At 55.4% G+C, this 57671-nt stretch carries 54 protein-coding genes and 2 pseudogenes (2 of these 56 only partly in view); 23 read left to right on the top strand and 33 right to left on the bottom strand.

Features of this window, described 5'->3' with window-relative positions; all coding sequences use genetic code 11:
- The 4 genes from AO242_RS24045 to AO242_RS24065 all read right to left on the bottom strand — a co-directional run.
- Window positions 1–79, bottom strand: partial view of a dicarboxylate/amino acid:cation symporter gene (locus AO242_RS24045; RefSeq protein WP_099270855.1) — the start only. The gene continues 1280 nt to the left of window position 1, outside the view; 79 of the gene's 1359 nt are visible here — the first part of the coding sequence; the start codon lies at window positions 77–79; its stop codon lies beyond the left edge, outside the window.
- Between the two features lie 444 nt (window positions 80–523).
- The gene (locus AO242_RS24055; RefSeq protein ID WP_099270642.1) at window positions 524–1870 is read right to left on the bottom strand and encodes an ATP-binding protein; all 1347 of its coding nucleotides are present in this window, start codon (window positions 1868–1870) and stop codon (window positions 524–526) included.
- Entirely contained in the window at window positions 1867–2544 is a 678-nt protein-coding gene (locus AO242_RS24060; protein ID WP_095094996.1) for a response regulator transcription factor, read from the bottom strand. The genes AO242_RS24055 and AO242_RS24060 overlap by 4 nt, the downstream gene beginning before the upstream one ends.
- A gap of 183 nt (window positions 2545–2727) precedes the next feature.
- Window positions 2728–3111 (bottom strand): hypothetical protein, encoded by a 384-nt coding sequence (locus AO242_RS24065; RefSeq protein WP_099270643.1) that lies wholly within the window; start codon window positions 3109–3111, stop codon window positions 2728–2730.
- A gap of 186 nt (window positions 3112–3297) precedes the next feature.
- Here AO242_RS24065 and AO242_RS24070 point away from each other — a divergent pair, with 186 nt between their 5' ends.
- Entirely contained in the window at window positions 3298–4092 is a 795-nt protein-coding gene (locus AO242_RS24070; RefSeq protein ID WP_027901319.1) for a dienelactone hydrolase family protein, read from the top strand.
- A 193-nt stretch (window positions 4093–4285) separates the two neighbouring features.
- Window positions 4286–5011 carry a 4'-phosphopantetheinyl transferase family protein gene (locus AO242_RS24075; RefSeq protein ID WP_218927855.1) on the top strand — a complete coding sequence of 242 codons (726 nt, stop codon included), beginning with the start codon at window positions 4286–4288 and terminating at the stop codon, window positions 5009–5011.
- Between the two features lie 193 nt (window positions 5012–5204).
- Here AO242_RS24075 and fhuF read toward each other — a convergent pair whose 3' ends face one another.
- Window positions 5205–5885 carry a siderophore-iron reductase FhuF gene (gene fhuF / locus AO242_RS24080; protein WP_099270645.1) on the bottom strand — a complete coding sequence of 227 codons (681 nt, stop codon included), beginning with the start codon at window positions 5883–5885 and terminating at the stop codon, window positions 5205–5207.
- 814 nt (window positions 5886–6699) lie between these two features.
- On the opposite strand from fhuF, the gene AO242_RS24085 reads away from it, so the two are divergent.
- The 3 genes from AO242_RS24085 (at window position 6700) to AO242_RS24095 (ending at window position 15039) form a co-directional block, all read left to right on the top strand.
- Entirely contained in the window at window positions 6700–9612 is a 2913-nt protein-coding gene (locus AO242_RS24085) for a ribonucleoside-diphosphate reductase subunit alpha (protein WP_099270646.1), read from the top strand.
- A 1725-nt stretch (window positions 9613–11337) separates the two neighbouring features.
- Window positions 11338–12978, top strand: a complete 1641-nt coding sequence (locus AO242_RS24090; protein WP_099270647.1) for a methyl-accepting chemotaxis protein — start codon at window positions 11338–11340, stop codon at window positions 12976–12978.
- Between the two features lie 813 nt (window positions 12979–13791).
- On the top strand, window positions 13792–15039 hold the full coding sequence (locus AO242_RS24095; RefSeq protein WP_027901745.1) for a ribonucleotide-diphosphate reductase subunit beta: 1248 nt from the start codon (window positions 13792–13794) through the stop codon (window positions 15037–15039).
- 296 nt (window positions 15040–15335) lie between these two features.
- Here AO242_RS24095 and AO242_RS24105 read toward each other — a convergent pair whose 3' ends face one another.
- Window positions 15336–15812, bottom strand: coding sequence for an NTF2 fold immunity protein (locus tag AO242_RS24105; protein ID WP_027901744.1), 477 nt, complete (start codon window positions 15810–15812; stop codon window positions 15336–15338).
- A 241-nt stretch (window positions 15813–16053) separates the two neighbouring features.
- Here AO242_RS24105 and AO242_RS24110 point away from each other — a divergent pair, with 241 nt between their 5' ends.
- The 4 genes from AO242_RS24110 to AO242_RS24125 are packed head-to-tail and all read left to right on the top strand — an operon-like array spanning window position 16054 to window position 18565.
- Window positions 16054–16686, top strand: coding sequence for an SMI1/KNR4 family protein (locus AO242_RS24110; RefSeq protein ID WP_099270649.1), 633 nt, complete (start codon window positions 16054–16056; stop codon window positions 16684–16686).
- Window positions 16687–16724: 38 nt separating this feature from the next.
- Window positions 16725–17330 (top strand): DMP19 family protein, encoded by a 606-nt coding sequence (locus tag AO242_RS24115; protein ID WP_099270650.1) that lies wholly within the window; start codon window positions 16725–16727, stop codon window positions 17328–17330.
- A gap of 56 nt (window positions 17331–17386) precedes the next feature.
- Entirely contained in the window at window positions 17387–17764 is a 378-nt protein-coding gene (locus AO242_RS24120) for a hypothetical protein (protein ID WP_306475065.1), read from the top strand.
- A gap of 3 nt (window positions 17765–17767) precedes the next feature.
- Window positions 17768–18565: a hypothetical protein gene (locus AO242_RS24125; RefSeq protein ID WP_099270651.1), complete on the top strand. Its 798-nt coding sequence runs from the start codon at window positions 17768–17770 to the stop codon at window positions 18563–18565.
- Between the two features lie 23 nt (window positions 18566–18588).
- Here AO242_RS24125 and AO242_RS24130 read toward each other — a convergent pair whose 3' ends face one another.
- From AO242_RS24130 to AO242_RS24155, 7 genes are all read right to left on the bottom strand, one after another.
- Window positions 18589–19833: a DUF4303 domain-containing protein gene (locus AO242_RS24130; protein WP_176560694.1), complete on the bottom strand. Its 1245-nt coding sequence runs from the start codon at window positions 19831–19833 to the stop codon at window positions 18589–18591.
- Between the two features lie 28 nt (window positions 19834–19861).
- Window positions 19862–20215, bottom strand: coding sequence for a hypothetical protein (locus AO242_RS24135; RefSeq protein WP_099270653.1), 354 nt, complete (start codon window positions 20213–20215; stop codon window positions 19862–19864).
- Between the two features lie 149 nt (window positions 20216–20364).
- A complete protein-coding gene (locus tag AO242_RS24140) occupies window positions 20365–20958 on the bottom strand; it encodes a hypothetical protein (RefSeq protein WP_099270654.1) in 594 nt (197 codons plus the stop codon).
- A gap of 66 nt (window positions 20959–21024) precedes the next feature.
- Window positions 21025–21201, bottom strand: coding sequence for a hypothetical protein (locus tag AO242_RS29485; protein WP_176560695.1), 177 nt, complete (start codon window positions 21199–21201; stop codon window positions 21025–21027).
- Between the two features lie 168 nt (window positions 21202–21369).
- The gene (locus tag AO242_RS24145; protein WP_099270655.1) at window positions 21370–21861 is read right to left on the bottom strand and encodes a GNAT family N-acetyltransferase; all 492 of its coding nucleotides are present in this window, start codon (window positions 21859–21861) and stop codon (window positions 21370–21372) included.
- 235 nt (window positions 21862–22096) lie between these two features.
- Window positions 22097–22624, bottom strand: a complete 528-nt coding sequence (locus tag AO242_RS24150) for a hypothetical protein (RefSeq protein ID WP_099270857.1) — start codon at window positions 22622–22624, stop codon at window positions 22097–22099.
- Window positions 22625–22742: 118 nt separating this feature from the next.
- On the bottom strand, window positions 22743–23051 hold the full coding sequence (locus AO242_RS24155) for a hypothetical protein (RefSeq protein WP_099270656.1): 309 nt from the start codon (window positions 23049–23051) through the stop codon (window positions 22743–22745).
- Between the two features lie 66 nt (window positions 23052–23117).
- Here AO242_RS24155 and AO242_RS24160 point away from each other — a divergent pair, with 66 nt between their 5' ends.
- Both AO242_RS24160 and AO242_RS24165 read left to right on the top strand, forming a co-directional pair.
- On the top strand, window positions 23118–23627 hold the full coding sequence (locus AO242_RS24160; protein WP_099270657.1) for a hypothetical protein: 510 nt from the start codon (window positions 23118–23120) through the stop codon (window positions 23625–23627).
- A gap of 61 nt (window positions 23628–23688) precedes the next feature.
- On the top strand, window positions 23689–24318 hold the full coding sequence (locus AO242_RS24165) for an Imm43 family immunity protein (protein WP_099270658.1): 630 nt from the start codon (window positions 23689–23691) through the stop codon (window positions 24316–24318).
- A gap of 810 nt (window positions 24319–25128) precedes the next feature.
- Here the strand turns inward: AO242_RS24165 and AO242_RS30300 are convergent.
- From AO242_RS30300 to AO242_RS24180, 3 genes are all read right to left on the bottom strand, one after another.
- The gene (locus tag AO242_RS30300; protein ID WP_099270659.1) at window positions 25129–25698 is read right to left on the bottom strand and encodes an HNH endonuclease; all 570 of its coding nucleotides are present in this window, start codon (window positions 25696–25698) and stop codon (window positions 25129–25131) included.
- Window positions 25699–25879: 181 nt separating this feature from the next.
- Window positions 25880–27136, bottom strand: coding sequence for an McrC family protein (locus tag AO242_RS24175; protein ID WP_099270660.1), 1257 nt, complete (start codon window positions 27134–27136; stop codon window positions 25880–25882).
- Window positions 27133–29226, bottom strand: coding sequence for an AAA family ATPase (locus AO242_RS24180; RefSeq protein ID WP_099270661.1), 2094 nt, complete (start codon window positions 29224–29226; stop codon window positions 27133–27135). The genes AO242_RS24175 and AO242_RS24180 overlap by 4 nt, the downstream gene beginning before the upstream one ends.
- Before the next feature lie 374 nt (window positions 29227–29600).
- Between AO242_RS24180 and AO242_RS24185 the strand changes: the two genes are divergently transcribed.
- The 3 genes from AO242_RS24185 (at window position 29601) to AO242_RS24195 (ending at window position 32130) form a co-directional block, all read left to right on the top strand.
- Window positions 29601–30167 (top strand): BRO-N domain-containing protein, encoded by a 567-nt coding sequence (locus tag AO242_RS24185; RefSeq protein WP_099270663.1) that lies wholly within the window; start codon window positions 29601–29603, stop codon window positions 30165–30167.
- Between the two features lie 143 nt (window positions 30168–30310).
- Window positions 30311–31267, top strand: a complete 957-nt coding sequence (locus tag AO242_RS24190; RefSeq protein ID WP_099270665.1) for a DNA cytosine methyltransferase — start codon at window positions 30311–30313, stop codon at window positions 31265–31267.
- Window positions 31267–32130: an NgoMIV family type II restriction endonuclease gene (locus tag AO242_RS24195; protein WP_099270666.1), complete on the top strand. Its 864-nt coding sequence runs from the start codon at window positions 31267–31269 to the stop codon at window positions 32128–32130. Before AO242_RS24190 ends, AO242_RS24195 begins: the two co-directional genes overlap by 1 nt.
- 242 nt (window positions 32131–32372) lie before the next feature.
- On the opposite strand, the pseudogene AO242_RS30305 reads toward AO242_RS24195, so the two are convergent.
- The 3 genes and pseudogenes from AO242_RS30305 to AO242_RS24215 form a co-directional block, all read right to left on the bottom strand.
- Window positions 32373–32657 (bottom strand): annotated as a pseudogene (locus AO242_RS30305) (methyl-accepting chemotaxis protein); the annotation flags it as partial.
- Window positions 32646–33773: pseudogene (locus AO242_RS29990) on the bottom strand (PAS domain-containing protein); the annotation flags it as partial. The pseudogenes AO242_RS29990 and AO242_RS30305, both read right to left, overlap by 12 nt.
- A 416-nt stretch (window positions 33774–34189) precedes the next feature.
- Entirely contained in the window at window positions 34190–34651 is a 462-nt protein-coding gene (locus tag AO242_RS24215) for a hypothetical protein (RefSeq protein WP_099270859.1), read from the bottom strand.
- 328 nt (window positions 34652–34979) lie between these two features.
- On the opposite strand from AO242_RS24215, the gene AO242_RS24220 reads away from it, so the two are divergent.
- The gene (locus tag AO242_RS24220) at window positions 34980–36599 is read left to right on the top strand and encodes a methyl-accepting chemotaxis protein (protein ID WP_099270667.1); all 1620 of its coding nucleotides are present in this window, start codon (window positions 34980–34982) and stop codon (window positions 36597–36599) included.
- Window positions 36600–36900: 301 nt separating this feature from the next.
- Here the strand turns inward: AO242_RS24220 and AO242_RS24225 are convergent, their stop codons facing one another.
- From AO242_RS24225 to AO242_RS24250, 6 genes are all read right to left on the bottom strand, one after another.
- Window positions 36901–37191: a hypothetical protein gene (locus AO242_RS24225; protein WP_099270668.1), complete on the bottom strand. Its 291-nt coding sequence runs from the start codon at window positions 37189–37191 to the stop codon at window positions 36901–36903.
- Window positions 37192–37340: 149 nt separating this feature from the next.
- Window positions 37341–37967 carry a phage holin family protein gene (locus AO242_RS24230; RefSeq protein ID WP_099270860.1) on the bottom strand — a complete coding sequence of 209 codons (627 nt, stop codon included), beginning with the start codon at window positions 37965–37967 and terminating at the stop codon, window positions 37341–37343.
- Window positions 37968–38123: 156 nt separating this feature from the next.
- Window positions 38124–38774 carry a glutathione S-transferase family protein gene (locus AO242_RS24235; RefSeq protein WP_099270670.1) on the bottom strand — a complete coding sequence of 217 codons (651 nt, stop codon included), beginning with the start codon at window positions 38772–38774 and terminating at the stop codon, window positions 38124–38126.
- A gap of 452 nt (window positions 38775–39226) precedes the next feature.
- Entirely contained in the window at window positions 39227–39685 is a 459-nt protein-coding gene (locus AO242_RS24240) for a hypothetical protein (RefSeq protein WP_099270671.1), read from the bottom strand.
- A 4-nt stretch (window positions 39686–39689) separates the two neighbouring features.
- Window positions 39690–39980, bottom strand: coding sequence for a hypothetical protein (locus AO242_RS24245; protein ID WP_231672565.1), 291 nt, complete (start codon window positions 39978–39980; stop codon window positions 39690–39692).
- A 92-nt stretch (window positions 39981–40072) separates the two neighbouring features.
- On the bottom strand, window positions 40073–41260 hold the full coding sequence (locus tag AO242_RS24250; protein WP_257153500.1) for a hypothetical protein: 1188 nt from the start codon (window positions 41258–41260) through the stop codon (window positions 40073–40075).
- Between the two features lie 324 nt (window positions 41261–41584).
- Between AO242_RS24250 and AO242_RS29995 the strand changes: the two genes are divergently transcribed.
- On the top strand, window positions 41585–41920 hold the full coding sequence (locus AO242_RS29995) for a topoisomerase (protein ID WP_306475066.1): 336 nt from the start codon (window positions 41585–41587) through the stop codon (window positions 41918–41920).
- A gap of 353 nt (window positions 41921–42273) precedes the next feature.
- Window positions 42274–42852 carry a polyribonucleotide nucleotidyltransferase gene (locus AO242_RS24260; RefSeq protein WP_099270674.1) on the top strand — a complete coding sequence of 193 codons (579 nt, stop codon included), beginning with the start codon at window positions 42274–42276 and terminating at the stop codon, window positions 42850–42852.
- A gap of 168 nt (window positions 42853–43020) precedes the next feature.
- On the opposite strand, the gene AO242_RS24265 is transcribed toward AO242_RS24260, so the two are convergent.
- The gene (locus tag AO242_RS24265) at window positions 43021–43929 is read right to left on the bottom strand and encodes a LysR family transcriptional regulator (RefSeq protein WP_027901715.1); all 909 of its coding nucleotides are present in this window, start codon (window positions 43927–43929) and stop codon (window positions 43021–43023) included.
- A gap of 110 nt (window positions 43930–44039) precedes the next feature.
- Between AO242_RS24265 and AO242_RS24270 the strand changes: the two genes are divergently transcribed.
- Both AO242_RS24270 and AO242_RS24275 read left to right on the top strand, forming a co-directional pair.
- Window positions 44040–45236 (top strand): MFS transporter, encoded by a 1197-nt coding sequence (locus tag AO242_RS24270; protein WP_099270675.1) that lies wholly within the window; start codon window positions 44040–44042, stop codon window positions 45234–45236.
- A gap of 159 nt (window positions 45237–45395) precedes the next feature.
- Window positions 45396–46481 (top strand): diguanylate cyclase, encoded by a 1086-nt coding sequence (locus tag AO242_RS24275; RefSeq protein ID WP_099270677.1) that lies wholly within the window; start codon window positions 45396–45398, stop codon window positions 46479–46481.
- A 95-nt stretch (window positions 46482–46576) separates the two neighbouring features.
- Here the strand turns inward: AO242_RS24275 and AO242_RS24280 are convergent, their stop codons facing one another.
- Together AO242_RS24280 and AO242_RS24285 are read right to left on the bottom strand one after the other, a co-directional pair.
- Window positions 46577–47287, bottom strand: a complete 711-nt coding sequence (locus AO242_RS24280) for a hypothetical protein (protein WP_257153501.1) — start codon at window positions 47285–47287, stop codon at window positions 46577–46579.
- An 824-nt stretch (window positions 47288–48111) separates the two neighbouring features.
- The gene (locus AO242_RS24285) at window positions 48112–49422 is read right to left on the bottom strand and encodes an MFS transporter (protein WP_099270680.1); all 1311 of its coding nucleotides are present in this window, start codon (window positions 49420–49422) and stop codon (window positions 48112–48114) included.
- 445 nt (window positions 49423–49867) lie between these two features.
- On the opposite strand from AO242_RS24285, the gene AO242_RS24290 reads away from it, so the two are divergent.
- Entirely contained in the window at window positions 49868–50176 is a 309-nt protein-coding gene (locus AO242_RS24290; RefSeq protein WP_099270682.1) for a PepSY domain-containing protein, read from the top strand.
- A gap of 138 nt (window positions 50177–50314) precedes the next feature.
- Here AO242_RS24290 and AO242_RS24295 read toward each other — a convergent pair whose 3' ends face one another.
- Both AO242_RS24295 and AO242_RS24300 read right to left on the bottom strand, forming a co-directional pair.
- Window positions 50315–51469, bottom strand: coding sequence for a PQQ-dependent sugar dehydrogenase (locus AO242_RS24295; protein ID WP_099270683.1), 1155 nt, complete (start codon window positions 51467–51469; stop codon window positions 50315–50317).
- Between the two features lie 51 nt (window positions 51470–51520).
- A complete protein-coding gene (locus AO242_RS24300) occupies window positions 51521–51847 on the bottom strand; it encodes a hypothetical protein (protein ID WP_099270685.1) in 327 nt (108 codons plus the stop codon).
- Between the two features lie 297 nt (window positions 51848–52144).
- Here AO242_RS24300 and AO242_RS24305 point away from each other — a divergent pair, with 297 nt between their 5' ends.
- On the top strand, window positions 52145–53248 hold the full coding sequence (locus AO242_RS24305) for a DNA alkylation repair protein (RefSeq protein WP_099270687.1): 1104 nt from the start codon (window positions 52145–52147) through the stop codon (window positions 53246–53248).
- A gap of 1 nt (window position 53249) precedes the next feature.
- Here AO242_RS24305 and AO242_RS24310 read toward each other — a convergent pair whose 3' ends face one another.
- On the bottom strand, window positions 53250–54434 hold the full coding sequence (locus AO242_RS24310; protein ID WP_099270688.1) for a GAF domain-containing sensor histidine kinase: 1185 nt from the start codon (window positions 54432–54434) through the stop codon (window positions 53250–53252).
- 221 nt (window positions 54435–54655) lie between these two features.
- Here AO242_RS24310 and AO242_RS24315 point away from each other — a divergent pair, with 221 nt between their 5' ends.
- Together AO242_RS24315 and AO242_RS24320 are read left to right on the top strand one after the other, a co-directional pair.
- A complete protein-coding gene (locus AO242_RS24315; protein ID WP_027901894.1) occupies window positions 54656–55492 on the top strand; it encodes an AraC family transcriptional regulator in 837 nt (278 codons plus the stop codon).
- 52 nt (window positions 55493–55544) lie between these two features.
- Entirely contained in the window at window positions 55545–56168 is a 624-nt protein-coding gene (locus tag AO242_RS24320) for a LysE family translocator (protein ID WP_099270690.1), read from the top strand.
- Window positions 56169–56306: 138 nt separating this feature from the next.
- Here the strand turns inward: AO242_RS24320 and AO242_RS24325 are convergent, their stop codons facing one another.
- Window positions 56307–57482 carry a PAS domain-containing sensor histidine kinase gene (locus AO242_RS24325; RefSeq protein ID WP_257153502.1) on the bottom strand — a complete coding sequence of 392 codons (1176 nt, stop codon included), beginning with the start codon at window positions 57480–57482 and terminating at the stop codon, window positions 56307–56309.
- Window positions 57472–57671, bottom strand: partial view of an alpha/beta fold hydrolase gene (locus AO242_RS24330; RefSeq protein ID WP_099270692.1) — the end only. It continues 622 nt past the right edge of the window; only the last 200 of its 822 coding nucleotides appear in the window; its start codon lies beyond the right edge, outside the window; its stop codon occupies window positions 57472–57474. The genes AO242_RS24325 and AO242_RS24330 overlap by 11 nt, the downstream gene beginning before the upstream one ends.

The following is a 57671-nucleotide window of genomic DNA, read 5'->3' on the forward strand; positions in this document are numbered from 1 at the left end:
GGCCGATAAGAATACCGATCACGATTGCTACGATGACCTGGAAATACAGGGATTTGTAAATCGGCTGACGAGTCGTCATGAAATCATCCTCAAGGGCGTTGTCGGCACCATTCATGTGATGCGCGCGACGCCTAACGAGCTAACCCTCCTGCAACTGGAGGGATTTGTTTTGTCGAGCTGCACGGGGCAGACCTCTCCCCTGTATCGCAAGGCTCGTGCCACTTTCACGAAACACGCTGAACAGCATGTAAACCGGTGTGTTGGAGTCTAGTTGGGGTTTGACGATCCGCTCAGAGTGGCGGATTTCCGCCGATTAGCGGGAGAAATTCAGGAAGAGTGGCGGGTATCCGCCGATCCGCCAGCAGATAGCCACCCCATGACTTATAGACTAATAATCGGAATGCGCGGAGGTTTGTTGGAGCGAGGCTTGCCCGCGAATCAGTCGGTGAGGTAAGTCAGGAAGACCGTGTTATCGTTTTTCGCGGGCAAGCCTCGCTCCAACAGCCCCGCGCGCAGCAGCGGCCTAACCAGCGAAGAAATGAATCCTGAACGCGGCCCCGCCCAGCGGCGAATCACCCAGGGTCAACCGCGCGTTGTAGCTTTCGATGATGTCTTTAACCACCGCCAGCCCGATGCCCTGACCCGGGTTCTGGCGGTCCAGACGTTCGCCACGCTGCAAAATACGTTCGCGCTGGTGTTCCGGCACGCCGGGGCCGTCGTCTTCAACGCATAACTCTTCCCCGGCTTCGGACGTCCGCAAGCTGACGCGAACCTGCCCCAAACACAGCCGATACGCGTTCTCCAGCAGGTTGCCGAGCATTTCCAGCAAGGCGCCCTCTTCCATCGGCACCACGCATTCGTCGGGCAGGTCCAGCGTCACTTTCACCTGTTTATCGCGGTAGACCTTCTCCAGCGTATTGCACAGGCTTTCCACCACCGGCCGGAGCCTGACGTGATGACGCACCAGCCCGCTCTTGCGCAGGCTGGCCCGCTGCAGTTGATAGCCGATCTGCTGACTCATGCGCTCGATCTGGGATTGCAGAATGCGCGCCTGCTCGACATCTTCAGGTCGCTTGGCGATGTTTTCACTGACGCCCTGCAACACCGCCAGCGGGGTTTTGAGGCTGTGAGCCAAGTCGTCGAGGGAGTCGCGGTAACGAATCCGCTGCTCGCGCTCACTGCTCAGCAACCGGTTCAACGACCCGGTTAGACGCAACAGTTCGCTCGGATGATTTTCACTCAGGCTCTCGCGCTGGCCCGACTCCACCTGATCCAGCTCCTGACTCAAACCGCGCAAGGCACGCAGCCCCCAGGTCAGACCCAGCCACAGCAGCGCGAGCAATACCAGCAACGCAGCGCCAAACCCGAGATAAAGCTTTTGCCGCAGCTGAGTGACGGTTTCCTGATAACCGCGCACCGGTTGCAGCGCCACGATACTGAAGGCCGCATTACGGCCGCCGAGCAATCTGATTTCAACGTCATAGACGAAAAACTCTTCGCCGTTGGACTCTTTGATCGTGGTGAACTCACTGCCCTTGCCGTCGTAACGCGGCTGGTAGTCGATGTACTCGTCTTCAGTAGCCAGCGAGCGCCAGACCAGATCACCCTGACGGTTATAGATGTAGCCCAGCAAGCGCGAGCCGGGAAGATTGAATTGCTCACCGGGCAGCACGGATGGCATCAACAGACGGCCATTCTCGACTCTGGCGGCGGAAATCAAGGTGGTCACATCGGACGCCAGCCGCTGCTCGATGGAGCCGCGCAGCGCGAGGCTGAATGCGCCCTGCAAGGCGGGCAACATGAGTAGCATGAAAATCACTGCCAGGGTCGCTGCGCCAATCATCAGGCGCAGGTGCAGCGAACGAATCATGTGCAGCGCTCGTTGAACAGGTATCCCAGCCCGCGCACGGTTTCAATGGGTTTGAAGGCCACCGCACCTTCGATTTTGCGTCGCAGACGACCGACCAGAACCTCGATCACATTCGGATCGCGCTCTTCGTCATCGGGGTAGAGTTGCTCCATCAGGCGCTCTTTGGCCACCACCTGCTGATGATGGCGCATGAGGTATTCGAGAATCCGGTATTCGTAGGCGGTCAGCGGCAGCGGTTGCTCTTCCAGCGTGGCCTGTTTGCGGTTCAGGTCCAGCGATAATGGCCCGGCAATAATCGTCGAGTGGGTAAAACCGCTGGCCCGGCGCAGCAAGGCATTGAGGCGCGCTTCCAGCTCTTCGAACTGAAAGGGCTTGACCACGTAATCATCAGCCCCGGCAGCCAAGCCTTCGACCTTGTCCTGCCAATTGCCACGGGCCGTCAAAATCAGGATCGGAAACGCCTTGCCGAGGGTGCGCAACTGACGAATCAGCTCCAGACCGCTCATGCCCGGCAGCCCGAGGTCGATTACCGCCAGGTCATGGTTGAACTGGCCCACCTGGTAGAGCGCCTCTTCGGCGTTGGCGACCGACTCAACGATATGGCCAGCCTCGGTCAATCGGGTTTGCAAGTGATGACGCAACAGCGCCTCGTCCTCAACCACCAGCAACTTCATGCAGCTCTCCCGGGTGATGTTTCACGTTCTAAAATCAACAAACTGCAATTAGGCATTTCAAAGACGATAAACCCGTAGGAGCGGCTTCAGCCGCGAGGAAGCCAGTACATTCGCCGCATTTGTATCATCAGGAATGCCATCCTCCCGGCTAAAGCCGGTCCTACGGACTGTGATGGGCAATTATCAAAGCACGTGCTGCACCGGCTTCCAGCTTTGCGAAACACCCTCTTCAGCACTGAAGCCCACCGCCTTAGTCTGGCGCAGATCATAGTGCCCAGACAGCGTTTTCTGTGCGACCGGCACGCCGTTGTACCTACCCGACAGGCCGTCATAAGTTGCCGAATAATATAGCCGGTCGGCGTGAGGCCGGTCATCGATCTGCTCGCTCAAGCCCTGACTCCAGACACCCTCACCCAGCGACCTGCCACTTTCGCCAAACCTGTCGACCCGTTCGCCACTTTTGTTCAGCGGTGCTCGGGAAACTTCATTGCCGCTGTCCGCCGCTTGCGCCGCAGCACTGCCGCCCAGAAAAGCCAAAGCCAGGAAAAACTTGTTGAGTGTCGTCATGGTGTAGTCCTCTTGCGCCGGGCGCTGTTCAGGTACGGCACCAGACTAGTCTGCGCGCCCTGAACCAGCCCTGAACACCCACTGAACCTGCGCTGAACAACTATCTACCGCACACATTAAAAAACACCCGTCACAATGCGTTAATCTTCCTACCCATTCCCAACCGCTATATAGAAGGTGTCGATCATGCGTTTATGGATTGCGTTGCTGATGATGGGGCTGGCCGGTGTGACTCAGGCGGCCATCAAGACCGAACAGATCAACTATAAAAGCGCCGACGGCACCCCGCTGGTGGGTTATTACGCTTATGACGACGCCATCAAAGGCCAGCGTCCCGGCATCATCGTGGTTCATGAATGGTGGGGCCTGAACGATTACGCCAAGCGTCGCGCCCGTGACCTTGCAGCGCTCGGCTACAGCGCCATGGCTATCGATATGTACGGTGAAGGCAAGAACACCGAACACCCGAAAGACGCCATGGGCTTCATGCAGGCGGCGTTGAAAGACAGCGACGCGGCCAACAAGCGCTTCGATGCAGGTCTTGAGCAACTGAAGAAACAACCGCAGACCGATCCGAAGAAAATCGCCGCTATCGGCTACTGCTTCGGCGGCAAGATCGTTCTGGATGCGGCCCGTCGCGGCGAACCGCTGGCTGGCGTGGTCAGCTTCCACGGTGCATTGGTCACCAACACCCCCGCCAAGGCCGGTGGCGTGAAAGTCCCGATGCTGGTGGAGCACGGCGCTAAAGACAGCATGGTCACCCCGGAAAACGTTGCCGCCTTCAAGAAGGAAATGGACGACGCAGGTGCCGACTATAAATTCGTCAGCCTCGCCGACGCCAAACACGGCTTCACCAACCCTGACGCCGACCGCCTCAGCCACGGCGAACACGGCGGCCCGGACATCGGCTACAACAAAGCCGCTGACGAAAGTTCGTGGAAAGATATGCAGGCGTTTTTGAAGAAAGTGTTTGGCGCGTAAACCCGCCCAGGACGCTCTCCTGTAGGAGTGAGCTTGCTCGCGATAGCTATATTCCCGGCGCTGGACATGTATCAGGTGTACCGGCCTCATCGCGAGCAAGCTCACTCCTACAGGATCTATGTGGGCCGGGCTATAGCGCACGCCTTTAGCGAGCCGCTTCCCAGTACCGCATTCCCCCGGCAAAATGCCGCCCATGACTCAAAATCCTCACCTCCCCGCCTGTTGCCCCGCCCTCCATCACCATTGGCCCTTGCCCCATGCCTTGGCGAATGTGGCGTTGGTCAGCGGTCACTTCGATCCCAAACAACTCGCGGAGGGCGACTTCCAGCGTAGCGTCATCACGCCTCCGGCCAGCATTCAGCGCTCTGTCGCCAAACGGCAAACCGAATTTCTTGCAGGCCGCTTGTGCGCAAGAACAGCGCTGCAGCATCTGGACGGTCGCGACTGGGTGCCGGACATCGGCGAAGACCGCGCGCCGATCTGGCCAGCCGACATTTGCGGTTCAATCACCCACAGTACCGGCTGGGCCGCGGCCATCGTCGCGAACAAACAGCATTGGCGTGGATTGGGGCTGGACACTGAAAACCTGCTTAGTCACGAGCGCGCCAGCCGTCTGGCCGGAGAAATCCTCACGCCGTGGGAAATGCAGCAAATGGCTGCTGGGCCTGCGGAGCAGATTGCTCTGCACGTGACGCTGACCTTCTCTATAAAAGAAGCGCTGTTCAAGGCCCTGTACCCCATCGTGCAGAAACGCTTCTATTTTGAAGACGCGCAACTGCTGCACTGGTCCGCGGACGGTAAAGCTCGCCTGCGCCTGCTGACCGACCTGTCCGGCGAATGGCACAACGGCAAGGAACTGGAAGGGCAATTCAGCGTGCAGGGCGAGCATGTGTTGAGCCTGGTGGCAGTGCCTGCGTGATTCAGCCATAACGTTTTTTGGAGCCCCCCCCAGCCCGCATGGCCGACGCGATCTCTGTAGGACTGGCTTTAGCCGGGAGGACATCGGGACAGACACCAAATCTCCTTCGCCAGAAATCATTCCTCCCGGCTAAAGCCGGTCCTACGGAGGGCAGAGCAAGCATGCGGGCCAATATAGAATCGCCCACAAAACCTCAGCGCACATCCTCCAACGGACAATGCTCACACCGCCCCACCCACGCCACCTGATGGCTCAAACAACAAATGCGCCGCTGCCGACGTGGCGGTTCGCCCACATAGTGGATGGCATTGAACAAAGGATTGCGTCGTCCGTCGCTCAAGGTCTTATTGCGCAATAGCGCATAACCCGCGTCCAGCGAGGTGTCGGTCAACGTGCCCAGTTGCACGAGGCAGCGCTCAAGGTAATCCCCGGCATTGCCCCACAGAACCGCCGCCGATACATCGCCCAGCCGACTGAGCGCATCAATGAAAGGATGCAGATTGTCATCCATCAGCCCTGAAAAACTCACAGGCTGACTCGCGCCAACGCCGAGGAATTTCAACGCAACCGGAACACCGCGCTTGTCCAGCGCCACAGCGATCTGATCCAGCTGCAACGGCCAGCACCAGCCCTGCACCAACCCCGCCACCACAACTGGTGGGATCACTTGCATGAAGTAATACTTGGACCACTGCGACACCAACACCTGTCGATGACTGGCCAGCAACTCAGCGCCATAGATATTCAGCAACAGCGCGTCCAGCGCCTCAGCCTGCAAAAGCTCCGGCAACGGCCTCACCGCCCGCGGATCGTCTTCAGCCAGCAGGCTCTGCCCGAAGCACTCAAGTGCGCCACTGAATAATGGGTGACTCATCAGGCTTCCTGATTGGGAAAAGGGAGTTCTCAACTTACGTAGGAGCTGCCGAAGGCTGCGAAACCGATGTGCCTGATACACCGCCTTCGCAGCCTTCGGCAGCGCCTACAGGAACAACATCTGCATTGAGGGAAGGACAGTCCTCAAAACCACAACTCGAACAATTCTATCCATCATTTCCTCAAGCACACCACATGCCAAAACGCGCTTGCCAAAGGCATTTTCTGTGATAGGGTTCGCGCCCTCAAAAATCAGCTCACCGTCGTAAAAAAACCTTAATAAGCGTCATAGGGGCGCCGGTCCAGTAGTTATGCGGCCTACACGCGATACGGAGCTTTCATACACCAATTACACACAGCTTTATCCACAGGTAGTGCGTTGCAATTGGTGTCCAAAACGCTTTATCTTGTAGCCCGGCTTCACGAACAACCCTACATGTAGGGTTTTACGTAAAAAACCCAACACAAGTCGAACAGGGATTTCAAGCATTTTTCTTCCGTGTCGAGGGTTGAACCAAAGGCTAATTCATTAGCCCAAGCTGCGCCCCAGACACCCGAGCGTGCATACCCTCTTTGACTGCAGCAAATTCAAGCATTTGTTGCAATATTTAACAGGCACCATCCAACAGATTTCCCGAGGCAGCGAGCAACGATCTCGCTGCCTTTTTGACTTCAAAGCCAGGGACGGTGAAACCCGCCATCCCCATCCGTTTTGAGGTCGTTACAGCCGGCGCTTTTGTCGACTGAATGCCTACAAACCGGATCGGTGGGTGCTGATTAGCACCCAAACAAACATAGAGAATGTGGAGACACCCATGCAAACAGACACAACTCGCGAGAACTCGCCGAACCCGGCGCCGCAGACAAGCCAGTCCCAACAGGATCTGTCCGCGACCGCTCCCGGCCAGCTGCGCGTGATCAAGCGTAACGGCACTGTCGTCGCCTACACCGATGACAAAATTACCGTCGCTATCACCAAAGCGTTTCTTGCAGTTGAGGGCGGCACTGCCGCTGCGTCTTCGCGCATCCACGACACCGTGGCCCGTCTGACTGAACAAGTCACCGCGACCTTCAAGCGTCGCATGCCTTCGGGCGGCACCATCCACATCGAAGAAATCCAGGACCAGGTTGAACTGGCCCTCATGCGTGCCGGCGAGCAGAAAGTCGCTCGCGACTACGTCATCTACCGTAACGAGCGCTCCAAGGAGCGTGCCGTTCGTGGCACCGACGCACCGGTCGACGCCCACCCTTCGATCCGCATTACCCGCGCCGACGGCAGCATTGCGCCGCTGGACATGGGTCGTCTGAACACCATCGTCACTGAAGCGTGTGAAGGCCTGGCTGAAGTCGACGCCAACCTGATCCAGAACGAAACCCTGAAAAACCTGTACGACGGCGTGGCGATGAAAGACGTCAACACCGCTCTGGTGATGACCGCCCGTACCCTGGTTGAGCGCGAGCCGAACTACTCGTTCGTGACCGCCCGCCTGCTGATGGACACCCTGCGCGCTGAAGGCCTGAATTTCCTGGAAGTGGCCGAAAGCGCTACTCACCACGAAATGGCCGACCTGTATGCCAAGGCCCTGCCTTCGTACATCGCCAAAGGCATTCAGTTCGAATTGCTGAACCCGATCCTGGCCACCTTTGACCTGGAAAAACTCGGCAAGGCGATCAACCACGAGCGCGATCAGCAGTTCACCTACCTGGGCCTGCAAACTCTGTACGACCGTTACTTCATCCACAAGGATGGTATCCGTTTCGAACTGCCGCAGATCTTCTTCATGCGTGTGGCCATGGGTCTGGCAATCGAAGAGAAAGCCAAAGAAGACCGCGCCATCGAGTTCTACAACCTGTTGTCGTCCTTCGACTACATGGCGTCGACTCCTACGCTGTTCAACGCCGGTACCTTGCGTCCGCAGCTGTCCAGCTGCTACCTGACCACCGTTCCGGATGACCTGTCGGGCATTTACCACGCCATCCACGACAACGCCATGCTGTCCAAATTCGCAGGCGGTCTGGGCAACGACTGGACTCCGGTTCGTGCGCTGGGCTCGTACATCAAAGGCACCAACGGCAAATCCCAGGGCGTTGTACCGTTCCTGAAAGTCGTGAACGACACCGCCGTAGCCGTTAACCAGGGTGGCAAGCGCAAAGGCGCTGTCTGTGCTTACCTGGAAACCTGGCACATGGACATCGAAGAGTTCATCGAACTGCGCAAGAACACCGGTGATGACCGTCGTCGTACCCACGACATGAACACTGCCAACTGGATCCCTGACCTGTTCATGAAGCGTGTCTTCGATGACGGCAAATGGACCCTGTTCTCGCCTTCCGAAGTACCGGACCTGCACGACCTGACCGGTAAAGCCTTCGAAGAGCGTTACGAGTACTACGAAGCCCTGAGCGAATACCCAGGCAAGATCAAGCTGTTCAAGACCATCCAGGCCAAAGACCTGTGGCGCAAGATGCTCTCGATGCTGTTCGAAACCGGCCACCCATGGCTGACCTTCAAGGACCCGTGCAACCTGCGTAGCCCGCAGCAGCACGTGGGCGTGGTTCACAGCTCGAACCTGTGCACCGAGATCACCCTGAACACCAACAAGGACGAGATCGCAGTCTGCAACCTGGGCTCGATCAACCTGCCGAACCACATCGTGGGCGGCAAGCTGGACACCGACAAGCTCAAGCGCACCATCGACGTCGCCGTTCGCATGCTCGATAACGTTATCGACATCAACTACTACTCGGTGCCGCAAGCGAAGAACTCCAACTTCCGTCATCGTCCAGTGGGTCTGGGCATCATGGGCTTCCAGGACGCGCTGTACCTGCAGCACATTCCTTACGGTTCCGATGCGGCTGTCGAGTTCGCCGACCGTTCGATGGAAGCTGTCAGCTACTACGCGATCCAGGCCTCTTGCGACCTGGCCGACGAGCGCGGTGCCTACGAGACGTTCCAGGGTTCCCTGTGGTCCAAAGGCGTACTGCCGCTGGATTCGCAACAGATCCTGATCGAGCAGCGTGGCCAGAAGTACATCGACGTTGACCTGAACGAAACCCTGGACTGGGCGCCAGTACGTGCCCGTGTACAGAAAGGTATTCGTAACTCCAACATCATGGCCATCGCACCGACCGCGACCATCGCCAACATCACTGGCGTATCGCAGTCGATCGAACCGACTTACCAGAACCTGTACGTGAAATCGAACCTCTCGGGCGAATTCACCGTGATCAACCCGTACCTGGTCCGCGACCTCAAAGCCCGCGACCTGTGGGACTCGGTCATGATCAACGACCTGAAGTACTACGACGGTTCGGTACAACAGATCGAGCGCATCCCACAGGAACTCAAAGACCTGTACGCCACCGCGTTCGAAGTCGACACCAAGTGGATTGTTGATGCAGCAAGCCGTCGCCAGAAGTGGATCGACCAGGCTCAGTCCCTGAACCTGTACATCGCTGGCGCATCGGGCAAGAAGCTGGACGTGACCTACCGCATGGCCTGGTACCGTGGTCTGAAAACCACTTACTACCTCCGTGCCCTGGCTGCGACCAGCACCGAGAAATCCACCGTCAACACCGGCAAGCTCAACGCAGTATCGAGCGGCGGCCACGGCCCGGACGACTCGGCGATCACCGCCCCACGTCCAACCGAAGCTGCACCGGCCGGTCCAGCACCAGTGCCTAAGGCCTGTGCGATCGACGAGCCGGATTGCGAAGCTTGCCAATAAGGCAATCTTGAAAGCTGGCCTCGGCTCTTCCTCTGGAATGATATTCCTTGTGGGAGCGAGGCTTGCCCGCGATAAGGTCACCCTGCTGTAACTACCGAAATACAAACCGGGAGCCTCAAACCCTCCCGGCTTCACCCCGCAAAACCGCTACCTGCACAGGTCGCCCGCGTCCCCCCCTCTCCCTCGCTGCAAACAAAGCCTACTGCGCCAAAACCCATCGCAACAAAACAACCTGACACCGCACATCCTTCCCAATTAATCCCATCCCGGTGGGAGCGCACTCATTCGCGAAAGCGGTGTGTCAGACGCAGATTTTTTGCAGGGAAAATACCTTCGCGAATGAATTCGCTCCTACCAAAAACGGTGCAGGCAGGTGTTAACGCTGTGAACACCCATCCTGGTGGGAGCGAATTCATTCGCGAAAGCGGTGGGTCAGACGCAGATTTTTCGCAGAAGAAATGCTTTCGCGAATGAATTCGCTCCTACCAGAAACAGTGCAGTCAGGTGTTAACGCTGTGAACACCCATCCCGGTGGGAGCGCATTCATTCGCGAAAGCGGTGTGTCAAACGCAGACTTTTTGCAGGAAAAATGCTTTCGCGAATGAATTCGCCCCTACCGAAAAACAGTGCAGGCAGGTGTTAACGCTGTGAACCCATCCCGGTAGGAGCGAATTCATTCGCGAAAGCGGTGGGTCAGACGCAGATTTTTTGCAGGAGAAATGCCTTCGCGAATGAATTCGCTCCTACCGAAAAACAGTGCAGTCAGGTGTTAACGCTGTGAACACACCTCCCGGTAGGAGCGAATTCATTCGCGAAAGCGGTGCGTCAGACGCAGATTTTTTGCAGGGAAAATACCTTCGCGAATTAATTCGCTCCCACCAGAAACAGTGCAGGCAGGTGTTAACGCTGTGAACACACATCCCGGTGGGAGCGAATTCATTCGCGAAAGCGGTACGTCAGACGCAGATTTTTTGCAGGGAAAATGCCTTAGCGAATGAATTCGCCCCTACCGAAAAACAGTGCAGTCAGGTGTTAACGCTGTGAACACACCTCCCGGTAGGAGCGAATTCATTCGCGAAAGCGGTGTGTCAGACGCAGACTTTTTGCATGGAAAATACCTTCGCGAATGAATTCGCTCCTACCAAAAACAGTGCAGTCAGGTGTTAACGCTGTGAACACCCCATCCCGGTAGGAGCGAATTCATTCGCGAAAGCGGTGTGTCAGACGCAGATTTTTTGCAGGGAAAATACCTTCGCGAATGAATTCGCTCCTACCAAAAACAGTGCAGTCAGGTGTTAACGCTGTGAACACCCCATCCCGGTAGGAGCGAATTCATTCGCGAAAGCGGTGTGTCAGACGCAGATTTTTTGCAGGGAAAATACCTTCGCGAATGAATTCGCTCCTACCAAAAACAGTGCAGTCAGGTGTTAACGCTGTGAACACCCCATCCCGGTAGGAGCGAATTCATTCGCGAAAGCGGTGTGTCAGACGCAGATTTTTTGCAGGGAAAATACCTTCGCGAATGAATTCGCTCCTACCAAAAACAGTGCAATCAGAGCCAGACGGACGGACGGGCTCACTAAATTCCATAGCATGCCGCTATGCCTACTGTAGCTACCCTCAATTGGGCTTAAAGGCCGACTGAAGATACCTTCCCGTTATCGCAATATATGGCGCATTGACACCAACGCGCTTCAGCTACTTGTTTACCCACGAGTTCACCCCATGAAAAATCCGATATCCCTCGCATCGCGCATCGGCCTGGGCTTTGCCGCCATCGTGTCGCTGCTTGTATTGATTACCGCCGTGGGTATTCAACGAGTTGGATTTATCGACTCCACCCTGGAAGACGTCAGCAATAACGCCGCGAAAGTGCAGCGCTACGCAATCAACTTCCGCGGTAGCGTGCACAACCGCGCGATCGCCATTCGCGATGCCGTGCTGGTGACCAATGATCGCGACCTTGAATCCCACCTGGCCGAAGTCAGCAGCCTGCAAAAAGACTACGTGGACTCAGCCACGCCGATGGACCAACTCTTCGCGAGCAACACCGTCACCCCGCAAGAGCAATCCATGCTGCAGGCCATCAAAGACATCGAACAGCGCACCCTGGCCTCCACGAAAAAACTGATCGACCTGCGCCGCACCGGCGACATCGCGGGTTCTCAGGCTTTGCTGCTCAACCAGATATCCGCCGACTACAGCGAGTGGCTCAAGCGCATCAACGCCTTGATCGACTATGAAGAAGCGTCCATCAAATCGCAGCTCAGTGACGTGCAGGCCACCGCTAGCCAGTTTCGCGGCTTGATGTTGCTGGCGACTGGCGCGGCTTTGTTGCTGAGCATCTTCCTGTCGATCCTCATCATCCGCTTCGTCAAATCCACCCTCGGCGCAGAACCTACTGAAGTGGCTCAAGCCATCCAGCGTCTTGCCGCGGGCGACCTGCAGCAAAGCATCGTCACGCCCTACCCCGACAGCGTGATGGGCGTACTGAAAACTGCCCTCAGCCGCCTGGCTGACACCATTACCCAAGTGCGCATGGCCGCTCAGGAAGTGAATCAGTCCTCAACACTGCTGTCCGCCACGTCGATCACCAACAACGACCAGATCAACCTGCAAACCCGTGAAGCTGAACAAGTGGCCACCGCCATCACGCAAATGGCAGCCACCGTCAACGAAGTCACCGGTTACGCATCCCAAGCCGCCGATGCAACGCGTCTGGCCGACGGCGAAGTGGAAAGCGGTAACCAGTTGGTCGCGGGCACCACCCTGGCGATTGAACAATTGGCCACGTCACTGGCGGAAACCACCCTGACCGTGGAGCGGGTGTCCAAACAAAGCGAAGAGATCGAGAGCGTGATCGACGTCATCAACTCAATTGCCTCTCAAACCAACCTGCTGGCCCTCAACGCGGCCATCGAAGCGGCAAGGGCTGGCGAGCACGGCCGGGGCTTTGCGGTCGTCGCCGATGAAGTGCGCTCGCTGGCCAACCGCACCCAGCGCTCGACGCAAGACATTCGGGACATGATCAGCACCCTGCAAAGTGGTACTGAAGCCGCCGCGCAAACCATGCGTGACAACTGCGAACTGGTAGGTCGCACCGTAGAGCAAACCCGCAATGCACAAGGCGCGCTGTCCAAAATCAGTCAGGAAGTGGGCGCCATCAACCGCATGAACGCACAGATCGCCAGCGCCTCGGTGCAGCAAAACAGCGTGGCCGAAGAAGTGGCTGTCAACATCAACCGCATTCACGGCTCAACCGTGCAGTCCGCTACCGGATCAAAACAAGTGGCCACCGCAAGCCAGGAACTGGCCCAACTGGCAGACCGCCTCACCCAGAAAGTGGCGTTCTTCAAAGTCGGCTGAGCCAAAGGGCAGCGCAGAAAACAAGGCGTGGATCGCGGTGCCCTCGGCCCGGTAGGAGCGAACTTGTTCGCGAGGCGTCATACCTGAAACACCACGAAGCCCCTCTCGCCAACAAGTTGCCTCCTACCCGAACGGCCTGACACCGTGCAAAACGGTAGGAGCGAACTTGTTCGCGAGGCGTCATACCTGAAACACCGCGCAGCCCCTCTCGCCAACAAGTTGCCTCCTACCCGAACGGCGACACCGCGCCACACCAACCGTTGGTCGCCTAAAAACCACTACCGCACAGCCCCTCCCCGCCACACCCCCCGGTATCCAAGGCATAGCGAAACATTGACCCCCGTCAAGCCAAATCCCCATACCGCAAATGCGTCGCAACGACACATTGCCGGACACCCTCATGACCTATATGCTGTGTTTCGAAAAATGAAAAACACTACATAAGGGATTTCCGCTGTATTTCCGGCCGCTACTTCTCCACTGAGAACGAACCCCCAAATGCAGAAGAAAATAACGAAATTCCTTCCTCAAACGCAGTTACGGATGAACAAGTGTCGGGCGAAATCTGTATAATCCCGCGCTCGCTCCAAGGTACTCAAATGACCCTTTGCCCACGCAATGCTGTCTTGCCTGAAAGCCACCTTGAGTCCCCGTTTTGCTCGCCTGTAAGGCCCCAAAGGCGCGGCGACAAATCCAATGATCGATCCGCAGCACCACAAACAGGTCGATCCTGAGTAAAACTCGAAAATTCCGTTGCCGGCGTCATCCACTCGACGCAGGCACTACATCCTTTGAAATTCAGGAGCTTCCACCATGCTGAGCTGGGACGAATTCGATAAAGAAGACGGCGAAGTAGCTGTCAAAGCAACCAACGCCGGTCACGCTAACGAAGCCAACATGGACCGCCTCGACAGCGCCGGTGGCGCCGCAGCCACCGAAGCTCGCGCCGTCACCGACAAAGACTCTGCTGCCCTGATCCGCGCCAAAAAAGCACTGGACGCACTGGACGTCGCCGAAGGCCTGGCTGAACTCGAAGGCGCCAGCGCCCGCGTTGCCGTTGACGAAAAAATGATGATCAACTGCCGCGCCGACCTTAACCAACTCGTGCCTTTCAAGTACGACTGGGCGTGGCAGAAGTACCTGGACGGTTGCGCAAACCACTGGATGCCGCAAGAGGTCAACATGACCGCCGACATCGCCCTGTGGAGAGACCCACAAGGCCTGACCGACGACGAGCGCCGCATCGTCATGCGTAACCTGGGCTTTTTCTCCACCGCCGACTCCCTGGTTGCCAACAACCTGGTACTGGCCGTGTACCGCCTGATCACCAACCCGGAGTGCCGCCAGTACATCCTGCGCCAGGCCTTCGAAGAGGCGATCCACACCCACGCTTACCAGTACTGCATCGAATCGCTGGCCATGGATGAAGGCGAGATCTTCAACATGTACCACGAGATTCCATCGGTCGCGAAGAAAGCCGCCTGGGGCCTGAAATACACCCGTTCGATCTCCGATCCGAAGTTCGAAACCGGCACCGTCGAAACCGACAAAGAATTGCTGCGCAACCTGATCGCCTACTACTGCGTACTGGAAGGCATCTTCTTCTACTGCGGCTTCACCCAGATCCTGTCCATGGGCCGTCGCAACAAAATGACCGGTGTCGCCGAGCAGTTCCAGTACATCCTGCGCGACGAATCCATGCACCTGAACTTCGGCATCGACGTGATCAACCAGATCAAAATCGAAAACCCACACCTGTGGGACGCCGAAATGAAGGAAGAAGCCAGCCAGATGATTCTGCAAGGCACCCAACTGGAAATCGAATACGCACGCGACACCATGCCGCGCGGCGTACTGGGCATGAACGCTGCGATGATGGAGGACTACCTCAAGTTCATCGCTAACCGTCGCCTGAGCCAAATCGGTTTGAAAGAAGAGTACCCAGGTACCACCAACCCATTCCCATGGATGAGCGAAATCATGGACTTGAAGAAAGAGAAAAACTTCTTCGAGACGCGGGTTATTGAGTATCAGACTGGTGGGGCGTTGAGCTGGGATTGATTGATCCCCCGCTCACAAGCTTCAAATGAAAGGGCTGCCTGAAAAGGTGGCCCTTTTTTATTGGCTATGTATGCCGTTGAATGACAGGTTGATCGATGAGCTACGGAGTGGCCCCGATGTCCCTGACACCGCGCCGTCTCGCGGCAACATAGATCTGGTAGGACCGGATTTATCCGGGAAGGCAGCATTCCAGACGACGATGATGTGGCGGATGTACCGACCTATTCCCGAATGAATTCGGTCCCACGGGTTCCGTGTGAATTCAGACAATTACACTTCTTTGATGAACGCGCCGATCACAAGATTCTTGAATCCCATTTCTCGTTCCCATACCGACGGGACTTGTAACTGTCGATCTTCCACTCCCCCGCTTTTTTCAACATGACGAAGAGATACTCGTCCTGAAAGCTCGTCTCCGTTTTAATCACCACTTCGGCTCTGGATTTGGTTTTGATCTCCACCAGGACTTCCGTTGGACTTTCGACACCGTTGAATTTAGCTGGGAAGCCAAAACTTCCAGGATTTTTGCCGCCGTACACCCGACGCTTATCAGTGCAGTAATGATCAAACAGCGGGGCCGTCCGCTCACCGAATATCGCAAACCAATCGGTTCTGCCTTCCGCGTAGTGGTATTCGATGCCCGGATACTTCTGCCGTAGCTCACCATCTTCTTTTTTACTTCCGGCGTAGATATCACGCTCGATCGAATTCCATTTAGTCCCGAATTCACTGACGTGCAATGCCAGATGTGATTTGAGTGAAGCTTCGTCCATTTACCTGGCTCCAGAATTTCCATTGATGCAGAACACTGCTTGAACGCAGCCGTCTTTCGACGATCGATTTCGTAGCTTACAAAGAGCCAGGCCTGATGGCTATCACAGGTTCAAATCGGGCTCTCATGGACACACCGTCCCTCCCCACCTCACTTCACATCGCAATGTATGGCACGATAATCTTCGAAGGAACATCGCCATAAGCAACCCGCGTATTTTGAACCAGAGACAGGACGCTGAAATGGACGCCGCTTTTCAAAAGCTCGCACTCAAGATTGGCATCGAGCTACCGGAACGTTTTTCAGCATTGATGGCCATAGCGCAGTCGGACAAAAACACCATGCGCAGTGTTTATGACGTGTTTTTGCTTGATGCCGAAGAAGCCGAGCGCGAAATTGATGAGTGGCTCGATCCGGCTGATCATGATGGTCGAACGTTCCTGCCTTTCGCGACTAATGGCAGCGGTGAGCCCTACTGTTTCGTGCGTCTGGCAAATGGGCAGACGGGGATCGCACAAGCACTGCATTTCGGGCAGATGACAAGCCTTGCCCACATCGACATATCGTCGTGGGTGACAAGCCACTATGTGCGCGCAGCGGCTGACGTGTCCCACCTGAAATATCAAACAGAGATGGGCCCAGTAATCACCCATGAAGTGCAATTACTCCATCCAGCATTGCTGCCTAAACACCGTGCGCTACTTGCGGACCTTTTTTCCAGACCCTGTGTGGCCAGGTCATTCAAGGACGGCTCCGAGAGCATTCCCAGAACAGTGAACGCTTTCATTTCCCAAGAGGAATCGGAGTTGTTACAGGCAAGCCTGGAACAACCAGACCCTATTGAATTCGAAGTACTGCGTGACTGGATGCGCTGAGTAGGCCTTGCAGTCAGCAGAATCCCAATGGAGTGACCATGAGCGAAAAACAACCCTGCCGGGTGTGCGCAAATTTGATATTGGCAACCACGGCGGCACGCAACGACGGAATGTGTGTGCCCTGCAAGCGCGGCTATCGGAAAGATATCGAAGACGGGAAACTCCGGGCCGAAGAGCACAAGCGTTACATCGTCAGCCCGCGAGCGCTGTACTGGACGGCGCTGGTCAACCGCGTCTACAACACACCCGAAGGTTTCTCAGGGCTGGCATTGGCAGAACAGCGCTATTACGCCGTCAGCGCATTACAGGGCGAGGTCTACAACGGCGGCTTCGATCAGTACTTCGGCAACTCCTCGGGGGAGCACTTCGACATCGCTTGCGCGGGCCTGCTTGAACTGGGCGCGACGCAGACACTGGCGCTGCTCGAAGAGGCCAGGCGCCTGCTGTTCGGTACCCAGCCCGTGCCCACCGACAAGGGCTTGCGCCAGTTGAGCATGCCCACCTACGCAGACGAGCGAGATCTTGATTGCGAAGCGGCGCTGGATGCCCTCGACAACCAATTTTATAAGGATGCCGAACAACTCGACGACCGCTTGCTGAAGTACGCCCTTGAGCACGGCTTGTTCGAAAGGGAGGCCGATTGACCATCCGGCCAGATGACAACCCCCACCCAAATCAGCAAACCCAGGCTACGCCAACCATGAAAAATCACGCACCGTACTACGTGCTGTTTACTGCGATGCTTTCAATGTTTTGCCCAGCCGTCCTGGCAGCATCGTGGCAAATCTGCAGCATGGAATTGCGTATTACTGATGTCCTGACAAAACCCTATCCAGCGTTGCAGGCCGAGATCCTCAAGGTAAGCGCAAAGACCGCCACGGTCGTCTGCCCGGAGCCAGGCTCGACTCTCAAGTTTTTGCCGGAAACGTCAGACTATCAGGCCGTGCTGCCACGCCGAACCTGGCCCAAAAAAGGACAAGTGGTGCGCTTTGATTACCGCTACCTGGATGGCACCTGTAAAGGCGAATGGAAGGATTACCCGTGCCGCATCAAACACTACTCACTGCCGAGGCAATGAACGTTGAATCATAAAAAACTACTGGGCTATCTGCCCGACGATCTCGTTGAGCCGATCACCCATGACGTTGCGCGGGTGACTGCATGGGAGATGCTTGGCCCTGAAAAAATCACCCATGAGGTACTGACTGCCCAAGTGCTCAAGCGGGTGTTCCTGCGTTGGGATTGTGTGTTGCAGGGCCCACGTGATGACGCCAGCCAACACTACAAAGACCTGGTGTGCCTGACGATGGCGGCCGTGCTTCATCGTCATGGTTTTTGCGATGAGGCATTGACCCAGACTGCGCTGGAGGCGGTCGACAGGCTTAATGAGCAGGGCGTGCTGAGCGATACCTTCGAACGCAACAGCGATGCCATCAAGGCGCTGCTGACTTCGCCACCAACCCCCTTGGTACGACGCCCGCCGTTCGACAAAGACGTCACGTTCTTGCGAGAGGGCGACGTCTTGTCAGTACAGATCGGCGAATGGTTTTATGCGATCTACGTCCATAGCATCCTGGGTAATCACGAAGCCCCGGTGGTCGAGATTTACGACTTCGCCTCACGCCAGCGCCCAGAGCCTGAAGACCTCCGGCACTGCAAGGCCAAAGGGCAGCGCTACAATGACGGCACTATGCGTATCGCACAGCACGCGCCTTATGGACTGCGGGATGTGCCGGACAGGGCCAGACAGTTTCAGATCATCGCCAGCGGCTTTCCCGCGCCCCGTGTTGATCATTTACAACCGTCGATTGGTTTGTTCGCCGTAAGCGACCCGTTCACCCTCTTGGAAGATATCCAGCGCGCCTTCGGTCACGATTGAAAGCTCCCCGATTGAACAGCCTCTTAGCGTTGCATCGCCTCCAGGCCAACGCCCGCGACGTAACGCACCTGCTCATCGGTATCCTGTGTTGCCCGACGTAGCGCCTCGATGGCCCGACGCGCGTCGTCGGGCAGCAAGCCACGGTTATTCAATCCACTCACCGCATGACGACGAATGGCAACGTGGGGTGAAGCCAGGCCGCGCAAGGCTTCGCTGACATCAGCAGTAGTGGTATCGATTTGGTGGTAGAACTCTTCAAATTTCTCTTCAACCGCAGCCCGAACCTCAGGACGTTGATCAAGCAGACGCTCAAGGGGCCTGTAATCCAGCACCGGTGGCTGCACGCTCCGCCAGCGGAAACCGTCAAGGTTAGCGCAAATCCCCGCGACAGCGACGTCGGGCGCTTGCTGCATAAGCCAGTCAAAATCCTGAAGGTAACCCAAGGCCTTCGCGCACCAGTTGCGGGTCGGCTGCTCAGGGGCTTCAATTGCCTGTTGGCGCAGGGCCTGGATCACGGGCTCATCAGCAATGCCGGCCAGCCCGAGAATGCGCGCCGCAGGTGTGGGTTCTTTATGCCCGTTGACCTGCTCGATTAGCGCAGCCTGTGCAGGACCGCCGTTGGCAATCAACCAGCGCTCTGCGTCTTCCCCGGAAACACCATCAAAACGATGCAAGCGGCTGACGTAAAACGCGGCCTGCTCGGCGAGCGGCAAGGCAGCGACTTCGCGCAGCTGGTTTTCAATGGCCAGTTCGACAGGGAAATTCTCCTCGAACTGCTGGCGCGTCATGCTGCGCTTGGCCAAGGCGATATAGCCACCAAAGTCATGAAAAATCACCACGAAGCCGGGCGTCACACCAGGGTGCCCACTGAAATGACGGCCCAACGCCCTGGCGGCACGGCTAACGGTGACCAGAAAGCGTCGCTCAGCCGCTTGCCATTCGCGCGGACGAAGCCAATTGGCATAGGCTTGCAGCTCATCATCAAGCTGCTTGAACGGCTCAGTCGCGCAGATTTCCCAATCCCAGCGCCAGTCCGCCGGGTTCCACTTCACCGAACTGAAGCTTTCATCGTCGTCATCAGGGAAGTCTTCGCTGAGCGCCTGCAGGCTGTTTGCCCCAAAGCTGGGCAGCGACAGAACGCCCTCTTCTTCCCGGTAGCTGGCATGAAACGCTGCGGCGTACACAGGGCTGCCACCTTCATCGAGCAGCGTTTGCAATGTCTGTCTGGCGGCGTCGAACAGCGCCTGCTCCAGAGCTTTCCAATTCATCATTCAGGTCCTTGCTGACAAAGTGAGTTCAGCCCAGCAGGTCGAGCATCCCCTCAAGGGTGCTTTCCAGACGGGCCAATTCGATGTGAGTGCCATCGCCATATTCGGCGGTACGCAGCGCACATTCAATAATCACCACAAGCCCCAGAGGTGCTCGATGGCCGGGGTACTTGCGCAACCTGAGTTCGACACGGGTCGGGCTTAGCCAAGTGCTGCGGTCTGCTGACCACAGAGCATCCTTGAAGCTAAACACCTCGTTGCCGTTTTGGGTATCGATGATTTGCGGCGGGAATAGCCAGTGCGAGTTGCCTGCCTCCCACGGGGTCGCCTGGACTTGATAGCGACTGTCGGGAGACAGGGACAGTATTTCGATGTCGCTCATGAGTGTGCTCCTGCATCTGGGCCGAGGTAACTGGGATCACGGCGTGCTCAGGGAAATGCGTCAGGCAGGCACTGAAGGACTGCAACCGACCCATTGCAGCCCTTCGCCGAGGACGACAGATGACCAATCTCCATGCGAAAGCTCAAAGACTAATTTTGTTTTTTACAGACGTTGTAAACCTGATTCTGGTCCATTGTTTCAACGCGCTGCCCATATCCTGTCATCAGAACGAGCTTGCGCTCTGTGATTCCGGTTGGCTGATAGGGCTTTCCTTGGGCATCGGTGTGAAGCCGGAAACCGGCTGCTGTCATCTCATCGATCAGCTTTTTTCGTAGGGGGACGTCAATAAGCCCTCTGTTGTTGCCGGTAGTAAGAAAAACCGGGCGATCAGCCAATAACCACACCGGTTGTGCGCTTACATCACCCTTGAAAATGTACATGCAGTCAATTGAAGCGCTGGTGAACTCTGCCTGGCGGAAATAATGGCCTTTCTCATACCCTACAAGGGTGAGTAAGCCTGGTTTGACCAGTGCCAGAGAATCTACCGTATCCAGACCTTCCTTTTGAACGCCATATTCAAAGTAGGACCATTTCAGAGGAAGCATTCCTGACGGTAAATGCTCCATGTTGAGGTCTTGCTTCATCCGGGCTAAATCTTCGGGTGATGAGTAGGGCACTGTACTGCCACAGGCAGCCATCAGCGCTGCGCAGCTTCCGGCTAGTAGCACGTTTAGGAGTTTCACTGTCACTCTCCGCGTGTCGAAAGGTATAGGTTGGCATTGGCCAACTGAATGAGCGGCCAGATGCTATCAGAACACGGCAGCTTTTATATTCAGAGCCTTCCAGTTCCCCACGTGAGGAATGTCATTAAAGACCCAATCCGTATTGGTCATAGGCCGCGGGATGCCAGACCTTTGCATCAGATCCACTGCGGCAGCAACGCTTGCCTGATAGTCGCTGATCAAAATGGCGAGTTGGTTATTCATAGGGTCTCGCTTTTATAAACAAACGGGCGGGTGCCATACGCGCCGATTTGGGTAAACATCGGATTCATCGCCTCGGCGCAGCGTCCGCGGCTGGCGATTGTTTTCACCGCCCCGAAGCAGCCTTTCATCAACGGCTGAAAGCGGCGACCCGGCTCCTGAGACAGACCGTCACGAAAGGGTTTTCGCCATCTCGGAAGTAGCCGCCCAACCCAGCCCTTCATACACCGGCTTACCGACCATGGTCGCGTGCAGTATCGCAAAACTCAACCCACGTTGAGCAAACTCCGCTTCAGCCAACTTCATCAGGGCTGAAGCCAGGCCTCGGCGTCGGTGAGAGGGCTCGACGAAAACGTTCAGCACATAGCCGCGCTGATCCACGGTCGGATGGGACGGATGAGGTGGCCAGTCGATACTCATCAGACCTATCGCCGCCACAGGCTGCTCTGCGTCCATTAGCGCAAAACCGTAGTAGCGGCCATCGAACAGGCGCTGGTGCAACCAGGGCCGGAAGTGCTCAGTCATCACCCGCAACACCGATGGATCTTTTCCCGCCTCAAGGAACATCGCTTCACGGTGCACACAAATCATCTCAAGGTCATCGGGTACCAGTCGACGAGCCTTCAAGCCTGAAAAATCGATGTTGCAGGGAATCGCTTTCATTGCGTGCACCTGAGCGGAGCGTCCGATGCTAGAGCGGTCAAGGGGAGAATGTTAGACACAGATTGAATGAAAGCGCGCCATACAGCGGCCGGTTGACCACGCCTATGGCTTGGATATCTTGATGCTCACTGAGCGCATGGCAACCACGTAGAGTCACTCATAGTTCACATCGCCCGGATGACTTATGATCTGCGTATTCCTCCGCGGACGAGGTCCTCGCCAAAAAATGTCACGACTAAGGATTGTCTGTATACCCTCCCCGGTTACCAAATTGTTCTGTCGTCGGGTGGGCCGCTCGGTCAATTCGTAGAGGGAGTGGCTTGTTGAGTGTTGCAAGAGCAAGCAATAGAACACATGTCCACACAACGACCATTGAACGTGTAAATACCTTTATAAGGGTTTTAGCAGCGGGGGCGATTTTTTCCTTTTTCTTGTCATAGAGAAGTAGCGAGGCGAGGATAACCAGGCATATCGCAGCCAGCCAAACATGTTGGTTCGTGTCATAAGAACACAGATCGTTCTCACCGCATCTGTGGGCTATGAAGCCCCCTATTAATGACAATGAAGACCAACCGAAACCAATCATCGCCATTATTATTTTCCCCGTGGCATTTCCAATGAAGCATATGACCGTACCTGCGAGGCCAAATACCCATATAAAGAAAAAAAGCCCATCGCCTAAGCCGCTCATGGGCCCGCCTGCAGCTTCCGGCTTTAAGAAAATAACCGAGCCGATGATTGTTATTGCCAATGCGGAAAACATTAATATTCCGCAAAAAAAATCCCAGCGTATTAGGGAGGCTCGAAGTCTCTTGTTCATGAAAGTTTTGCTACCTCCTGGGGAGTTATACTATAGCGCAGTGGATGCTTCAGGCTCATCGTTATTTTAAATCAGAAAAATGAGCAAACCTCAGCCTTTGCTGTGTTTTTTCGATAAGAGTTAAGGAAATCCCCAAAAGCCCCGGTTTCTGTTGAAATACCTGCCTGACATGAACACAACGGTTCCCCTCTATGACACAGATGTCCTTCATTTGCCTTATCGGACCTGTAGATAATGCCAAAGCGGCTGATAGCTGTGCGAGAGCTGCGCAGGTAATGCGGGGAACCGCCTTGGAAAGGAGCTGCTTGAGAGAAAAGCGATGAATTAACGACGGGAACGTCTGCTTACCCGAGCGGGCGTTCTTAGCCATGAAAGCATCCAAAATCAAGGCCTACATCAGTGTAGGAAAAACAGGCAATATGAAGGGAGGTTGCAAGTGATCTACGAGTGCAATATCGACATCGACTTCAATGGTGCTGTGTTATTTGTCTACCCGCGCTTGATGGACTTATTCGGAGGGGCGATAGAGGATGGGCAAAATATTCTTGAAGCCTTCACCTCCACGAATAAAGGCGATGAAATTTTAGACCTAGGTTGGGCGTGGCCTATCATGGGTATTCACGACGGTAGCTATCGCATTCGCTTTTTTATCGACGAGACATTAGAGGTTACCGATAGGAAAGTTTTATTCGAAGACAAACATTTTTACTTAAATGTCTGTGATGATTTGTACCTGGCAGATATTGCAGTGTTTTGGGAGTGGGAAACGTACACAGGATGGAAGAAAATCCCCGTGCCCATTGGCAAGTACAAAGGAAGCATTGCGGGCGTCCATACACGTGACGAGAACGGGGAAACCTTGTATGGTTTCGATATCCAGTTACACACAATAGCAGAAGCATTTAATCGAACAGTAGAACCGAGATCAGACTCTCGCCTTGTGTAAGTTAGCGAGGGTTCGAAAATGAAGAATATGCCTTTAAGACTATTGCTGGGAAACTGATGTGATGAGCGCAAATTTTTACGTACTTGAGTATGAAAGCGATGATGAGGGCTGCCCGATATTTCTGGAAGGTGTGGCAAACGCCGACTGGGAATGGACAATATACGACCCCTACCCCTATAAATTCACCATTACAAAGAACCATGAATTCAGGGTAACGGATAAAGACGTGAAGGTTCTAGACCTGGACTATTCCGGCTCCCCTACAAACCTTGTCTCACAGCAATTTCTAAATGTTTGCGACACATTAGGGGCGCAATATCGCTCCGTGCCAGTAAAGGTATTTCTGTCAAATGGCGCAGAGACAGATAAGGATTATTTCTATTTTTTGAGCGCCCAATGGGAATCACTGCTTGATGAATCCAAATCTGAATACAGCCTGGAACTAGATATGGAGAGCGGGAAACCAACGACCAACAAATTCTACCCAAAAGAAAATTGCTACAATTGGATAAGTGAATTCATAACCAAAGACAATATAGAAGCAGATATTTTCTGGTGTTCTGAGTTAATGGAGCTCGTGTGCAGTAAACGCTTTGTAGACGAGGCAGCTCGGTGCGGTTTGAAAGGCTTACGTTTCGTTCCTCTAGATGAGGAGTACCGGTACGATCCGTGGGACGAAATTCCAGGGTGACGGTTTACCTCTCTGGGTATGTGCTCTGGTAGTCGTGATTTATCCGGTGTCCCCCAGAAACAAAGGCCCCATACCATCGCGTGCTTGGCATCGAGCATCGCAGTGTCCGTCAACTCATCTTGCCGCGAGATCTCCTGACTTCGCAGGGCATCAAACCCCGCCTGACTCGCCAGCCACCACGTCAGGCCAAAGTGGAAATCAGATTCGTATGCCTCGGCGCAAACACTCACAACCGCCAACACCATCCCAAGCGTGAACAATTTCAACTTCTTCCTGAGCGTCTACTGGTCAGCAGTCGAGGAACCAATTCTTCGCGTACCCATGCGGTGCGCCTAGCTAAGTGTAAGTTGCGGTTTTCCTATGCCTCGTTACTTCGGATGAAGAGAGGTTGTGGGCTGAAATGCCTCTGACCGACGACCAGCCTTTGTCTTTGTTTCTAGACACAATTGGAATAAATTCGGCTTTTTGTCTAGATTTATAGACATTAAGAAAAATAAGGGCAGACCACTATTTTAAATAGTGGCCTGACCCCGTTTTCACGTTCATCATAGACCGAATGAACCACAAAAAAGTTGACAACCTTAAAAAAATAGAAAAATTCTATACTTTACTCAGAGAAAAACCTCACTCCAATATATTTGTAAGCGACTATAAGAAAAGTATGAGCTCTGGCACAAAGGAAGGAACTCAGAGAAATAAACGCCGACAAGCACTGATTGGATATGTTGAAAGCGTGTAATTTCACGTCTGTACGTTGACTGATGCCCGTCAACGTACAGAATTCAGCTATCAGAACCCACCACTTAAGGATTATCTAGGAAACTTTTTTAATAGCCAAGCAAGTAGTTCGAGCTGATCTGCAGAGGTCGCTCTGCGGACCTGAACTAATAATTTTCTAAGATCAGGGCGAATTAGCGTTAAATTAGACGCACCTTCGTTGCATACAGAACACAAGGCCCTCAGATTCGCTGGCTCATCATTCCCCCCAAGACTTTTATCTAATACATGCCCTAAGTGGAGCCTCGTTTTTCGAGTTAAGTCATAGGGATGTATTTCTCCAGCAACTGCACCACACATCTGGCAGGTGAACCCATCTCTGTCAAGAACATATGCTCGCGTCTCTTTAGATATAGCTCTAGAGGACGCAGGCCGAGGCGTTGGGTCCTCCAACAAATACTCTCCTGGAGCTAAATCCCTACGATCATTATGAGTCAGGATTTGGTATCCCTCCTCATTTCTGAGTTCTCGAATCCGGCGCCCCCATTCATTAATCCCACCGGCGACCAGTCTAAGCTCGTCGGATCTTAAAACTCGATTCAAGTTAGAAAGAAAATAAGTCCTCAACTTCGTTCGAGCACCAATTTTTTTTGGCTCAGTCATTTTTTCAGCCTACCTTTAAAATCCACTATTAACCCGCAAATCGGGCTCAGCTAAAAAATTTAACTTCCGCAACCTTACCTACCTAAAACTTACCAAAAAGCACTTCTCTGCGTTGCGTATGCTTTGACCGGGTTTTACAACAGATCTCACGCTGTTAAAAACGACAATCAAGTATTACAAGCTAACTTTGGTACGACCAAAACAATTTATTAGAGGTAAGATCAAACGGCACTACCCATAATCTCAACCCCTCGATATATTCAAATACAGGCAAAGCTTCTTGAAAAGCCGACCACATCGGATAAATCAGCACCAAATCCCCCTGCCCTCTAAGATATTTGTGCCCATACGCAAACAACTGATAGACATCAGATTGGCTCAGCCCATAGTTCTTGCTGTCTGGCCCAGTATCCAAGCGCTTCCATTTCGTATCCAAGACCCAGCTTTTATCACCTTGCGTGATCATCAAATCAGGCCGTAGCTGAAAGACTCTCCTGCCCTTGTGCTCGCAGAGGTATTCGGATTTGCGCTCAACGTGCAGCTTGGCATCTTTCGGTAGGGAGTCCCTTAAGCACGTGGCCACGTAGCGCTCAAACAGCTTCTCCATTGGGAACAACAAGCTCATGCCCTGCCATTCACCAGCAATCGCCAGAGGCGTTTGTTGCTGAATGATCAGTTCGCACCATGGCTTGACTGGTTGGTAATGGGCCATCAACCGGTCGTTGCGCCATTGCTTGAAGTCTTGTGTCGTATCGCGGCTGGTTGGGATCTCCAAAAAAATCGAGCGCAATTCATGGGATAGGCGCCAATTGTTTGGGTCTTGGGTGGTTTTGCAGACGATATCCAGTGCCGTTTTAAGTACGCGATTCTCGGGCCGGTCGGGGAGGAATATGTCGTGCCGGATCTGGAAATGATGTTGTCGCCCTGGTGGTTGCCGCATTTGCCGGGCGGTGTTGAGTTGGCCACGTAGGTAGCGCTGCTCTTCTTCAACGCGTTGGTAGTCGAAACGCAGGCCGCGCTTGATCAGGTGGTCAAGCGCATGGAGAAAGCTGCTCATGACCCATTCAGTTAGCGGTGCATCGAAGCTTTGCAGTGCCGTTGCACCAACCTCGCGGGTGGGTAGATTCAGAGACTTCTGGATCATTCGCCTGAGCAATGCGCGGCTTTGTTTGATGCAGTCACCTTCCTCGAAATGCTTAGGCAGGATTTCGATGCGCGTGCCGCAGGGTGTCTCCAGCGCGCCAACGTAGTTGTCGAGTTTGAGCAACTGGCGTCCTTCGATCTGGACCAATGCTGCCCCGGCTTTGCTAAACGTCGAACTTTGCTCGCACAGCCAGTCGAAGGCCGAAGTTGAAACTTGGGCCAGATCGAGGGTTGGGTTGGGAATATGACTGGTTGTTAACCGTGCATACTCTCGAACCGTCAGGGTGGTTTTCACCCTTGCTGCTCGCTCAGGGATTTAATGACTCTACGTCCGAGACGCCGAGTATTCATCTCCGTTCCATTACTGCTAAGCGTCGATAAACTGAGCGCTTTCGCTAGGTCCCGTAGCACCGGCTTCGTCGGCTTTTCGATGATGCCATTCCGCAGAACTTCAATCGTGCCAGAACCTGTCTGACGCAGAACGAGGCCCTCATAACGAACCTCTTTTGCTTCATAGCGCGTGACAATGGTGGCGGCTTTGACCGTGTGGTCAATGATTCCGAGGTAGGCATCAATGTTTTTGAACGCTGCGGGGTTTAGTTCCCAGCGTTCATTGTGCTGGCTGAGACTGACTGAATCCCCGAATAAAGCATTTAGGTCCTGACTCGGCTGAATCAGAAAACGATCCTCAACGGCTTTCCGCTGGTCATTCAGCACCCACTGAATGCGCTGCCAATCGTCAAAGAAATACTCCTGAAGTAAAGGCAGAATCTGCTGGCGAAATATGTCCTCTAAGCGTTCTAGCTTCGGATCGTCTTTGAGAGGCATAAAATAGGCATGACCGAGGCAATGATTACGGTCAAGCAGCGCAGCGATGCGTTGATTCATAACATCAAGCAGCTCATCAATCGCGACTCCTTGGACCTCCACCTCATCAAGTAAAGATGGATCAGGAGAGATTTCAGTAAAGGTGAAGCGTCGGCGAAGAGCGATGTCCAATGCAGCCAGCGAACGGTCGGCAGTGTTCATAGTGCCAATAAGGTAGACATTAGAAGGCACACTGAAACGCTCCTTTGAATAGGGCAGCGTGACTTCGAGAGCCTCTGGTGCACCAGCACGCTTTGACTGCTCGATCAGGGTGATCAGTTCGCCGAAAATACGAGAGATGTTGCCCCGATTGATTTCGTCGATTATGAGCACGCGTGAGGTGTCTGAAAGTGAATCGGACGCCTTCACTGGTGGGCCCTGCAGTACACGGTCGACGAGCCCCGGCATGAAATTGGCGTAACCGTTAACTAGGTTGGGCTCAAGGCTAGTGTTGGCTAGCTTCTTGAAGACTTGCCGATCCGCAATGTCATCAAGGGTTAAATCTCCATTTCGCACATAGTCAGCCAGCTTTCTAAGCATGCTTATGCCAATAGGAAGCTCGTTACCGTTTGGCTTTTTAAGCTCTAGCAACTCGTCAGAGCAGTAGGTAACCACATAACCGCCGATGCTTTCGCCCTTTCGAAACAGGGTGGAAACTGCGGAATTCCCCGAGCCAAAATCTGCATTAAGCAATTGGCTAAGCTTCGCTTTATCAGTCGCCGTTTCGGCCAACTCGTAAAGGGTACGCTGAGTAAATTTGACGTTGGTCAGTTGCTGGTAAGGTAGCGAAGGGCTGTAAGTACGCAGCCACTTCACCGCTCGGCATTGCGCATAATCTGCGTCGCGTTCGTCGCTCGAAAGGCAACGATAATCACCAGTCACCTCACCAATAGCTCGAAATTTCGTGTTCCCATCAGTGACGACCAGTAGGTCCCCTTTCTTCATTCGAACTACAAAGTCAGTAACAGCTTTGACGGCGTAAGCGCCAATAGGCAGGGGTTGCCCTGCTGCCTCAAAACGCTTGAACACGTCCTCCCGGCTTTTACACCCAGTGAAATCGATTCGATCTCCGTATCCCAGCAATGCGAAGTTGGACCTTATGCAGTCCTCATAAACTTTGGCGTCACTACCTTGAGTATTACCGAGTGACATTTTCCAAATTCGAGAGTGAGAAATGTCAGTAGACGGCGGCTCCTGGTGAGTGACATTTGCGGCGGATGGAGTGCTACACAGACTCTTAAATATGCCGTCTACAACTTCATATACGAGTTCGCCATCTTCATTGGTGTCTGCACGCAGGCCCTCAACGAAATCCTCGTAGCTAAAGCTCTGATGGAAGGTCACGAATTTGACGTGATCAGACGCGACTAAAGCGTCGAACCGAGCCTTTAAGACTTTTCGATCATCGGGATTGGCTTTCAAAAATTCTGGATCAAGAATATCCAGCGTCGCTTCAATGGTTGCGTAGGTCTTCCCCGTGCCAGGTGGGCCAAAGAAAATTTGATTGAGCGAAGCCATCCGGGAACATCCTTGTAGGAAGATTCCGACACCATAGCCAGATGGCCAGTATGGGTAAAGCGCTACCGCGATCAGCGCTGAAAATTTTCGGAAATGCCCTACAGCTTTGCTCCTTGCCCACCCTGTCGACGCCCCCTACCCTTGCACCGCGCCTAAGAAACGCACAAAGAGACTCACAGCAGCGGCCTGACCGCTCCCGATAAAATGCGGATTATTTGTACCTGCGGCTCACGGCTGCACGTCCTAAAATCTCTGTTATGTCGGGAGTGGACCAATACAAGACCCGCAAGGGGAATAAGTCCGGCCTTCTCTGCTGTGAGGTTTCTTAACTCCCGACACCTTCCTATAAAAAGTGCGCAGCAGAGATCCCACTAATGCAAAACCTCGATTCATCCCAGCCTCCCAGGCAACCTACCCCCGAACCTCTCATCCCCACCACCTTCCACCGCCATCACCGCCCACTACGCACGGTCCTGCTGGAATCCCAGGTCTGGTTCTGCGCCCGGGATTTCAGTCGGTTGATGAGTTGGCCGTTGAATGAGCGCACGACGCGCAAGCTGGATGAGGATCAGCGTCGTATGGTGTTGCTCGGCGCTCATTTCGGGGCTGAGGAGGAGTTGATGGTGAGTGAGTCGGGTATCTACGAGATGCTGGTGTATCACTGTCATGCGGAGAAGCGCGCGTTGCGGCGCTGGATCACGAATGAGGTGGTGCCTTGCGTGCGGGATGGCGTGCCGCGCAATGACAACGCGCCGAGTCTGAGCCTGCTGCAATGGCCTGAGTTGTCGGTGTGTCTGTTGAATTGGCGAAGTGAGCCGTGGATCAGGTTGCGGGATATGCCGAGGTTGTTGCCGCATGGGCAGTTGCCGGAGGATTCGGTGCGGAGTAAGGGGTGGTTGTCGTGGTGGAGGGCGGTTTGGAATGCTGCGTGGTTTACCTGAAGAGTCGTTGATGGGACGCTGTCTTGTACGAGCTTTCCGAAGAGGTTGTGGTTGGTCAGGCTGCATCCCTGTTCATCCATACACCATGATATGATCGCCAACTTTTAAGAAACGGCTCTAAACAGAGCCCGCGAGGAGACTAGATGAGCCTATTCACGTCATTGGAAATGTGTGCCGGAGCTGGTGGTCAAGCTCTTGGCCTCGAAATGGCGGGCTTTGGGCACGAAGTACTGGTAGAAATCGAACCGCCTGCCTGCGCGACTCTGCGCTTGAATCGTCCGGAGTGGAATGTAAAGGAAGAGGATCTACGCCAATTTAACGGCTTGCCTTACTTCGGCGTTGATCTGGTAGCAGGCGGAGTACCTTGCCCCCCTTTCTCCAAGGCAGGCAAACAGCTGGGTGCCGATGATGAGCGTGATCTGTTCCCTGAAGCTTTGCGTCTTGTGGATGAGGTTCGTCCTAAGGCCGTGATGTTGGAGAACGTGCGCGGCTTGATGGATGCAGTTTTCGATGACTACCGCAACAAGGTTGAAACCCAGCTCAAGAAGCTCGGTTATGTGCCGGGTTGGCGTCTCCTCAACGCTTCCGATTACGGGGTGACTCAACTACGACCTCGTGTTGTGTTTGTGGGTATTCGAAAAGACTTGTCTGAAGGCTTTGCTTGGCCAGAAGCCAAGTTGATCACCCCGCCTACGGTAGGTGAGCTTCTTCATGATTTGATGGCCGCTGACGGTTGGCGAGGGGCTGATGCCTGGAGGGAGCAAGCCAACACCATCGCCCCCACGCTTGTGGGGGGTTCTAAAAAGCATGGCGGTCCTGATTTGGGGCCAACCCGAGCCAAGAAAGCCTGGGCCTCTATCGGGGTATGCGGAATGGGGATTGCCAATGAGCCACCCACCGAGTTTTTCGAGGGCATGCCAAGGCTAACCACTCGCATGGCTGCGCGCATCCAAGGTTTCCCGGATGACTGGCAGTTCCACGGCAAGAAAACAGCTGCTTACCGACAGATAGGCAATGCCTTCCCTCCTCCCGTAGCGTGCGCAGTCGCAAAGCAGATTTTCAAAGCGCTTTCCGTAAAACGTTTGGTACGAGTTGCCTGATGACGATCACAGCTGAATTTCTACAAGCACGAAAAGAATTCCACGCTTCACTGCTCAAGACCACACTGACCATCAATGATCAGGGTATCCCCAGTAACGCCGATGGCAGTAATAAAAGCAGCATCGCAATCGCCAAAGGCATTGCTGATATTTTGAAAGCTGAGACGATTGCGGAGCGCCAGGCAGGTCAGACATCGGGTCACGAGTTTGAGGGTATTTGCGCCGAGTATGTAAGGAGCACGTTCCTGAAGCTTGGGCACCTACGACCGGGTAATTGGGATGTGCATCAGGTATCCGGCCGGAGCCGCCTGGAAATCGCAAAGTATGAACAATACGCACACCTCGTCGCTTTGGACCGAGCTGCGAAAGCGGACCCGGAGCTTGCCGCAGCGTTAGGAAGTGATTACACGATCACGCCTGACATAGTTGTGGTGAGAGGTTTGGAGAACGACGAACAGATTAACGCCAATGAGTTTCTAGTCGACGATTCTGTCAGCACCCGAGCAAGTTTACGGGCTGCCGCTGGCGGCAAGCCGCTTCTGCACGCGAGTGTTTCGTGCAAGTGGACGATCAGAAGTGACAGGGCCCAAAACGCCCGCTCCGAAGCGCTGAATTTGATGCGAAACCGAAAGGGCCGTCTGCCAAACATCATGGTGGTTACCGCGGAGCCAACGCCTAGTCGTTTAGCCTCTATCGCGCTGGGTACAGGCGATATCGATTGCGTGTATCACTTTGCGTTGTACGAACTGCAGGCCACGCTCATAGAGCTGGGCATGGACGACTCTGCGGAAATGCTCGCTATTATGGTGAATGGCAAGCGCTTGAAAGATATCAGCGATCTGCCGCTGGATTTGGCTAGCTAGTTCAGATCGGTATCACTGTCATTCGGAGAAGCTGCGGGATATGCTGCGGTTGTTACCGCACGGGCAGTTGCCGGAGGATTCGGTGCGGGGTAAGGGGTGGTTGGGTTGGTGGCGGGCGGTTTGGCGGGGTTGACGTCTTGCGATGCCCGTTGCAGATCTGACAACGGGCATCCAAGGTTGGAACAGGAGAAAGCTGACCAGCCTTCTCCTGCAGTAGCGCGAGGCGTTGCTGCTTAGCGAGCGATCATGCCGGCCGCTTGTTCGGTCGCTTCCGTAGTACGGGTTGCGAGCTTGCGAACTTCGTCGGCCACAACGGCGAAACCGCGCCCGGCCTCTCCGGCTCGGGCAGCTTCAATAGCAGCGTTGAGGGCCAGGAGGTTGGTCTGGCTCGCGATGCTTTGGATCGTACCCACGATTTGCGACAACTGGGCCAGGCTGGTTTCCAGCGTTTGCTGATGCCTGACTTCTGCGTCTCGCAGGGCCTTCTGCTCATGTTGCAGGTGGATGTCCACAAGCGCACCCACCACGCGAAGCGGAGCGCCGTGCGGGTCGCGCCGGGTCTGGCCTCTAGCCCTGAACCAACGGTATTCGCCACTCTTCATCTTCAATCGGTACTCGATGTCGAATGGGGTCTTGCCCGACTTGTCATTCAGGTGAGCGCCGAACGCGTTGAGGCTGCGCTCCTTGTCTTCCGGGTGGAGCCTGGATGCCCAGCTGTCCAGAACATCAGGAAACTCTTCAACGGTTTCAAAACCCAGCAGCCGTCGGAACTGAGGGGACCACCAGAAAGGGTTCTTCGCATTGACGGGGTCGCCAGCGATCACTTCCATGTCCCACAAGCCATCGGAGAGCATTTCTCTGGCCAGTTCAAATCGGGTGATGATGACGTCGTGTTCTGCATCACGTTGCAACTGGTCGTGAATATCACGTAGCGAGCCAGCAACGCGGATCGGCATGCCTCGGTCATCACGAAGGGTTTCGCCTTGGGCGTGGAACCAGCGATAGGAACCGTCTTTCATGGCGAGTCGGTTTTTAACCCTGTAGGGCGTGTTCCCCGACTTGTCGTTGAGATGACGCGCAAAGGCATCCAGTGTCGCTTGTTTATCCTGTGGATGCAGGCGATCTGCCCAACTGGCCAGGACATTCGGGAAATCGCGTTCGTCATTGAAGCCCAGCAGGTTCCGGAATTGCTGCGACCACCAGAAACGGTTTTTTGGGTTAACGGGATCGCCAGCGACAACCTCCATATCCCAAAGCCCCTCACTGGAGGCACGATTTACCAGGTCGAACCTGATGTCATGGGCTGAGGCAGAAGCGGCTGACTCGCGAAGCAATTCACGGGCATCTTCGAGGTCGTTTTCAAGCTGGTTTATGCGCGATCGGGACTCGCTATTCGATGATTCGAGAACGGCCCAGGCGTCAAGGACTGCGGGTGCCTCTTGGCAACCTTTAACATCAGGAGCCTGACCGCTTTTGATCGCAGCCAGGAGCTGCTGAAGGGCATGACGGTCGCGGCGCAAAAAAGGGATATTGGACATGTTGTAGGGCTCGGTAAGCGTGACGGGCCGCATCCATGGCACCTTGGCGACTATGTCGGCATGTCTTCGCAAAGCTGTAAATTTTTCCCAGCCATGCAGGTCCATAGGCACAACTCGCTTACCGTGATGGACGTCTTGCTGATGTCTTTGACACCGCGCTGTCTCGGGGCAAACAGACGACACCTGGGACGGCCGGGGGTGGCTCCTATCAAACAAAATATAAATCACTGAATAAACGGGGGGCTGTTGGAGCGAGTGGGCGGCAATCCGACTTGCCCGCGAACCAATCGACTCGGTAGGTCAGACGCACCGCGCTATCGTTCTTCGCGGGCAAGCCTCGCTCCAACAGTTCAATGTTTGCTGCGCGACAGCACGGTGTCAGTGACACCGGGGCGGCTCTCATCAAACAAAATATAACTATCGGATCTGGAAGGCTTTTTACTGTAGGAGTGACCGGGGTCTATGTTTGCCGCGAGACAGAGTGGAGACATGGACATCGGGGCAGCTCTTACAGATGTGCCTCACTCTTCTCTCACGCTGTTATCTCGCTGCGTCAGGGTGATCCGGTAACTGGTTAGTTTTTCATCCTGAGTCAGGTACTGTTTGCTGAAGTATCGATAGACTGCGCCCTGTAGCTCGATATTTATGCCGTTCTGGGTGTCACGGATGGCGATGTCTTTCAGGGCGCTGTCCGTGATCATAAATCCGCTGTTTTCATTCAGCTGCTGCAGTATCTCTGCGTCATCGCCCTGTAGCGGCCTCTTTATGTAGAAACGAAGCGTATCCAGATCCGTTGCTGGCGCGAGGTAGCGCGTTGCGTAGAGCCAGGCGCCACCGGGCAGTTCTCGCTTCAGGACCACTTCGTCAGCATCGCCGGGGCCGTCGAGCCAATGGATGGCGGCTGATGTGATCAAGACGAATGCAAGTATCCAGAATCCGATTTTGTAAAAGGCGTTGGGACTGACAGGCTTGGGTGTTGGCATAGCGAATCCCTTTTTGATATCCACAATTGGTCCTTGGGTTCATCGCCATTGAGAACGCACGCGTCCTGGACGGGGCGACGCACCGTGTCAGCGTGGTACCTTGACTGCGCGGTGTGGGCGAGTGCGTTCCTTGCAGCTTCAGCGGATGGAGCCGGTGGTCAAGCCACTGATAATCCATAGGTTTTCGGCGGACGGGAGATCATACGCTGCGCTTATGACACTGGCTGTCACGCCCCTCCTCCTTTTGTCGCCCCCCTCTCAAGTTTCCGATGTTAAGTCGATAGCGTATTGAAAACTTCAATTCTCGATCGGAAAACAGGAATCTCGTATGCGTCTTAGAAATCTCAACGTAGCGCCCCGCGCGGCCTTGTTTTTCGCGTTGATTATTGCGTTGGTCTTTGTGCTTGGCGCGTTCGCCGTGGTGCAAATGGGCAAGCTGAGGGACTCGGAAAAGGACGTCGAACTGAACTGGATGGCCAGCATCCGACAGACGGCATTAATGAACACTGCGGTCCTTCGCTTGAGGCTCGAAACACAGCGTGGCCTTGCTGACCCTCAGTCCATTCAAAAGACAATCGATAACTTCCCTGGCTACCGTAAGGCGTTCAACGATGCAGTGGCCACTTATGACTCCCTTATAGGGAGCGAAAAGGAACGCACATTTTACGTCCCGGTAAAAAACAGCGCCGACGCGTATTCCAAACAATTGGATCTTCTCGAACCGCTGATGCGGCAGGGTGACATCGCGGCTGCGGTGAGCCTGGTGAGTACCGGTATCCGCCCGCTGACGAATACGATGGAGCAGCAGATCAAGGATCTGACCAACTTCAACAACGAAGGCGCAGCGCAAGCCGGGCAGAATGCAACCGATCTTTACAACAGCGGGCTCTGGCTGGTTGTGGGCATTATTGCGGGCGTTGTTGTCCTGACGGTTGGATTGGCATTGCTGCTGACGAAAAGCATCACGTCTCCCATCAACGATGCCCTGTCCGTCGCTGAGCGTATTGCGGCTAGTGATCTCTCCAAAGAGGTACAGGTCAGCGGCACTGATGAAGCCGGTCGTCTTTTGAAAGCGCTCGCACAGATGCAAACGAATCTGCGCAGCACGATCATGCAGATCTCTGATTCATCCACTCAACTGGCCTCCGCGTCAGAGGAGATGACGGCAGTTACTGAGGAATCGAGTCGCGGCCTTGTTGCTCAGAACGATGAGGTCAATCAGGCGGCAACAGCGGTCACTGAAATGAGCGCGGCCGTTGATGAAGTTGCTCGCAACGCGGAGTCGGCTTCCGAAGAGTCGAAGCGTACTCAGGGTTATACCGAGGTCGGTCAGGCGCGGGTGGCGCAGACGCTGAAGTCCATTCAGAAGTTGAACGGTAACGTTGAAAACACGAGTGAGCAGATTCAAGGGTTGTCGGACCGTGCTCAGGGCATCAGTAAGGTTGTCGAGGTCATTCGGGCGATTGCCGAGCAGACCAACCTGTTGGCGTTGAACGCTGCGATCGAGGCAGCACGAGCAGGCGAGCAAGGTCGTGGGTTTGCGGTGGTTGCTGACGAAGTGAGGGCGTTGGCCCATCGCACGCAGGTGTCGACTCAGGAAATCGAGCAAATGATCTCTGCCATTCAGAACGAATCTGATCAGGCGGTGAAGGCGATGAATACGAGCAGGGATCTGGCGACTGAATCACTGGGCGTCGCCCAGGAGGCCAGTACTTCGCTGGATCAAATCGCCACGGCCATTGTTCAGATCAACGAGCGTAACCTGCTGATCGCGACGGCCTCTGAAGAGCAATCGCACGTGGCCCGTGAGGTTGACCGCAATCTGGTCAGCATTCGCGAGCTGGCAACCCAGAGTGCTGCGGGTGCGAGCCAGACGGCCAGTGCCTGCGGTGAGATGTCGAAACTGGCGGTTAACCTGAACCAGTTGGTTAACCGGTTTGTGGTGTAGTAGCGCACTCAGGTCTATGCGAGCTAGTGGGACTGGCTCGCGTCAAACATGAAATAGCCAACTGAGTTAAAAGCTTTTCTGTAGGACCGGCTTTAGCCGGGAGGAAGTCGGTACATCCGACCCACTTCTTTCGTCAGGGGCATTGCCCTCCCGGCTAAAGCCGGTCCTACAGCATTGCACCAATATCGACATCACACTTGTGAGTGCGAAGCTTGACCGCGATGCAGGCACTTCGGTTGGGCAGGCAGACCGCGTTATCGTTTATCGCGGGCAAGCGCGCTCCTACAGGATTGTGTGGTTGCTAGCCTTTCATGCGCTCGCGGTATTCCTGAATCATTGCTTTGGTGACGTCTTCTTTGTAGCACAGGGGCGCGTATCCGCCCGGCTTGCTGTAGGCGCTACGTTTGCCGCAGCTTCTGCCGTTACGCATGGCGTTGTAAGGGCATGGGCAGTTGCCGGAATAGGAAGCGATGGAGTCGTCGATTAACAGCTGGACGATGGCTGAATCGGGGATTTTGCTGTCCTTGGCGGAGACCGAGAATGCGCAAAGCAATGCCAGCATCGCGACGAACGTGATTCCTGTCTTTCTCATGGCCAATCCTTAGCTGATGGGACGATATGTCCTGTCAGCCTTTTACCATGCCATCACTGTGCCATTAAGCGTTTTGTTCTCGGGTGTTTTGATTTGAGAGATTTGTCTCACCAGTGATGAGACAAATCCATGCAAGTGTCAGGGCGGTTTTATTGTTGCTTTGGCGGGTCGATGGGGTCCCAGTTGAAGTACTGGCGCTCGCCGATGCCGTTGAAGTCAACGCGGTAGGTGTGTTGTTTGCCGCCGATGTCACACACGCCGATGTAGTCGTGATTATGTTGCTCGCGAGGAGGCGGCGCTTCGATGTGGACAGTGCCTTTGCAGCCTTCGTAGTTACAGGGCGCGGTTTTGCTGTACAGCAGGTAATCACCGGCTTCGTCGTGCTCGACCCACTGACCGTCAATGAAACGCGCCTCTCCTTCAGGAATTCTCTGCAGGGCAATCTTGAGTTTGGTTATGTAAAACATGAGGCCGAACATGCCGACGATGGCGATGGTCCAGGCGAGGATTTTCCAGCCAAGGTTGAAGTAGGAAAAGATCCCCGTCGCATCGGCAAATATGGACATGACAGAGAGCAAGAACGCCGGTACAGAGCCTGCAAAATACCAGGCACCTTTTTTGACGCTCGCGCGGCTTAGCCTCTGCATGCTCTCGGGATCGATGACAAAGCGGACAGGGCCACGCTCGACAGTCTGATTTTGGGAGACGTGGATGTGGTTACCGTTACCGTCGCCTTGGTAGATTGAACCAATGGTGATGTTGTTGCCATCGGACATCAGCATGTCCTCCTTTTTCATGTTGGGCGCTAAGGACACGCTAGATGGGTCAACGAAGAAATACCACTCAACCCTGTGCAGTTACTCGCGCTGTGAGGCTTGTGCGCTGACTGGGCTGTACGTATCGAACAGGTCTGCTCGCTGCAACAGCCTCGGTTAATAATCCAGTCGGCCAAATAGATCGTCAAAAGGAATCATGACGTGTTGCCGATAGGCCGGACTCATTTGCAGCCGCCGATACCAGGCCTCCACGTGGGGAATATCAGGACGCGGGATATCCAGATTGAAATAGCGGTAGAGGTGGGTGCCCGCGGGTATGTCTGCCAACGTCAGGTGTTGCCCGGCGAGGAAGTCCTGCTCACTCAGAACTTGATTGAGTAGCTGAAAATATTGCGCACACAGCGCCACATTTCTTTTGATAGCTTTTACGTCCCTCTGGGCTTCGGGGGTTCTGTAAAATCCCCAGAACACGCCGGTCAGGAACTCGGGTTGCAGCGTTGTCTGAGACCAGTCCATCCACCGGTCGATCTGCGAGCGACGCGCCGGGTCATCGCTCCAGAACTCGGGCCCACCGTATCGTGCTGCCAGATACCTGAGAATGCTGTGGGATTCCCAGACCACTGTCCCATCGCTGTCTCTGATAACCGGCACTCGGCCGTGAGGGTTCATGGCCAGGAATTCGGGAGTGTCTTTGAGGCCAAATGCGCCACCTGCCGGAATATGCTGATGAGGCAGATCCAGTTCACCGATGAGCCACATGACTTTCTGAACATTGAACGATGAGCGTCTTCCCCAGACTTGCAGCATGCAGCCTCCTGATCCTGGCGGGATAATCGCTATCTTACCTTGATCGAAGGTAGCCTCGCTGCCGCGCAGCAAGCATGGACCCTGTAGGAGCGCACGAGCACAGCGAGGCCGCGATGTCGGTGTATCAGGCAGGACGCCATCGCTGCCTCACGCTGCTCGTGAGCTCCTACAAAAAAGCATTCTAAATCAGGTAGTCGTAGTTCTTTTTATGAGAGACAGCGTGTTGTCAGGGACACTTGGGCAGTTCCTGTATACAAAACATAATCCACTGAATGAACCGGGTTTTTCGTAGGACTGGCTGGGCGACATTCCGACGATAAACGATAACGCGGTATGCCTTCTGGCCGCGTCTCATGCATCGCGAGCAAGCTCTGCTCCCACATGAACCACCCTTGCCCTATGTTCGCTGCGCGACGACTCGGTGCCCAGAACATTGCGGCAGATTCTACCTGTCATCTCAGTTTCAAAATGAGGTAAGAGACTAGAGCCCAGACGATTCCAATCAAGCCTATCCAGCCAAACACCCGTAGTAGCCGTTTGAGATGGCCTGGAAAATTTTTGATGTCATCAGCGTCCACTCTGCCAGCTTTGATGAGAATCTCTGGCCACATTAATGCAACAGCGATCCGGCCAGCCAATGAGCGCCGCTCTCGCCCCCACAGGGGATATGAGCTGTCATGCATCCACCAAAAATCCTGACTATTTTTCAGCGCCTCCGCCATTTCATTCCAATGTCGAACAACAATGTACTGAACAAGTACGAAGTCTATGAGTATTAACAGGAAAGGCATCAATACAAAAAGAAATGCAATCCAAGGCGGCCAAAGGTCGATGTCTAATAGCGCCAGCCATTGTGAGTAATGCTCATATGCGGACGCGTCAAAGCAGTGATTTGCGGTGGTCGTACTCATCCTGCTAGCGCAGCTCAGCCAGCACGTAAATGACCAAAAACCAGATCACGATAATCAGAGTCAAAACATGTTTGGCTTTGAGAAGCTTACGCAGATACGCCGGAAATTTTCTGAGGTCGTCAGGATCCATTTCGCCCAGACGCAATCCGGGTCCAGGCCACTGAACCATGCCACTAATTAACGCTACGAGCAGGATGCGCTCGAACCATCCTTGATGGCGTAAACCTGCACGAGCCGTTATGTACCGAGAGTTTTTCAAGGCGTCGATCATTGCATCCAAGTGACGGTTGCTCATGTACAAGCTGAGTACGAAGCTAACAATGATCAATAGAAAAGGTATCCCGACAAAAACGATTACCATCCATGGAGACCAACTACTAATATCCATCACTGCGGAGTTACCTCATATATCGCCTCTCCGATTATCTCCCCACCGATACCAACCCCCGTGGAACCCAGCCATGCACCCGCGCCTACGAAAATGCCCATACAGATAATCCCGGGGATGACACTCGGCGAGCCAAAAACTGCGCAGACAGGTGCACCAGCACGGGCTGCTAGCTCTGCACCTGCAAACCCGCCGGCGGTCGACCCGACAAACTTCCCTCCTTCCGTAAACTTGATCTTCCTGCACGCCTGCGCATCCTTGCCTCGGCACACCTCCTGAATCGCAAGCACTCCTGAAACGCCGCCAATGCCTATGCCGATGTAGCCACCTGCTTTCATGTATTTGGCGGCCTTGCTTACGGCATCGACGTGGGTGGAGTAACCGTTAATGCTTCGGGGGCCGCCAGCTTCCTTCCAGTGGTGGACAAGGCTGCGGCTGGAGATGCCGAGTGCGTTTTTCGGTTTGTGGTGGTCACTCATGGTGGTGAGGCTGCGCAGGCGAGTGGATTTCAGAAGATGGGCGTCGAGTTGGTTGAGGAGTGCTTTGCGCTGGGTGAAGAACTCCGGGGAGTTGAGGTGGCCGTGTTTGAGGAAGCTGTTTTGATGCAGCTCTTCTACGTCTTTTAAGGTCTTGGCCATTTGGGCCAAATGCTTTTCCATCACGGCTGCGCTGACGCCGAGCCAGGTGGAGGTCTGGCCGGTGAAGCTGACAATTTCCGCAGCATGGCGATGCATGAAGTCAGCTTCGTCAGGGGTCAATGGAGCCAGTGCGGCTTTCACCTGATGAGCGGCCTGCATGAGTTGTGATTCGGCGTAGGTGCATGAGGTGCTTTTCGGATCGCTGAGTACGATCAGGGTGCCTGCTTTGACGATGTCCTCAAGGTCTGGGTTGAGGGCACTGAATTTGGTCAACGCGCTGACGGGCATGTTGTCGAACAGGCCATGGTAGAAGTCGTAGGTCGAGACGCTTTGCGGGACGATGTAAAAACCGGGCTCGGCGGCGGGTGCTGTTTCGGCAGCGATGAAGGTGCGGGGCTGCGGATTTTCGAAGCTGTAGTTATGGGACGATGGGTATTGAGGTGCGTCGAGGATGGGCGGATTGTGGTCAATCTCAGGAGACCGTTGACCGAATGCGTAACGCTTTTCAACCTCCATGTTGTTGGGGTTGATATTGGGTCTGTCGGCCATGGCTCCGGCTCCTTGCTCGGCAAAGGAGCGGAGCCTAACAAGGCTACGGGCGGCGGTGACGGCGGCGCGAGTGATTCAGAATGGTCCTACGGTGAATGTCGAAAAAAGCGTGTCGGACCAACGTTCGGAAGGGCTGCGGCGGCAGTCGATGTTTGATGTTCTTCAGGACGATGCTGGCCTGGACATCGCCTCGCGAACAAGTTCGCTCCTACCGGTAATCTGTTTACTGAGCGACCGGGTTGTGTCAAAACACCCGGCGCATGGTGCTTCCGGGTTTGGTAAAGTCTGCGCCCTGCCCGCTTCTGACCATTCAGGTTTATCACTGTGAAACTCTCTCGACTCAACACGTTGCTCGCTCGTGTTTTCGTCCGGTTCCAAGGCAAGCGTGAGCCTGTGGTCGAGTCGCAGGTGGTTGAGGAGACGTTACCCGATGGGCCGCCCGTTGAGCCCGTCAAACCGAAGGTCAGGAAGGCCAAACCGAAGGCAATGCCCAAGGCTGCAGCCGAGCCGAAAGCGCCAGCGTGTCCGCATTGCAAGAAAGTGATGGTGATGAAAGTGGCGCGCACTGGGGCCAATGCAGGGGGGAATTTCTGGGGGTGCGGGGATTATCCCAAGTGCCGCGGAATTCGGGCGATCTTTGCGCCGATGAAGGTTAAGTGATCTTTGCATTTCCGGATGGATGCGTTTCCAGATTCGGTAGCTCTCATCAAACATAAAATCACTGCATGAATTTACATTTTTTTCTGTAGGAGCGCGCTTGCCCGCGATTCGGCTTATCAGTCGATAAATATATCGGCTGCGTTGACGTTATCGCGGGCAAGCGCGCTCCTACAGGTCCTGTGTTTGCCGTACGACAGCGCGGTGCCTTCGCGACGGGGCAGATCCTGCAGAAATGCATTTCAATTCAGGGAAGGGTTATTCCACGAGGCGAAATTCGACATCAATCTTCCCTTAGGGCAGGATGCCAGCATCTCCCGCCGCGATCACACCGGCGCTCTCTTCGAGGACATCCGATGCGGTTCTTTAGCTGTAAGACTCTGCTGTTAGCTGCTGCATTGGCGATGGGTCTGCAAGGCGCCAATCTATATGCCGCGCCTCAACAAAAAGCCCCGACCCAGCAGAAAGTCTCGATGCTCGAGGGCAAGTGGGTGTTCCGCTTGCCCAAGGAATACGTGAAGAGTCCAATGCCGGAGATTGACGATAAAGCCAAAGCTGCAGGGGTCACGGGTTCGTTGTACATGAACAAGGCCGCCAAGCGTGTGGTAATCGTTACCGAAACGCCGCTGGAGTCTGGGGAAACCGTGTCGAGCAACGATGACGCCACCCTGAGCGGCGTGATTACCGCGACCATTGAACAGCAGAAAGCCAGTTACCAGAACTTCAAGCAATTGGGCGATGTGAAGAAAATGGTCCGGCGCGGACTGGGCCTTCGCCAACTGGATATTTCCGGCAGCGTCGACGGCGGCAAAGTGCTGAGCACCACGGTGACCGCCGCTTCAGGCAAGCGGATGGCGATGGTCAACGTGATCTCCCTGGAGAAAGACGCCAAGGCGCATGGGGAGCTGCTGAAAGGGATTACGGCGGGGAAGTAGCGGACCGCTATGAGACCGTGAATATATCGACAACCTGTTGTTCAGATATCTATGGATGGACAGCTACCCATGCTTCAACTTCTTCGAACAGCCGCGGAGTTTAAACGCTGCTTTAAAGGCAGCAATTGAAGCCTTGAAAGCAGCAACTCGCCAACTGAATTTTTTGCTTCAATCCATCCGCAGCCTCGCCGACAGCAATTCCACCAACTGATGCACCTTGGGCAGTGACTCACGATTACGCGGCCAGGCCAGGTGCAGGTCCAGGCCTTCGGTCGCGAGGTGTGGGAGGATTTCTATCAGTTCGCCGCGTTGCAGTTGGTCCTTGATCAGCCAGGTTGCCAACTGAGCGACGCCGCTGCCCGCCACGACGGCGGCAACCTGGGCCTCGCCATTGCCGACCACAATGCGACCGTCGACCATGCGCAACTGAGTTTGCCCGGTGGCGTCGACGATCACCCATGGGCTGGTGCCACCCTTGTCTTTGCCGTACAGAATGCACGCGTGATCGGCCAGATCATCGAAGGTCTGTGGCGTACCGTGGCGATGCAGGTAAACCGGAGCGGCGCAGAAGATCACGCGTTCGGTGCCCAGGTAGCGATGACCGAGTGTCGAGGGCCAGGCTGACGAGCCGCCAATGCGCACTGCCAGGTCGATGCCCTCTTCGATCAGGTCCACAAAGCGATCGGTAAAAGACACGTGCGGACGCAGCTTGGGGTGCCGTTCGGCGAATTCCAGCAGCAGTGGCAACACGTGAATGCGCCCGAACGATGCAGGTAAATCCACGCGCAGATTTCCGGCCGGCTCCGAGCGCTGCGCGGCCAGTGCAGTTTCGGCATCTGCCAGTTCATCAAGGATGCGGGTGCAGACGGCATAGTAAGCCGTACCTTCTTCCGTCAGGGCCAGGCTGCGGGTGGTGCGCTCGAACAGGCGCATGCCCAACCGCCCTTCCAGCCGCGCGATGCTCTTGCTGACCGCAGAGTTAGTGAGGCTCAGCCGTTCAGCGGCCGCGGTAAAACTGCCCGCATTGGCAACGGCGACGAAGGTGGATATGCCTTTCAGGCGGTCAGCAGAGATCATGAGCGTTATCAACTGATGAAATTAATTCCATAGTGCACGGAAAAACTGCCAAAGATAAGAAGTGATTTCTCGAATAGGCTAGTGCCATTATTTCAATTCGAGTTATCCCCATGCCTTCTGTAGACACTACCGCTGCTGGCGCTGCCAGCGGCGCACGCGCCACTGGTGCGAATTTGGCGATTGCCATGCTGGCGCTAGCCGGTTTTGTGATCGTTACCACTGAGTTTCTGATCATCGGCATGCTCCCAGGCATGGCCCGCGACTTGGGGATTTCGATCTCTGACGCGGGTTTGCTGGTGACCTTGTTCGCCTTCACGGTGATGCTGTTCGGCCCGCCGCTGACGGCAATGCTTTCGCACCTTGATCGCAAGAAAACCTTTGTGGCGATCCTGCTGATCTTCGCCGCATCCAACGCTCTGGCAGCGGTGTCCAGCAACATCTGGATCCTCGCATTCGCCCGCTTCGTTCCCGCGCTGGCATTGCCAGTGTTCTGGGGTACGGCCAGCGAAACCGCGAGTTTGATGGCGGGGCCGAGCCAGGCCGGTAAAGCGGTAGCTCGGGTCTATCTGGGTATTTCCGCGGCGATGCTGTTTGGCATTCCGCTGGGTACGTTGTTTGCGGGCGCAGTGGGCTGGCGCGGTGCCTTCTGGGCACTGACCGTGATGTCGTTGCTGATGGCGCTGCTGCTGTGGATTTCCATGCCTTCAATCGCTAAAACGGCGAAGGTCGGCCTGGCCAAGCAGGCGAAAATCCTCACCGATCCGCAGTTCATCGTCAATTTGCTGCTGTCGATTCTGGTGTTCACGGCGATGTTCACCGCTTACACCTACCTGGCTGACACACTGGAGCGCATCGCGTTGATCGCCCCAACCCAGGTTGGCTGGTGGCTGATGGGCTTCGGCGCAGTCGGTCTGATCGGCAATGGCCTCGGTGGTCGCTATGTGGATCGCAGTCCGTTGGGTTCGACGATTGTCTTCGCGCTGTTACTGGCGATAGGTATGACCGCCACTGTCCCTGCCGCTGGATCCATCCCGCTGCTGTGCGTTGTCTTGCTGGTGTGGGGCATTGCCCATACCGCGTTGTTCCCCATCTGTCAGATCCGCGTCATGAAAACTGCACCGCACGCTCAGGCGCTGGCGGGAACGCTCAATGTTTCAGCCGCCAACGCCGGGATTGGCCTGGGGTCTGTGATTGGCGGTCTGACGATCGAGCATCTGAGCCTGGCTTACGTCGGTTATGTGGCCGCATTCGTCGCCTTGCTGTCCATCGCAACGGCTGTGATTGCCATTCAAATGAAGACACGATGAGCTGGAAAGCATCCTTCACGCTCCAGACTGCGACTATTTACGACGTTATTTTTCAATAATGGCTAAAGGCTCTTCCCATTTCCCATGAGGGATAGCCAGAATCCGATATTTCGTTCTGACCTAAGGCTGGTAGGCCCTCAGAACGATCGGTAGAGCGCCATGAGAAACTACGACGGCAAGGGAAAGTCCTTTGCCAAACGCATTTATTGGGTACGCAGCGTCGGCGTCGGCATCGGATTTTTCAGTGTCGCGGCGACCATGTACCCGTTACATCCGCCTGCCTGGGTCTGGGCTGTGATGTTGTGCAACTCGATTATCTGGCCACCCATTGCCTTATGGCTTGCAACTCGCTCGCGCCAGCCGTTTCACGCAGAACAACGCAACATACTCGTTGACTCACTGGCGGGTGGTTTCTGGGCCGGGGCGATGGGCTTCAATCCACTGCCGACCGTTACTGTGCTGGCGATGATGGCGATGCACAACCTTGCTGCCGGTGGTAAACGCCTGTTTCTGCGGGGCTGTGTAGCACAAGTTATCGGTGCTGCAATTTCTCTCTACCTGTTTCGCCAACCCTTCGTGTCGTCCAGCACGCCCACACAGATCTACGCCTGTCTGCCGGTACTGGTGTTCTATCCGATGTTCGTCGGCTACATGAGTTATCGGGTGGCGGTAAAGCTCAGTGAACACAAACATATTCTTGGAAAACTCAGCCGCACCGACAGCCTCACCGGCCTGATCAATCACGGCTCCTGGAAAGACCTGCTGCAGCTGGAGTTCAACAAATGCCAGGTACTGTCGCGGCAGTCGTCCATTGCGCTGATCGATATCGATCACTTCAAAACGATCAACGATACCCACGGCCACATTGTAGGAGACAGCGTACTCAAGCGTCTGAGCACGACGCTCATGGCCAACCTGCGGGACGTTGACCTGGCGGGCCGCTACGGCGGCGACGAGTTCTGCCTGATCCTGCCCAATACCAGCGCGACGCTGGCGTGGGAAATCCTTGAGCAACTGCGCGGTGACGTGCATAACCTGAAAGACCCACAGCTGCCCCACCTGCAGTTGAGCCTGAGCGTCGGTATCGCGACATTCGGTCCACACCTTGGTGATGCCGCCACGTGGATCAACGAAGCAGATAAAGCGCTGTATATCGCAAAAACCACAGGGCGCAATCGGGTCTGTTCCGCAGCACCGACTGTGGTTGATTTTCCGCGACTGGGGATTGAATCCTCGGCGTCGTGACTTGCAAAGCTGGCACCGCTTCCAGATCTGGTCAGAAGCGGTAGCCATCAGCAGGTCAATCCCATGACAGTTATCAGCGAAGTGCTGAGCCCCGCTCAATCATCGTTAATCGCGCTCACACAGAGGTTCGTCAGCAACCACTCCGGGGTGTGCTCCTCAAGCAGTTGACTCACGCTTTTTTTAAGTTCCAGCCTGCCATACAGCGCTTCTTCCTGATCCAGGTGTCTTTGTTGAGCCAAACGGTAATCAACGGGGTAGATGCTCTGTTCGATGGGCAACAGCGCGTCGAAGTGTTCCAGCAGCCCCATGAAAACCAGACGCCGCTCGACGGTATGCCGGGTCGTTGCGATGAGGTTAATGAAGTACAGGCTGTCACGCTGACGCAATGCTTCAGAAGCCGCAAAGCGCTCTGCCAGGGTGTACGCCGCCTGATCGTCGAACACCATGCAACATAGCAACTGCCGTGAGAGATCATGAAAAGGGTTACCGGTCAGTGTCCGTCGATGATGCAGGCCGAGGACAAAATCAACGGCTTTTTCAACCTGACGCAGACGCTCGAAATCACTGAATTCCGGCAGCTCAGCCAGCAAAGGAGCCTGTCGGCCCTGCGCGGCAACTTGCCGGGAGAACATCGATAGCTTCCCTTGCGGTCCCAGCAAGGCGACCTGTCGATCACACAACTCTGTTCTGGATAATGCCGCCTGACGAGCGACCATTTGCTGGAAACCCAGGCCCATCTCGGCAAGTGGTACACCTACTGATTGCCCCCACGCCTGACCATCCTCCCGAGAAAGCAAAACGCTCATGATATAACTCCCTTTTATTTACGTTTGTGTTGTGCAGTTTTTATTGTTGGTTCACACATCGCCTTAACAGGTCGACAACAATCTATTCCACGGATATAAAAAGGGCGTAGTCACAACCTCTTCCCTGATCGAATCCGCAAGAGAATTCTCTATCTACATTCCTTGTGATGACTGCAGGTCAATTCAAAAGCCTTAGGCATAACGCCAGAGCCCCACGAGCGCAAAGCCGCATGGCGAAAACGAGCACGGTTATTAGCCAAAAGAGAATCTTCCTACATAGAGCTCGGATACATCTGTAAACGTAGTTCAAACAAGCCAGGACTACGTGGAGACCATGACTTGTATAGACAGAAACGATAAACATTCGGAATAACAATTACAATCATTCGTTACAAATATAGCGATTTGTAAGTTACTTACAGAGAAAGTTTTCGGATGTGTCTTTGCAATAAGAGTTTTCCCACATAAATAATGGATGCGGGCTGACAGATATTATTTTCTTAGTGTGTGTTCTGTGCCCTCATGAGTCAGGATGGATTCAGGAACTGAAGAGGTAGAAGGTTGCGAAGCGTTTATTCTCACGCACCGCTATCGCAGCCTTCGACAGCCCTCATCAAAAAATATCCTCGCTGAATAAACCGTATCTGTTGGAGCGAGGCTTGCCCGCGAACCAGTCGACTCGGTAAGCCAGACGCACCGTGTGTCTTTCTTCGCGGGCAAGCCTCGCTCCAACAGATACGATGCTTGCTGCGGTCGAAGACGGGGCTAGACCGACTACAGGTCATTTGTTGCCATGCGAAAGCGCTGTGTCAGGGCGCGTCCACTCAGTTGCTGGCCAGCATCGCATCGACCTTAATCCCGCGACGCAAACCGAATACTGCCGCAGTCCCAAGGCCAACCGCGCCCATAATCGCGACATAACCAACGCAGACCCAAGGACTCCATGGCATCAGGGCGATCAACAGCAGCGGCGTGGTACTGGCCCACAGCGCGTACGCAATGTTGTAGGTGACCGAGATGCCCGACACGCGAATGTCGGCCGGGAACAGGCCGACCATCACGGAAGGCACCACACCGACGATGCCGCAGGCCAGCCCCGCCAGCGCGTACGCAATACCCGGCACCAGCCACTGATCGATCAGGCTCATGTAGAGCAGGCCAATGCCTAGCGGTAGCAACAAGCTGTAGACAATCACTGCACGCCACGCACCAATGCGATCTACCAGCATACCGGCCAGCACGCAGCCGATATTCAGAAACACAATGCCAAGGCTACTCAGGGCAAAAGTATCGCTGGCGCTCATGCCAAAGCGTTTTTGCATGACTGTCGGAGTGATCACCACCAGCACCACCACGGCGGAGGTCAGCACGCAGGTCAGCAAGGCGGCGGGCAACAGGGATTGGCGATGCTTGCGCAGCACCGCGGTCAGGGGGAATTCCGTGGCGGTTTCACGTTGGGCATGCATAGCCATGAACACCGGTGTTTCGCTCAACCAACGGCGCAACCAGACACCCAGAACGCCAAATGCGCCACCCAGCAGGAAAGGTATGCGCCACGCGTAATCGAGGATTTCCGCCGGGGTGAAGACTTTCGCCAGCCAGGTTGCGATTAGCGCGCCCAGCAAGTAACCGAAGGTCAGCCCGGCCTGCAGCACACCCAGGGCATAACCGCGATGACCTACAGGTGCATGCTCGGCGACGAACACCCAGGCGCTAGGGACTTCGCCGCCCACTGCCGCGCCTTGCAGGATGCGCAATGCCAACAGGATCAGCGGCGCCCAATAACCGATTTCCGCGTAGGTCGGCATCACGCCAATCAACAGGCATGGCAGCGCCATCATCAGGATGCTCAGGCTGAACACCCGCTTGCGCCCCAGGCGGTCGGCGAAGTGCGCCATGAGAATCCCGCCCAGCGGCCGCGCCAGATAACCGGTCACGAAAATCCCGAAGCTTTGCAGCAGACGTAGCCACTCGGGCATTTCCGGCGGAAAAAACAGCTGGCTCAGCGTCAGTGCAAAGAACACGAAAATGATGAAGTCATAGATTTCCAGCGCCCCGCCCAACGCCGCAAGGCCCAGGGTTTTATAGTCAGCCCGGGACAGCGGCTGGGGACGTGGTCGAGCAATGGCCGTCATAAGGACCCCGGACACGGAAGAGTAAAGACGCGACACAGCGTCGCAGGGCGCGAAGAATAGCAAAATAAGGGCTAATGGCTAGGGGGTCTGGTGAGTGATTGCCAAGACGAACCCCGTATTGCGAACACAGATCTGTAGGACCGGCTTCAGCCGGGAGGGGTCGGTACACGCATTTCATATATTTCTTCTGGATTAACGCCCTCCCGGCTAAAGCCGGTCCTACAACTATTTGGTCTGGAATAACGCCTCCCGGCTGAAGCCGGTCCTGCAACTATTTCGTCTGGAATAACGCCTCCCGGCTGAAGCCGGTCCTACGACGTGTGAATAACCCGTTTCAAGATTAAGCATGAATTAAGTATCACTGGCTAATCTGGCTTCAACAGGCAAACGGAACGAATCAGTTGCCTCCAGATCAATAACATCAGATCAATCAAAAGGAATACCCATGAAAACTTTGAATGCCTTGTTTGCTGCTGTTGCCCTTACTGCCGCTGCCGGTGCTGCACAAGCCGACGTACGTCCGGACGAAATCCCTGGCCTGCTCAAGTCCGGTGCGATCATGGACTTCGAAAAGCTGAATAAAATGGCGCAGGACAAGCACCCAGGCTTCACCATTCATGACACCGAGCTGGATAAGGATGCACAAGGCAACTACATCTATCAGGTTGAACTGCGCGATGCCAAAGGCGTGGAGTGGGATGTAGACGTGAACGCCAAGACCGGTGCGATCGTGAAAGACAAGCAAGATAAGTAAGACTTAACGCAGTTTTGTCGGACCGGATCTAACCGGGAGTCAGTTTTTCAAGCAATCTGGTTTATTGCGTTGAAGAATGTCTCCCGGATAAATCCGGTCCTACCGTTCTGTGTACATCATCTGTTTACGTAACAGAAGTTACTGTTTCAAACCTACTTTCAATAACTGGCCGTTATCTTCATCGGTCAGCACATATATATAACCATCCGGTCCCTGACGCACGTCACGAATGCGTTTCTTCAGTTCGCTCAGCAAACGTTCTTCATGAACGATCTTGCCGTCTTCAAACTCCAGACGAATCAAATCTTCCGATGCCAGCCCGCCAATAAACAGGTTGTGATCCCACGCCTTGAAGCGTGACGCGTCGTAAAACGCCATGCCGCTGATGCCCGGTGATTTTTCCCAGACGTGGAAAGGTTTGATCGTACCTTCGACGAATTTGCCTTTAGCTTCCGGAATCGCCTCTCCCGAATAGTTGATGCCGTGGGTTGCCAGCGGCCAGCCGTAGTTCTGAGCACGCTCGATGATGTTCACTTCATCGCCACCTTTAGGCCCGTGTTCATTGGTCCACAAGGTGCCAGTCCATGGGTTGAGCGCCGCGCCCTGTTGGTTACGATGGCCGTACGACCAGATTTCCGGGCGCACATTTTTCTGGCCAACAAACGGGTTGTCATCCGGGACTTTGCCATCGGCGTAAAGGCGCACGATTTTGCCTTGAAGCTTGTCCAGGTCCTGAGCGGTGGGCCGGTTGTTGTTCTCGCCGAGGGCGATAAACAGATAACCATCCCTATCGAAGACGATCCGCGCGCCGAAGTGGTTGCCCACTGACAGCTTCGGCTGTTGACGGAAAATCACGTTGAAATCTTCAAGCCTTGTCAGGTCCGTAGAAAGGCGCCCTCGCCCTGCTGCGGTTCCGGCGGTTTTGCCGTCTTCACTGCCTTCGGAAAAAGTCAGGTAAACCATGCGGTCCTTGGCGAAGTCCGGGGACAGGACCACGTCCAGCAAACCGCCCTGCCCGTTTGCCCAGACTTTGGGAACGCCGGATAGCGGTTGGGACAAGGTGCCGTCAGGAGATACGACGCGCAGGTTGCCCGGCTTTTCAGTGACCAGCATGCCCTTGTTGTCCGGCAGGAAAGCCACAGCCCATGGATGGGCGAGCCCTTTGGCCACTTCTTCGACGCTGAGGGTGCCTTGCTCGGTCTTGAAATCCTGGACGGGACCCGCAGCAGCGCTCAGCGGCAAACTCAGCAATGCGCTGGCACACAACGTTGCGATCAGGGTTTTGCAATGCATGGACGATTCCTTATGTCATGAAAAAGCCCCCATGAGAGGGGGACGCGGGTCTCAATCAGTGCTTTTACGGTTCTGCCCGCTATTGTTGTCGGCCGGGCGAGGCGCCTGTTGGCGGGTCGGATAACCATTGCCTATGCCGCCATTCTCCAGCGTAGGCGGTCGCGGATTGGGGGCCGTACTCGGGCCACGCACAGGCGGTGTGGCCGGGACGGTGCCCTGGCGGCTATTGGGATTGGCGCGATAAATAGGGCTGTTAGTGGAATTGCCGTTATTGAGCGTGCTGTTGGGCAAGGTCTGGGCTTGGGCAACACTGGTCAAGCCTGCTGTCATAAGGCCGCCCAGGGTGAGGAGTACAATGCGTCGCGCAAAACTGTTCATCACTTACCTTCTGTTGGAAACGGTAACGATCCGGGTGTTTGATGGCGATAGCACTACTAGGTTCGCCTCCAACAGGGTGGATGAGCAACCTGCGCGGGTTTGAGTTTGTAACAAGGATGTGCAGCGAGCCTCGTATTCATACTGCTGTAGATGCAGCGAACGTGACGGCCCTCTCCCGGCTAAAGCCGGTCCTACGGATGTCTATGATCTGTAGGACTGGCTTTAGCCGGGAGAAGGCCAGTACATTCACTGCAGATCGCGACCGATAATCTGTCCCTTCAAGAGAACGCTATCCCCATGACCGACACCACCCAGGCCGCGCCGGCGTTGAAGGAGATTTTCAATCGGCCGCGGCTGCAGCATATCGCCGAACAGACAACGGCGATTTACCCCGCTTTCGATACGCAAGCGTTTCTGGCGCATGTGGCCCACGACCTGGACAGCCAGTCGCTGATGCAACGGCTCAACCGCGTCAGTCGCGGGTTGCATGCTGGCTTGCCTGCGGATTACCCCGAGGCACTGGGAATTCTGTACGAACTCGCGCCACGCCTGAACAGCAGCTTTGTCAGCCTGATCCTGCCGGAATACGTGGCGCTCTATGGTCAGCATGACTTCGAACGCTCTATGGCAGCATTGAAGTTCTTCACGACCTTTGGCTCGTCTGAATTTGCCGTGCGGCACTTCCTGCGTCTGGATTTCCAGCGGGCGCTGCTGATCATGCAAGGCTGGGCACTGGACGAAAATGAACACGTGCGCAGACTGGCCAGTGAAGGCAGTCGCCCGCGGCTACCATGGTCGTTCCGCCTTGAAACGCTGATGGTTGATCCGACTCCAGTGCTGCCGATCCTCGACACCCTCAAGGCTGACAGCAGCCTGTATGTGCGCAAGTCGGTGGCCAATCACCTGAACGACATCACCAAGGACAATCCCGACTGGGTGCTGGCGCAAATCGAAGGCTGGTCGCTGGAAAACCCGCACACCGCCTGGATCGCCCGGCACGCGTTACGCTCGTTGATCAAAAAAGGTGACCGTCGTGCGCTGACGATCATGGGTGCAGGACATAAGCCGCAAGTGCGTGTAGCGCTGATTAGCGTCACTCCCGGCACGATTCGTCTGGGTGACGACCTGAGTCTGTCTTTCGAGCTGACGTCGACCGCCGGGCAAACCCAGCGGCTGATCATCGATTACGCGATTCATTACGTGAAGAAGTCCGGTGGCACCTCAGCCAAGGTCTTCAAGCTCAAGACGCTGGAGCTGGGGCCCGGCGAGTCGGTGAACGTGACACGCAAACTTCAGGTGCGTAATTTCACCACCCGGGTGCATTACCCGGGCGTGCATGAACTGGATGTTCTGATCAACGGCGAATGCCTGGCCAGCAGTCGTTTCGAACTGCTGCCGTGAGTCAGCTCAACGGCATGCGGAAAGTGAAAGTCGTGCCGTCTTCATGGCTGGAATGCACCGTCAGCATGCCGCCGTGGGCCAGTGCTATCTGGCTGGAGATGTACAGACCCAGTCCAAGCCCGGCCTGAGGTTCTTCGGCTCCAGGGCGCGAGTACGGCTGGAAGAGATGAGGCAGAACATCATCGGGGATCGGCACGCCCTGGTTGGTGACTGTCATCAGGAACTCCCCCGCTTCAACCCGGGCGGCTACGTCCACGACCCCGTTGGCGTCACCGTGGGAAATCGCGTTGGCGACCAGATTGGACAGCAGTTGCGCCAGCCGCTCGCGGTCACACCGGATGCTGTCGAGGGCGCCAATAAAGGATCGAATCGGACGTGTTGGATGAACACGTTGCACTTCGGAAATTACATGACTGAGCGCAGCTCCCAGATCCCGACACTCATGCAGGCTCAATGGAATACCATGCCCCAATCGCCCACGGGCAAAATCCAGCACGTCGTCCACCAATTGCGAAGCGCGCCTTCCGGACGTGAGGATATGACCCGCAATTTTTGCGGCCTTTTCGTCCAGAGAACGCCGTAACAGCAACTCGGCGCTGGCAGTAATCGCAAACAGCGGGTTACGCAGGTCGTGGCCCAATACGGCAATAAACTGCTCACGCCACTCTGCTACTTCGCGCTCTGCTCGCAGATCGGCTTTGACTTGCTCCAGCTTTTCTTCGGCCTCGATCTGAATCGCCAACAACCGCGCGAACGAGGTCATCAAGGCCTCGATTGCCGTGGCCTTGAGCTGGGCGGGTTTAGGGTCCAGCGCACAGATGGCGCCGAAAAACGATCCGTCTGACAGGAATACCGGTACGGCAATGTAGCTTTGGAACTGATAAATGCGCGGCGTGTGGTGCGTGCGGTAGTGATCGTCTTCACCGACATGATCGATGATCACCGCCTCGTGCAAATGGGAAGACTGGATTTCGTGGCATATAGTTGTGGTCAGTTCCAGCTCGCCGCCGGGCTTGAGGCCGAAATTCAGCTTGTCGAGCACCGCACAGGCGGTCCATGAGGTGTCGGTCACGCGCGCAACAGCGGCGAACCCCATGCCCGTGGTCTCGCTGATCACCTGAAGCATGGCGGGAACCGCGCTGATCCGGCTGATTAATGCGACATCTTCGGCGATGGTCTGCCTCATGGCGTTCCTGTCATCAACGTGAAAGAGAGAAAATCGGCGGCATTGTAGCGGCCAGACGCCATGATCGTAAAACCAGAAGTCGGGAACTGCGTCCGACCATGACAATAAACTCAACGTGCACAAATCTTCCAGACATCAGCGCCTCGCCCGTCGAAAATCTTTCAGGATGAACCGTTGATCAAATGCACCGCCCCGTAACATCGTGCCAACAGGACCTTGCCATGACCAACAGCAACTGGATCGATCTGAAGCAGGACAGCGAGTCCGGCATCGAGACGATTCGCGCGCATTTTGAGGGGCATGCCTACGATCCGCATTGGCATGACAGCTATCTGGTGGGCATCACCGAACAGGGCGTGCAGCAATTCCATTGCCGACGAAAACGCCATGTGAGCACACCTGGCCGGATCTTCCTGCTGGAGCCCGGCGAAATCCACGACGGTGACGCCCCCTCCCCGGAAGGCTTTACCTACCTCACCCTGTATGTAGACCCGAAGTGGCTGGACCGGGAGTTACGCTCGCTGTTCGAACATACACCGGCTGACTGCCAGATAAGTTTCGCGGACACGCAGGCTGATGACACGCGTCTGGCCACTGCCACCGCTAACGCATTCCAGACGCTGCACGGAGCCGAGCTGCGCATCGTGCGTCAGACCGCACTGGATGACCTGCTGTCGAACCTGACCCGCCATCTGCGCTGGCGGACCCAGGTCTCGCCCGACCCGCGCTTGCCACGGGTAGCGCAGATAGCCCGCGACTTTCTACACAGCCACGCCAGCCACGACATTGGTCTGGACGATCTGGCGCGGGTTACGGGCGTTGATCGCTTTCGGCTGACCCGGGCGTTCAAGGCCGCCTTCGGCATCGCGCCGCACGCTTATTTGATTCAACTGCGGCTGGCCAAGGCGCGGCGCTTGCTGGCGGGCGGTCAATCCCCGGCTGAAACCGCCGCTGCGCTCGGTTTTGCTGATCAAAGCCACTTGGGGCGCTGGTTTCAGCGGGCTTACCGGATGACCCCAGCCGATTACCGCAAACGGTGCTCAAACCTTCCAGACTGAGGCTCCGCCAATGGCGATGATCGACTGACGATCAATCACCAGTGAGCGCTCCATGGACCAGTTTTTGCCCTTTGTGCTGTTTGCCTTCGTGTCATCCATCACCCCCGGCCCGACCAATATTCTGGTCATGACCCATAGTTCGCGACACGGCTGGGCCGTGGTGACGCCTATCGTGCTGGGCGCGTGTGGCGGCGCCGCGGCGTTGGTGTTGCTGGTGGGCACCGGCATTGGCGATGTGCTGGCTCGGCATCAAGGTATTCAGACGGCGATGTCGTGGGTGGGAATTGCCTGGCTGAGCTGGATGGCCTGGCAGATTTTCAACGCCCCGGCCGCAGCTATCGATCCGAACGGCACGGAAAATAAAAACACCACGGACAGCAAAGGCACCCGACTGGGCCTGTTCGGGGCCGCCAGCCTGCAGTTGGTCAACCCGAAGACGTGGATGATGGCCTTGGCAGTGGTCAGCGTTTTTGCCGGGACCGAAGCCGACAGAGGTATGCGCGTGGTTTACCTGTCGTTGATGTTCTTCCTGATCGCAATCCCCTGCATGACCGCATGGGCCTGGCTGGGCGTCAGCGCTGCACGGTTTTGTCGGTCACCAACGGGTATGCAACGGTTCAACCGGAGCATGGCGCTGTTACTGCTGGTGTCGACGTGGATGACGGTGTGGGTTTGAGCTATGCAGATTTCACTGCAAACGGGTGACCTGTAGGAGTGAGCTTGCTCGCGATGGCGGTATATCCGTTACAAAGCTGTGTCTGATTAAACGCCATCGCGAGCAAGCTCACTCCTACAGATTTTATGTCAGGCGGTATCAGCTCACTGGCCGCGCAAGGTTGATGGTGAACGTTGTGCCCTGTTCGGCAGTCGAGGTAACGCTGACGTCGCCCCAGTGAGCGCGGGCGATTTCGCGGACGATAAACAGGCCAAGGCCGATGCTGCGACTCGGATCATCGTCAGCCACGCCGTGGGGCATGGGTTCGAACAGGCCGTCAAGCCGATCCGGCGGTATCGGCGGACCGACGTTGTGCACCGCGATGCGGATCCACTGTGCATCGAAGGCCGAGGTGATGGTGATAACCCCTGTGGCTGAGCCATAAGCCACGGCGTTGCTCACCAGGTTATCAACCAGCTCGAATAGCCGGTCGGCATCAGCCGTGCACAAGCCGTCGCCAATACATTCGTGAATCAGCACGCGCCGCGGAAATAACAGCCGTTGCTCCGCCACGCTGGCGGCAATTACTTCATGCAACTGCACCGGCTGGGGCAGCACGGAAATACCGCTGCCCACTCGCGCCTGAGTAAAGTCCAGCAGATCGACAATCAAACGCTGCGCGCGCCCCACCGATTGATTGACCAGCCCGAGGCTGCGCTGTTGTTTGTCGCTGAGCGGTTCCAGCCCGATCAGCCCGGCCGCCATCTTGATCGCCGCCAGCGGATTGCGCAGGTCGTGGCTGACGATGGCCACCATCTGCTCAGCGAAAGTGGCACGAATATCGGCTTCGGTCTGAGCCATACGCAGCCGGTTCTGCACGGAGGACAGTTCCTTCTGAGAGGCCAGTTGCTGCAACAGCATCTCTTCAGCCGCCTGACGCGTCTCGGCCAGTTCACGCTGATATTTGTTGCGTTCTTCGCCACTCATAATTGACAGGTGATGCACCACGCCCTGCGGCGTTTCCCGTCGTATGGCATTGAGCATCATGGTCATGGCGTGACCATCATGCCGCACCAGGTCGAGTTTGATCTCCGACACGGAGCCCCGCATCTCCAGCAGCGGCCCCCAGTGTGTCTGCTGGAAAATCTTGTCCCCTACGCTCATCAAATCCTGAAAGCGGGTTCCAGCCAGGCTCGCCGAATCGGAGCCCATCCACAGGCAGAAAGTGAGATTGGCCCGCAGGATCGTGCCGTCCTCGCGAGTCAGCAGCAGACCACAGGCCGCGCCCTCGAACAGCAGGTCGCTGTCAGCGCTCAACTCGACATCAACCGGCAAGAGTCACCACTCCAGACGTGCCAAAGAACTCATCCATCGCGACAATACATGCGTCAGGATTACTCATGTGCGGGCAATGGCCAATGTTATCGATAACCCTCAGCGTGCAGTCAGGCATCACCCGCTGCAGATAATCGCCCACGTCCAGTGGCGCGATAAAATCCTGATTGCACTGCAATACCAGGGTTT

Origin of the sequence: Pseudomonas sp. ICMP 561 (genome assembly GCF_002699985.1) — a bacterium.
In the GTDB taxonomy this organism is placed as follows: Bacteria; Pseudomonadota; Gammaproteobacteria; order Pseudomonadales; family Pseudomonadaceae; genus Aquipseudomonas; species Aquipseudomonas quasicaspiana.

Coding starts and splice junctions, on each gene's coding strand:
- AO242_RS24260 (WP_099270674.1), top strand. CDS start 42,274: ATGCGGTTCTTTAGCTGTAAGACTCTGCTGTTAGCTGCTGCATTGGCG.
- AO242_RS24215 (WP_099270859.1), bottom strand. CDS start 34,651: ATGCCAACACCCAAGCCTGTCAGTCCCAACGCCTTTTACAAAATCGGA.
- AO242_RS24190 (WP_099270665.1), top strand. CDS start 30,311: ATGAGCCTATTCACGTCATTGGAAATGTGTGCCGGAGCTGGTGGTCAA.
- AO242_RS24195 (WP_099270666.1), top strand. CDS start 31,267: ATGACGATCACAGCTGAATTTCTACAAGCACGAAAAGAATTCCACGCT.
- fhuF (WP_099270645.1), bottom strand. CDS start 5,885: ATGAGTCACCCATTATTCAGTGGCGCACTTGAGTGCTTCGGGCAGAGC.
- AO242_RS24060 (WP_095094996.1), bottom strand. CDS start 2,544: ATGAAGTTGCTGGTGGTTGAGGACGAGGCGCTGTTGCGTCATCACTTG.
- AO242_RS24130 (WP_176560694.1), bottom strand. CDS start 19,833: ATGAATTGGAAAGCTCTGGAGCAGGCGCTGTTCGACGCCGCCAGACAG.
- AO242_RS24225 (WP_099270668.1), bottom strand. CDS start 37,191: ATGAGAAAGACAGGAATCACGTTCGTCGCGATGCTGGCATTGCTTTGC.
- AO242_RS24270 (WP_099270675.1), top strand. CDS start 44,040: ATGCCTTCTGTAGACACTACCGCTGCTGGCGCTGCCAGCGGCGCACGC.
- AO242_RS24095 (WP_027901745.1), top strand. CDS start 13,792: ATGCTGAGCTGGGACGAATTCGATAAAGAAGACGGCGAAGTAGCTGTC.
- AO242_RS24075 (WP_218927855.1), top strand. CDS start 4,286: ATGACTCAAAATCCTCACCTCCCCGCCTGTTGCCCCGCCCTCCATCAC.
- AO242_RS24150 (WP_099270857.1), bottom strand. CDS start 22,624: ATGTTTTCCGCATTGGCAATAACAATCATCGGCTCGGTTATTTTCTTA.
- AO242_RS24250 (WP_257153500.1), bottom strand. CDS start 41,260: ATGGCCGACAGACCCAATATCAACCCCAACAACATGGAGGTTGAAAAG.
- AO242_RS24265 (WP_027901715.1), bottom strand. CDS start 43,929: ATGATCTCTGCTGACCGCCTGAAAGGCATATCCACCTTCGTCGCCGTT.
- AO242_RS24115 (WP_099270650.1), top strand. CDS start 16,725: ATGAGCGAAAAACAACCCTGCCGGGTGTGCGCAAATTTGATATTGGCA.
- AO242_RS24185 (WP_099270663.1), top strand. CDS start 29,601: ATGCAAAACCTCGATTCATCCCAGCCTCCCAGGCAACCTACCCCCGAA.
- AO242_RS24305 (WP_099270687.1), top strand. CDS start 52,145: ATGACCGACACCACCCAGGCCGCGCCGGCGTTGAAGGAGATTTTCAAT.
- AO242_RS24105 (WP_027901744.1), bottom strand. CDS start 15,812: ATGGACGAAGCTTCACTCAAATCACATCTGGCATTGCACGTCAGTGAA.
- AO242_RS24285 (WP_099270680.1), bottom strand. CDS start 49,422: ATGACGGCCATTGCTCGACCACGTCCCCAGCCGCTGTCCCGGGCTGAC.
- AO242_RS24300 (WP_099270685.1), bottom strand. CDS start 51,847: ATGAACAGTTTTGCGCGACGCATTGTACTCCTCACCCTGGGCGGCCTT.
- AO242_RS24155 (WP_099270656.1), bottom strand. CDS start 23,051: ATGGCTAAGAACGCCCGCTCGGGTAAGCAGACGTTCCCGTCGTTAATT.
- AO242_RS24290 (WP_099270682.1), top strand. CDS start 49,868: ATGAAAACTTTGAATGCCTTGTTTGCTGCTGTTGCCCTTACTGCCGCT.
- AO242_RS24120 (WP_306475065.1), top strand. CDS start 17,387: ATGAAAAATCACGCACCGTACTACGTGCTGTTTACTGCGATGCTTTCA.
- AO242_RS24310 (WP_099270688.1), bottom strand. CDS start 54,434: ATGAGGCAGACCATCGCCGAAGATGTCGCATTAATCAGCCGGATCAGC.
- AO242_RS24275 (WP_099270677.1), top strand. CDS start 45,396: ATGAGAAACTACGACGGCAAGGGAAAGTCCTTTGCCAAACGCATTTAT.
- AO242_RS24230 (WP_099270860.1), bottom strand. CDS start 37,967: ATGTCCGATGGCAACAACATCACCATTGGTTCAATCTACCAAGGCGAC.
- AO242_RS24320 (WP_099270690.1), top strand. CDS start 55,545: ATGGACCAGTTTTTGCCCTTTGTGCTGTTTGCCTTCGTGTCATCCATC.
- AO242_RS24315 (WP_027901894.1), top strand. CDS start 54,656: ATGACCAACAGCAACTGGATCGATCTGAAGCAGGACAGCGAGTCCGGC.
- AO242_RS24110 (WP_099270649.1), top strand. CDS start 16,054: ATGGACGCCGCTTTTCAAAAGCTCGCACTCAAGATTGGCATCGAGCTA.
- AO242_RS24280 (WP_257153501.1), bottom strand. CDS start 47,287: ATGAGCGTTTTGCTTTCTCGGGAGGATGGTCAGGCGTGGGGGCAATCA.
- AO242_RS24220 (WP_099270667.1), top strand. CDS start 34,980: ATGCGTCTTAGAAATCTCAACGTAGCGCCCCGCGCGGCCTTGTTTTTC.
- AO242_RS30300 (WP_099270659.1), bottom strand. CDS start 25,698: ATGACTGAGCCAAAAAAAATTGGTGCTCGAACGAAGTTGAGGACTTAT.
- AO242_RS24165 (WP_099270658.1), top strand. CDS start 23,689: ATGAGCGCAAATTTTTACGTACTTGAGTATGAAAGCGATGATGAGGGC.
- AO242_RS29485 (WP_176560695.1), bottom strand. CDS start 21,201: ATGAATAACCAACTCGCCATTTTGATCAGCGACTATCAGGCAAGCGTT.
- AO242_RS24295 (WP_099270683.1), bottom strand. CDS start 51,469: ATGCATTGCAAAACCCTGATCGCAACGTTGTGTGCCAGCGCATTGCTG.
- AO242_RS24065 (WP_099270643.1), bottom strand. CDS start 3,111: ATGACGACACTCAACAAGTTTTTCCTGGCTTTGGCTTTTCTGGGCGGC.
- AO242_RS24145 (WP_099270655.1), bottom strand. CDS start 21,861: ATGAAAGCGATTCCCTGCAACATCGATTTTTCAGGCTTGAAGGCTCGT.
- AO242_RS24235 (WP_099270670.1), bottom strand. CDS start 38,774: ATGCTGCAAGTCTGGGGAAGACGCTCATCGTTCAATGTTCAGAAAGTC.
- AO242_RS24090 (WP_099270647.1), top strand. CDS start 11,338: ATGAAAAATCCGATATCCCTCGCATCGCGCATCGGCCTGGGCTTTGCC.
- AO242_RS24085 (WP_099270646.1), top strand. CDS start 6,700: ATGCAAACAGACACAACTCGCGAGAACTCGCCGAACCCGGCGCCGCAG.
- AO242_RS24055 (WP_099270642.1), bottom strand. CDS start 1,870: ATGATTCGTTCGCTGCACCTGCGCCTGATGATTGGCGCAGCGACCCTG.
- AO242_RS24245 (WP_231672565.1), bottom strand. CDS start 39,980: ATGAGCAACCGTCACTTGGATGCAATGATCGACGCCTTGAAAAACTCT.
- AO242_RS24240 (WP_099270671.1), bottom strand. CDS start 39,685: ATGAGTACGACCACCGCAAATCACTGCTTTGACGCGTCCGCATATGAG.
- AO242_RS24180 (WP_099270661.1), bottom strand. CDS start 29,226: ATGGCTTCGCTCAATCAAATTTTCTTTGGCCCACCTGGCACGGGGAAG.
- AO242_RS24070 (WP_027901319.1), top strand. CDS start 3,298: ATGCGTTTATGGATTGCGTTGCTGATGATGGGGCTGGCCGGTGTGACT.
- AO242_RS24135 (WP_099270653.1), bottom strand. CDS start 20,215: ATGAGCGACATCGAAATACTGTCCCTGTCTCCCGACAGTCGCTATCAA.